At 65.4% G+C, this 54761-nt stretch carries 59 protein-coding genes (1 of these 59 cut by a window edge); 12 read left to right on the top strand and 47 right to left on the bottom strand.

Annotated features, from left to right (window positions below; all coding sequences use genetic code 11):
• Positions 1-10 precede the first annotated feature (10 nt).
• From J2W36_RS09865 to J2W36_RS09855, 3 genes are all read left to right on the top strand, one after another.
• A complete protein-coding gene (locus tag J2W36_RS09865) occupies positions 11-487 on the top strand; it encodes a hypothetical protein (RefSeq protein WP_307689542.1) in 477 nt (158 codons plus the stop codon).
• Position 488: 1 nt separating this feature from the next.
• On the top strand, positions 489-809 hold the full coding sequence (locus J2W36_RS09860; RefSeq protein WP_307689541.1) for a hypothetical protein: 321 nt from the start codon (positions 489-491) through the stop codon (positions 807-809).
• Positions 810-969: 160 nt separating this feature from the next.
• Complete coding sequence (locus J2W36_RS09855; protein WP_307689540.1) at positions 970-2151, top strand: metallophosphoesterase; 1182 nt, start codon at positions 970-972, stop codon at positions 2149-2151.
• A 4-nt stretch (positions 2152-2155) separates the two neighbouring features.
• Here the strand turns inward: J2W36_RS09855 and J2W36_RS09850 are convergent, their stop codons facing one another.
• The 3 genes from J2W36_RS09850 to J2W36_RS09840 all read right to left on the bottom strand — a co-directional run bounded on the left by J2W36_RS09850 (position 2156) and on the right by J2W36_RS09840 (position 5676).
• A complete protein-coding gene (locus J2W36_RS09850; protein WP_307689539.1) occupies positions 2156-2650 on the bottom strand; it encodes a polyhydroxyalkanoate granule-associated phasin in 495 nt (164 codons plus the stop codon).
• Positions 2651-2752: 102 nt separating this feature from the next.
• On the bottom strand, positions 2753-4318 hold the full coding sequence (locus J2W36_RS09845; protein ID WP_307689538.1) for a UdgX family uracil-DNA binding protein: 1566 nt from the start codon (positions 4316-4318) through the stop codon (positions 2753-2755).
• Between the two features lie 41 nt (positions 4319-4359).
• The gene (locus J2W36_RS09840) at positions 4360-5676 is read right to left on the bottom strand and encodes a putative DNA modification/repair radical SAM protein (RefSeq protein ID WP_307689537.1); all 1317 of its coding nucleotides are present in this window, start codon (positions 5674-5676) and stop codon (positions 4360-4362) included.
• A 121-nt stretch (positions 5677-5797) separates the two neighbouring features.
• Here J2W36_RS09840 and J2W36_RS09835 point away from each other — a divergent pair, with 121 nt between their 5' ends.
• Complete coding sequence (locus J2W36_RS09835; protein WP_307689536.1) at positions 5798-6433, top strand: Vat family streptogramin A O-acetyltransferase; 636 nt, start codon at positions 5798-5800, stop codon at positions 6431-6433.
• A gap of 230 nt (positions 6434-6663) precedes the next feature.
• Here J2W36_RS09835 and J2W36_RS09830 read toward each other — a convergent pair whose 3' ends face one another.
• A complete protein-coding gene (locus tag J2W36_RS09830; RefSeq protein ID WP_307689535.1) occupies positions 6664-7368 on the bottom strand; it encodes a TonB family protein in 705 nt (234 codons plus the stop codon).
• Positions 7369-7547: 179 nt separating this feature from the next.
• Between J2W36_RS09830 and J2W36_RS09825 the strand changes: the two genes are divergently transcribed.
• Positions 7548-7868 (top strand): hypothetical protein, encoded by a 321-nt coding sequence (locus J2W36_RS09825; protein WP_307689534.1) that lies wholly within the window; start codon positions 7548-7550, stop codon positions 7866-7868.
• 53 nt (positions 7869-7921) lie between these two features.
• On the opposite strand, the gene J2W36_RS09820 is transcribed toward J2W36_RS09825, so the two are convergent.
• The 5 genes from J2W36_RS09820 to J2W36_RS09800 form a co-directional block, all read right to left on the bottom strand.
• Positions 7922-8182 carry a hypothetical protein gene (locus J2W36_RS09820; protein ID WP_307689533.1) on the bottom strand — a complete coding sequence of 87 codons (261 nt, stop codon included), beginning with the start codon at positions 8180-8182 and terminating at the stop codon, positions 7922-7924.
• A 178-nt stretch (positions 8183-8360) separates the two neighbouring features.
• Positions 8361-8840, bottom strand: coding sequence for a GNAT family N-acetyltransferase (locus J2W36_RS09815; protein ID WP_307689532.1), 480 nt, complete (start codon positions 8838-8840; stop codon positions 8361-8363).
• A 31-nt stretch (positions 8841-8871) separates the two neighbouring features.
• Positions 8872-9132, bottom strand: a complete 261-nt coding sequence (locus J2W36_RS09810) for a hypothetical protein (RefSeq protein WP_307689531.1) — start codon at positions 9130-9132, stop codon at positions 8872-8874.
• A 184-nt stretch (positions 9133-9316) separates the two neighbouring features.
• A complete protein-coding gene (locus J2W36_RS09805; RefSeq protein ID WP_307689530.1) occupies positions 9317-9859 on the bottom strand; it encodes a hypothetical protein in 543 nt (180 codons plus the stop codon).
• Positions 9860-9888: 29 nt separating this feature from the next.
• Positions 9889-10305: an SMI1/KNR4 family protein gene (locus J2W36_RS09800; RefSeq protein ID WP_307689529.1), complete on the bottom strand. Its 417-nt coding sequence runs from the start codon at positions 10303-10305 to the stop codon at positions 9889-9891.
• A 112-nt stretch (positions 10306-10417) separates the two neighbouring features.
• Between J2W36_RS09800 and J2W36_RS09795 the strand changes: the two genes are divergently transcribed.
• A complete protein-coding gene (locus tag J2W36_RS09795) occupies positions 10418-11005 on the top strand; it encodes an FAD-dependent oxidoreductase (protein WP_307689528.1) in 588 nt (195 codons plus the stop codon).
• Between the two features lie 157 nt (positions 11006-11162).
• On the opposite strand, the gene J2W36_RS09790 is transcribed toward J2W36_RS09795, so the two are convergent.
• Positions 11163-11558 carry a GNAT family N-acetyltransferase gene (locus J2W36_RS09790; RefSeq protein WP_370869289.1) on the bottom strand — a complete coding sequence of 132 codons (396 nt, stop codon included), beginning with the start codon at positions 11556-11558 and terminating at the stop codon, positions 11163-11165.
• Positions 11559-11751: 193 nt separating this feature from the next.
• Here J2W36_RS09790 and J2W36_RS09785 point away from each other — a divergent pair, with 193 nt between their 5' ends.
• Positions 11752-12390, top strand: a complete 639-nt coding sequence (locus tag J2W36_RS09785; protein ID WP_307689526.1) for a tRNA-uridine aminocarboxypropyltransferase — start codon at positions 11752-11754, stop codon at positions 12388-12390.
• 111 nt (positions 12391-12501) lie between these two features.
• On the opposite strand, the gene J2W36_RS09780 is transcribed toward J2W36_RS09785, so the two are convergent.
• The 9 genes from J2W36_RS09780 to J2W36_RS09740 form a co-directional block, all read right to left on the bottom strand.
• Positions 12502-13932 carry a carotenoid oxygenase family protein gene (locus tag J2W36_RS09780; RefSeq protein WP_307689525.1) on the bottom strand — a complete coding sequence of 477 codons (1431 nt, stop codon included), beginning with the start codon at positions 13930-13932 and terminating at the stop codon, positions 12502-12504.
• A 20-nt stretch (positions 13933-13952) separates the two neighbouring features.
• Entirely contained in the window at positions 13953-14993 is a 1041-nt protein-coding gene (locus J2W36_RS09775) for a MerR family transcriptional regulator (RefSeq protein WP_307689524.1), read from the bottom strand.
• A 77-nt stretch (positions 14994-15070) separates the two neighbouring features.
• Positions 15071-15592, bottom strand: a complete 522-nt coding sequence (locus J2W36_RS09770) for a P-loop nucleotide/nucleoside kinase family protein (RefSeq protein WP_307689523.1) — start codon at positions 15590-15592, stop codon at positions 15071-15073.
• 363 nt (positions 15593-15955) lie between these two features.
• Positions 15956-17005, bottom strand: a complete 1050-nt coding sequence (locus J2W36_RS09765) for a DMT family transporter (RefSeq protein ID WP_307689522.1) — start codon at positions 17003-17005, stop codon at positions 15956-15958.
• A 76-nt stretch (positions 17006-17081) separates the two neighbouring features.
• A complete protein-coding gene (locus J2W36_RS09760) occupies positions 17082-17510 on the bottom strand; it encodes a GNAT family N-acetyltransferase (RefSeq protein ID WP_307689521.1) in 429 nt (142 codons plus the stop codon).
• 26 nt (positions 17511-17536) lie between these two features.
• Entirely contained in the window at positions 17537-18331 is a 795-nt protein-coding gene (locus J2W36_RS09755) for a Rossmann-fold NAD(P)-binding domain-containing protein (protein WP_307689520.1), read from the bottom strand.
• A 61-nt stretch (positions 18332-18392) separates the two neighbouring features.
• Positions 18393-18827 carry a DUF2267 domain-containing protein gene (locus J2W36_RS09750; protein ID WP_307689519.1) on the bottom strand — a complete coding sequence of 145 codons (435 nt, stop codon included), beginning with the start codon at positions 18825-18827 and terminating at the stop codon, positions 18393-18395.
• Positions 18824-18979 carry a hypothetical protein gene (locus J2W36_RS09745; RefSeq protein ID WP_307689518.1) on the bottom strand — a complete coding sequence of 52 codons (156 nt, stop codon included), beginning with the start codon at positions 18977-18979 and terminating at the stop codon, positions 18824-18826. Before J2W36_RS09745 ends, J2W36_RS09750 begins: the two co-directional genes overlap by 4 nt.
• Positions 18980-19032: 53 nt before the next feature.
• Positions 19033-19938: a LysR substrate-binding domain-containing protein gene (locus J2W36_RS09740; RefSeq protein WP_307689517.1), complete on the bottom strand. Its 906-nt coding sequence runs from the start codon at positions 19936-19938 to the stop codon at positions 19033-19035.
• A gap of 116 nt (positions 19939-20054) precedes the next feature.
• On the opposite strand from J2W36_RS09740, the gene J2W36_RS09735 reads away from it, so the two are divergent.
• Positions 20055-21176 (top strand): MFS transporter, encoded by a 1122-nt coding sequence (locus tag J2W36_RS09735; RefSeq protein ID WP_307689516.1) that lies wholly within the window; start codon positions 20055-20057, stop codon positions 21174-21176.
• Positions 21177-21190: 14 nt separating this feature from the next.
• Here J2W36_RS09735 and J2W36_RS09730 read toward each other — a convergent pair whose 3' ends face one another.
• From J2W36_RS09730 to J2W36_RS09640, 19 genes are all read right to left on the bottom strand, one after another.
• Positions 21191-21637 carry a GNAT family N-acetyltransferase gene (locus tag J2W36_RS09730; protein ID WP_307689515.1) on the bottom strand — a complete coding sequence of 149 codons (447 nt, stop codon included), beginning with the start codon at positions 21635-21637 and terminating at the stop codon, positions 21191-21193.
• A gap of 238 nt (positions 21638-21875) precedes the next feature.
• A complete protein-coding gene (locus tag J2W36_RS09725) occupies positions 21876-22250 on the bottom strand; it encodes a VOC family protein (RefSeq protein WP_307689514.1) in 375 nt (124 codons plus the stop codon).
• On the bottom strand, positions 22247-23128 hold the full coding sequence (locus J2W36_RS09720) for a hypothetical protein (protein WP_307689513.1): 882 nt from the start codon (positions 23126-23128) through the stop codon (positions 22247-22249). The genes J2W36_RS09725 and J2W36_RS09720 overlap by 4 nt, the downstream gene beginning before the upstream one ends.
• A 143-nt stretch (positions 23129-23271) precedes the next feature.
• Positions 23272-23757 carry a GNAT family N-acetyltransferase gene (locus J2W36_RS09715; protein WP_307689512.1) on the bottom strand — a complete coding sequence of 162 codons (486 nt, stop codon included), beginning with the start codon at positions 23755-23757 and terminating at the stop codon, positions 23272-23274.
• A gap of 223 nt (positions 23758-23980) precedes the next feature.
• Positions 23981-24772, bottom strand: a complete 792-nt coding sequence (locus J2W36_RS09710) for a carbon-nitrogen hydrolase family protein (RefSeq protein WP_307689511.1) — start codon at positions 24770-24772, stop codon at positions 23981-23983.
• A gap of 108 nt (positions 24773-24880) precedes the next feature.
• Positions 24881-25876: a lysylphosphatidylglycerol synthase domain-containing protein gene (locus tag J2W36_RS09705; RefSeq protein WP_307689510.1), complete on the bottom strand. Its 996-nt coding sequence runs from the start codon at positions 25874-25876 to the stop codon at positions 24881-24883.
• Positions 25877-25907: 31 nt separating this feature from the next.
• On the bottom strand, positions 25908-27161 hold the full coding sequence (gene clsB, locus J2W36_RS09700) for a cardiolipin synthase ClsB (protein ID WP_307689509.1): 1254 nt from the start codon (positions 27159-27161) through the stop codon (positions 25908-25910).
• Positions 27158-27886: an endonuclease/exonuclease/phosphatase family protein gene (locus J2W36_RS09695; protein ID WP_307689508.1), complete on the bottom strand. Its 729-nt coding sequence runs from the start codon at positions 27884-27886 to the stop codon at positions 27158-27160. The genes clsB and J2W36_RS09695 overlap by 4 nt, the downstream gene beginning before the upstream one ends.
• Before the next feature lie 221 nt (positions 27887-28107).
• Positions 28108-28653, bottom strand: coding sequence for a Spy/CpxP family protein refolding chaperone (locus tag J2W36_RS09690; protein ID WP_307689507.1), 546 nt, complete (start codon positions 28651-28653; stop codon positions 28108-28110).
• A gap of 141 nt (positions 28654-28794) precedes the next feature.
• Positions 28795-29124: a thioredoxin family protein gene (locus tag J2W36_RS09685; RefSeq protein WP_307689506.1), complete on the bottom strand. Its 330-nt coding sequence runs from the start codon at positions 29122-29124 to the stop codon at positions 28795-28797.
• A gap of 65 nt (positions 29125-29189) precedes the next feature.
• The gene (locus J2W36_RS09680) at positions 29190-29975 is read right to left on the bottom strand and encodes an aspartate/glutamate racemase family protein (protein ID WP_307689505.1); all 786 of its coding nucleotides are present in this window, start codon (positions 29973-29975) and stop codon (positions 29190-29192) included.
• Positions 29976-30029: 54 nt separating this feature from the next.
• Positions 30030-30920, bottom strand: a complete 891-nt coding sequence (locus J2W36_RS09675) for an ABC transporter permease (protein ID WP_307689504.1) — start codon at positions 30918-30920, stop codon at positions 30030-30032.
• Positions 30921-31008: 88 nt separating this feature from the next.
• Entirely contained in the window at positions 31009-31926 is a 918-nt protein-coding gene (locus J2W36_RS09670) for an ABC transporter permease (protein WP_307689503.1), read from the bottom strand.
• A gap of 4 nt (positions 31927-31930) precedes the next feature.
• Positions 31931-33208, bottom strand: coding sequence for an ABC transporter substrate-binding protein (locus tag J2W36_RS09665; RefSeq protein WP_307689501.1), 1278 nt, complete (start codon positions 33206-33208; stop codon positions 31931-31933).
• 112 nt (positions 33209-33320) lie between these two features.
• The gene (locus J2W36_RS09660; protein WP_307689500.1) at positions 33321-34391 is read right to left on the bottom strand and encodes an ABC transporter ATP-binding protein; all 1071 of its coding nucleotides are present in this window, start codon (positions 34389-34391) and stop codon (positions 33321-33323) included.
• Between the two features lie 60 nt (positions 34392-34451).
• Positions 34452-35708, bottom strand: a complete 1257-nt coding sequence (locus J2W36_RS09655; protein ID WP_307689499.1) for a biosynthetic peptidoglycan transglycosylase — start codon at positions 35706-35708, stop codon at positions 34452-34454.
• A 7-nt stretch (positions 35709-35715) separates the two neighbouring features.
• Complete coding sequence (gene xrtQb / locus J2W36_RS09650; RefSeq protein WP_307689498.1) at positions 35716-36279, bottom strand: exosortase Q subunit 2; 564 nt, start codon at positions 36277-36279, stop codon at positions 35716-35718.
• Positions 36266-37255 carry an exosortase Q gene (gene xrtQa / locus J2W36_RS09645; protein ID WP_307689497.1) on the bottom strand — a complete coding sequence of 330 codons (990 nt, stop codon included), beginning with the start codon at positions 37253-37255 and terminating at the stop codon, positions 36266-36268. The genes xrtQb and xrtQa overlap by 14 nt, the downstream gene beginning before the upstream one ends.
• A 9-nt stretch (positions 37256-37264) precedes the next feature.
• On the bottom strand, positions 37265-39382 hold the full coding sequence (locus J2W36_RS09640; RefSeq protein ID WP_307689496.1) for a VIT and vWA domain-containing protein: 2118 nt from the start codon (positions 39380-39382) through the stop codon (positions 37265-37267).
• Positions 39383-39618: 236 nt separating this feature from the next.
• Here J2W36_RS09640 and creD point away from each other — a divergent pair, with 236 nt between their 5' ends.
• Entirely contained in the window at positions 39619-41115 is a 1497-nt protein-coding gene (creD, locus tag J2W36_RS09635; RefSeq protein ID WP_307689495.1) for a cell envelope integrity protein CreD, read from the top strand.
• Positions 41116-41128: 13 nt separating this feature from the next.
• Positions 41129-43492, top strand: coding sequence for a penicillin-binding protein 1A (locus J2W36_RS09630; RefSeq protein WP_307689494.1), 2364 nt, complete (start codon positions 41129-41131; stop codon positions 43490-43492).
• Between the two features lie 38 nt (positions 43493-43530).
• On the opposite strand, the gene creC is transcribed toward J2W36_RS09630, so the two are convergent.
• From creC to J2W36_RS09610, 4 genes are all read right to left on the bottom strand, one after another.
• Positions 43531-44982, bottom strand: a complete 1452-nt coding sequence (creC, locus tag J2W36_RS09625) for a two-component system sensor histidine kinase CreC (protein ID WP_307689493.1) — start codon at positions 44980-44982, stop codon at positions 43531-43533.
• 5 nt (positions 44983-44987) lie between these two features.
• Positions 44988-45749 carry a two-component system response regulator CreB gene (gene creB, locus J2W36_RS09620; protein ID WP_307689492.1) on the bottom strand — a complete coding sequence of 254 codons (762 nt, stop codon included), beginning with the start codon at positions 45747-45749 and terminating at the stop codon, positions 44988-44990.
• Positions 45750-46931: 1182 nt separating this feature from the next.
• Positions 46932-47351, bottom strand: coding sequence for a Cu(I)-responsive transcriptional regulator (gene cueR, locus J2W36_RS09615; protein ID WP_307689491.1), 420 nt, complete (start codon positions 47349-47351; stop codon positions 46932-46934).
• Positions 47348-47542, bottom strand: a complete 195-nt coding sequence (locus J2W36_RS09610; protein ID WP_307689490.1) for a heavy-metal-associated domain-containing protein — start codon at positions 47540-47542, stop codon at positions 47348-47350. The genes cueR and J2W36_RS09610 overlap by 4 nt, the downstream gene beginning before the upstream one ends.
• Positions 47543-47679: 137 nt before the next feature.
• On the opposite strand from J2W36_RS09610, the gene J2W36_RS09605 reads away from it, so the two are divergent.
• Positions 47680-49914, top strand: a complete 2235-nt coding sequence (locus tag J2W36_RS09605) for a heavy metal translocating P-type ATPase (protein ID WP_307689489.1) — start codon at positions 47680-47682, stop codon at positions 49912-49914.
• 16 nt (positions 49915-49930) lie between these two features.
• Here the strand turns inward: J2W36_RS09605 and J2W36_RS09600 are convergent, their stop codons facing one another.
• The 5 genes from J2W36_RS09600 to J2W36_RS09580 are packed head-to-tail and all read right to left on the bottom strand — an operon-like array spanning position 49931 to position 54540.
• Positions 49931-51058 carry a sterol desaturase family protein gene (locus tag J2W36_RS09600; protein WP_307689488.1) on the bottom strand — a complete coding sequence of 376 codons (1128 nt, stop codon included), beginning with the start codon at positions 51056-51058 and terminating at the stop codon, positions 49931-49933.
• Positions 51046-52083: a DUF535 family protein gene (locus tag J2W36_RS09595; protein WP_307689487.1), complete on the bottom strand. Its 1038-nt coding sequence runs from the start codon at positions 52081-52083 to the stop codon at positions 51046-51048. Before J2W36_RS09595 ends, J2W36_RS09600 begins: the two co-directional genes overlap by 13 nt.
• Before the next feature lies 1 nt (position 52084).
• Positions 52085-53374 (bottom strand): beta-ketoacyl-[acyl-carrier-protein] synthase family protein, encoded by a 1290-nt coding sequence (locus J2W36_RS09590; RefSeq protein ID WP_307689486.1) that lies wholly within the window; start codon positions 53372-53374, stop codon positions 52085-52087.
• Positions 53371-53655 carry an acyl carrier protein gene (locus J2W36_RS09585; RefSeq protein WP_307689485.1) on the bottom strand — a complete coding sequence of 95 codons (285 nt, stop codon included), beginning with the start codon at positions 53653-53655 and terminating at the stop codon, positions 53371-53373. The genes J2W36_RS09590 and J2W36_RS09585 overlap by 4 nt, the downstream gene beginning before the upstream one ends.
• A gap of 42 nt (positions 53656-53697) precedes the next feature.
• The gene (locus J2W36_RS09580; protein WP_307689484.1) at positions 53698-54540 is read right to left on the bottom strand and encodes an alpha/beta hydrolase; all 843 of its coding nucleotides are present in this window, start codon (positions 54538-54540) and stop codon (positions 53698-53700) included.
• A gap of 121 nt (positions 54541-54661) precedes the next feature.
• Here J2W36_RS09580 and J2W36_RS09575 point away from each other — a divergent pair, with 121 nt between their 5' ends.
• Positions 54662-54761, top strand: partial view of a response regulator gene (locus tag J2W36_RS09575; protein ID WP_307689483.1) — the 5' end (the start) only. It continues 590 nt past the right edge of the window; only the first 100 of its 690 coding nucleotides appear in the window; it begins with the start codon at positions 54662-54664; its stop codon lies off the right edge, out of view.

The raw sequence follows: 54761 nt of genomic DNA, 5'->3' as shown, positions 1-54761 counted from the left end.
GATGCACATCATGGCGATTTGGCACACAGTGCGGCCCCTGGTGGCCGCGATGGTTTTCGGCGCAGGACTGGTGGGCGCGCTGTCGGCACAGGCGGTCACCAACCCGCCCATCCACATGGCCCACGGCATTGAGTACATGAGCGGCGGCATCGGCAGCGACGAGGCCAGGTTCATGGAAACGATTTCGCCTCGCTGGCCCGCCACCCTCGAATTTGCCACGCAGGACCACAAAAGCGCCGATTTCGCCGCCGACGTACGCGTGACGGTGCGCAACGCGAATGGCCAGGCGGTGCTCGACCACGTCCTTGCCGGCGGACCGTTCCTCGTGGCGCGCCTGGAACCGGGCACCTACGAGGTGGAGGCCGTGCTCGCCGGCCAGACGCTCAAGCAGCCGCTGACCGTGCACGCGGGCACCGGCACACGCTCGGTCTTCCTCTGGCCCGCCCACACCGACATGGCGGCCTCCAACGCCAGAGCGCCGTTGTAGCGTGCCACCGGCGCTGCGCGATGCGGCGGTGGGCCGGGGCCTGTCCGCGCACATCCTGCCGACCTCGGCCACGATGATCGGCGTGTGCATGACGGTGCTGTCGATCGGGCATCTGCGCCAGGGCGGCCCTTCGCGCATGGTCCTGGACAAGCTGCTGGCGGTCGATGCGCTCGTGTTCCTGGCCAGCGCGGTGCTGTCGTTCGTGTCGATGCGCTCGCGCTACCACGGGCCCCGGCACGAAACCTGGGCCGAAGTGGTGTTCCTCATGGGCCTCGCGATCCTGGCGATCGGCGCCATGACGCTGGCTTTCACGATTGCATGAGTGGACGGCCGCAAGGCCAGACAGAGGCCGCAGGCCGAAATCACCGGCCTGGCATGGGGCTTGAATGCAGAAGAAATGCCTCGCATTTGCAGTGGCACCCTGTGCTGACGCACGGGCACTGCGGCATCGTTTCTTCCCTGTCACCCGTTCCAAGGCCCTGATGCCTCTGCTTCCGCTCACTGTCGTCACCACCCTCCTGCACTTCTACATCGCGATCCGGCTGGTGCCGGCGATGGGTGGGCTCGCCGCCGTACCCGCACTGGCGCTGCTACTGGCGCTCGCCATCTCTGCCGTGAGCATGCCGCTGCCCTTCATCGGCCTTCGCTCCAAGGCCACGCCGCTGGCCGATGGCTGGAAGTGGCTGGGCCTGGTCAGCATGGGCTGGTTCTCATCGATGTTTGTGCTCACCCTCGTGCGCGATGGCGGAATGCTTGCCACCTGGCTCGCCAGCCTGGCGTTCCCCTTTCAGATCGACACGGTGCAGGCACAGCGCTGGAGTGCGCTGGCCGTGCCGGTGCTGGCCACCGCAACCTCGCTCATCGGCTTCTTCAATGCGCGGCGCACCGCGGCAGTGGTGCGCGTGGACGTGCCGATGCCGGACTTGCCCTGGGCGCTGCACGGCTTCACGATTGCCCAGCTGAGCGACATTCACGTCGGCCCGACCATCAAGCGCGGCTACATCCAGCGCATCGTGGATGCCGTCAACGCACTGGAAGCAGACGTGATCGCGATCACGGGCGACCTGGTGGACGGCTCGGTGGCCGAGTTGCGCGACCACATCGCGCCGCTGTCGGGGCTGCGCGCGCGCCACGGCACTTTCGTCGTCACCGGCAACCATGAGTACTACGCAGGTGCGCCGGCCTGGATCGACGAGTTGCGCCGGCTCGGCCTGCGCGTGCTGCTCAACGAACACGTTCTGCTCAAGACCCGCGAAAGCCGCGGCGCCCAGACCGACGAGGAGCACGACGGCAACCTGCTGGTGCTCGCGGGTGTGACGGACTACACCGCCGGGCATTTCGACGCCGCGCAGGCCAGCGATCCGCAGGCGGCCCTTGCGGGTGCGCCGGTCGCGGCGACCACGCGGGTGCTGCTCGCGCACCAGCCGCGCAGTGCGCCGGCAGCGGCCCAGGCGGGGTTTCAGCTCCAGCTGTCAGGCCACACCCACGGGGGTCAGTTCTTCCCGTGGAATCTGTTCGTGCCGCTGCAGCAGCCTTTCGTAGCAGGGCTCAACAAGCTGGGCGACATGTGGATCTACACGAGCCGCGGCACCGGCTACTGGGGGCCGCCCAAGCGCTTTGGTGCGCCCTCGGAAATCACGCTGCTGCGTCTGGTGCGCAGCTGAGGACTCAGGCTTCGTATTGCGCCAGCCGCCGTGCGTTGGCCGTTGCCTTGGCATGAATCGGCTTGAGGCCACGCTGCACGACACGGGCGCTGGCACTCGTCAGGTGCGTGGCATTGGCCGCGGCCTGCCGTGACACGTTCATCAGCTGGTGGCTGTGCGCGGCAGCCTGCGCCGGCGTGAGGCTGGTCGCCAGCCCGACCCACGCCGCCGCCCCTCCGAACCACTGCCGGACCGACCGATGGAACAGCGACGCCGTGGTGTTCTGCAGTTGTGCCGCGATGGCAGCACTCGATTCGCTGGCCGCCTCCATCTTTTCCTGGCTCATCAGCTGGAACTCCGCCAGATCCGCGGCGTTCGGCGCCAGGCCGGCCAGCGCCATGCGCTCGGTGCGCATCTGAATCACCGAGCCCGAGGACAGCAGCATTTCCTGCGTCTTGAGCGCAACGTCGACCCACAGAAGCAGGGGATTGAAGTAGCGCGAAGAAAAGGTGGTGGTCATGGCAGCCATGGAGTAAGGGCAGAGAGTGAACTATAGGCTTCATGGCCTTTTTATGCTGCACTGCAGCATGATGAGCGCTGCTGTCCTACTGCATTGGTGCCATCAAATGCCAATTACTGCCGTTGATTGCCGAATATCGTTGCCGGAAACCGTCACGAATTCGCTGGCCAACGCCAGATCCTTGAGCCACGCGGCGTAGGCGGCCTCATGGTCGGCCGGGTCGGCGCGCAGCAGTGCCGACGGGTGCAGCGTCACCAGCACCTGTTCGCCTCCCACGCCGGTGTGCCACCGGCCGCGTTCCCGCATCACCGCCACCGGACGCCCGAGCAATGCGCGCGCCGCCGTGGCGCCCAGCGCGACCACGGCGCGTGGCTGCACCTGCGCCAGTTCATGCTCCAGCCACTGCAGGCATGCGGCAGCCTCCTGCTGCGAGGGCGTCTTGTGGATGCGGCGCTGCCCGCGCAACTCGTACTTGAAATGCTTGACCGCATTGGTGACGTAGATCTCGGCGCGCGGCCAGCCCAGTTCCGCAATGCCCCGCTCGAACAGCTGGCCGGCCGGCCCGACGAAAGGCCGCCCGCGCAGGTCTTCCTGGTCACCGGGCTGCTCGCCCACCACCATGAGCGCGGCGCGCACAGGCCCCTCGCCGAACACCGACTGGGTCGCGTGCGCACCGATGGGGCAGGCTCGGCAGCGGTTGCTCGCCAACCGCAATTGCGCGAGCGCCTGGGTCGGGTCGGAGGACAGCGCAGGCACGGGCACGACCTCGGCCGTCCGCGCCAGATGGGGCACGGCGGCAATGCGGCGCGCAGGCCGGGTGGCGGGTGCATCGATCATCTGGCCGCTGCGTGCGAGGGCCTGCGCTGCCAGGGGATCGATGAGTTCGGCTTCGGGCAGATTGCGCCAGTAGCGCCGAGGCATCTCCTTTTGCATCATCGCCAGCTTGAGGCGTGCCGGGTTGAAGATGTGCCGGTAATACGTGAGCCACAGCTGCTCGCCCGCATCGGCAGGCGGCAGGTCCTGGCGGCGCGCGCCCGGCCCCAACTGCAGCGCGCCCTGCGCGTCGTCCGGACGCCACTGCATCGAGCGTTCCGGGGTGAGGATGGCCCAGCGCATCTGCGTGAAGCGGCGTACGAAGAAGGGCGCCACCGCCTCGACGATGTGGTGATCGGGTTCGAACCAGGCCACGTGCAGTGGCGCTTCGCCCTCGGCCTGCTCGACGGTGCGAAAGCGCACGAAGGCTTTCATCTTGTGCATGTCGCGCCGTACGGCCTGCGCCATGTGCTGGGCACGCACGCGATCGGCGTCGAGCGGGTCGTGGCGCAGGCCGGGCTCTTGCACCATGCGCCAGAGTAGGCGGTAGAGCAGACCGAAGCGGTCGGGGTCGTGGTGCAGGATCACCGTTTCGCACAGGCGCAGGAAAGAGGCAGGCACCACGGCCGAGTTCGACGAAGCGGCCACGCGCGCAGTGGCCCGTGGCAGATCGGGTGCGAGCGCGGCCGCCTCGTCCTCGCTGGACGCGCTGGCAAAGAGGTCTTCGGCGGCGCTGGCGCGCGTGTGCCAGCTCACCTCGTCGGGGGGCACCTGGCGGGCGAGCAACGCACGCGCTTCGCGCCGGAAGCCCAGCCAGTCGGTGTCGCCGTCGATGGTAATGGAGTGCGCGGACATGCAGACATCTTCAGCGGTGGCGCGCTCCGGCGTGTAGGCGCTCAGGTTGAAAAAAGAGAGGCCTGCACTGGCGCGGGTTTGAACTGCGCGGCCAGGTTGACGGCATCGAGACCGCGGCCGGGCCGGTGGTCGGCCAGCTGCACGAAGGCCAACACCTTGCGCAGCGGCACATGCAGGCGCGTGAGGTCGTCGCTGCGCAGGCGGCGAACGCGGCGCGCGACCAGCAGGCGCTCCACCGCCTTGACGCCCAGCCCAGGCACCCGCAACAGCATTTCACGCGGCGCAACGTTCAGGTCGACCGGAAAGCGGTCACGGTGCGCAAGCGCCCAGGCCAGCTTGGGATCGACGTCGAGCGCGAGCATGCCGCCCGACGGTGTGGCACCCTGCGCGCCGCCGGCCGCGCCGGGCACCGTGGGTGGCACGATCTCGTCATGCGTGAAGCCGTAGAAGCGCATCAGCCAGTCGGCCTGGTAGAGCCGGTGCTCGCGCACCAGTGGTGCGGCCTGCAGCGGCAGCGCCGACGAGGCATCGGGGATCGGGCTGAAGGCCGAGTAGTACACGCGCCGCAACCGGTAGGCACTGTAGAGATTGGCGCTGGTCGACAGGATGGTGCGGTCGTCGGTGGCGTCGGCGCCCACGATCATCTGCGTGCTCTGGCCCGCTGGCGAAAAGCGCGGCGCCACGGCCCGGCGCGGGCCGCCCTGCGGCATCGAGACGACCTTGTTCGCCGCGGCATCGCGCGCCTCGCCCTTGGCGTCGTCGATGTGCACGCGCAGCCGCGCCATCGAACGGCGGATGGCAGCGCCGTCTTTCTCGGGCGCCAGGGCGGCCAGGCCCTGCACGGTCGGCAGCTCGATGTTGATGCTCAGCCGGTCGGCGTAGCGGCCCGCCTTTTCCAGCAGCTCCGCCGACGCGTCGGGGATGGTCTTGAGGTGGATGTAGCCGCGAAAGTCGTGGTCTTCCCGCAGCACGCGCGCCACCTCGACCACCTGCTCCATGGTGTAGTCGGGGTTCTGGATGATGCCGCTGGAAAGAAACAGGCCCTCGATGCAGTTGCGGCGATAGAAATCGAGCGTGAGTTGCACCACCTCATCGACAGTGAAGCGCGCACGCGGCACGTTGCTGGTGACGCGGTTGACGCAGTAGAGGCAGTCGTACTGGCAGAAATTGGTCAGCAGGATCTTCAGCAGCGAGATGCAGCGGCCGTCCGGCGCATAGCTGTGGCAGATGCCCGAGCCTTCGGTCGAGCCGATGCCGCGCCCGCCGACCGAGTTGCGCTTGCTGGTGCCGCTGGACGCGCAGGAGGCGTCGTACTTGGCGGCGTCGGCCAGAATGGCGAGCTTGCTTTGAATGTTCACTGGATGAATATACAGTTATTCCGCCAGTGGGGTTGTTTGAACTTGCACGCTCGTTCGCTTGCCCGCCCGCTTGCACCGCAGAGGGCATCGGCAAAATCGAGGCTTCTCCAGGAGCGAACACATGAACGGACCCGACCCCACGAATCCGCATCCCATGGACGGATTCCCGCAGGTGTGTTTCATCAAGAACACGGTGCGAAACCCGAACATCGTTGTTGGCGACTACAGCTATTACGATGACCCGGAAGACTCCGAGAACTTCGAGCGGAATGTTCTCTACCATTTCCCGTTCATCGGTGACAAGCTCATCATCGGGAAGTTCTGCGCCTTTGCCCGCGGCACCAAGTTCATCATGAACGGCGCCAACCACAGGCTGTCCGGTATATCGACCTATCCCTTTCAGATTTTCGGAAACGGATGGGAGAAGGTGGCGCCCTCGCCAGGCGACTTACCTTACAAGGGCGACACGGTCGTCGGCAACGATGTCTGGATGGGCTATGACGTCCTCGTCATGCCCGGTGTCCATATCGGAAACGGCGCCATCGTCTCGTCGCGCTCCGTGGTTGTTCAGGATGTGCCCGCGTACACGGTTGTCGGCGGCAACCCTGCCAAGCCCATCAAGGAGCGTTTTCCGGCTGAGATCGTGGAGACCTTGCAGGCCATCGCGTGGTGGGATTGGCCTATAGAAAAAATTACCGAGAATTTAAGCGCCATTGTTTCAGGCGACGTCGCGGCCTTGCAATCTGCGTCATTTTAGGTGTGGCGATTTGAATGATCCAAGGCTGGTAGTATCGCTGATGCAACGGCCTATTTTGGAAAGTGGTAACTTCTGCTTTGGGGCCAAAGCGGCTGTACGGCCCGCCCCGAAGCCGACATTCAAACGCTGACACTGCCTCGGCCGAATTCTGCCGCACGGGCGACCGTCCCGGTTTGGGCCGAATGCATAGCGTCGCGTTGCTCCGTCCTACAGCCTGCAATAGCCTCGCGTCACCTCTTTGACCTCATGACCAGTACGAGGGTTGCCGGCAATTTTCCGTTAGCGTCGAGCGGTAGTGACTCTGTTTTGTCTACTGCGGCCAGCGCCGCCCGGTCCCAACTGGACGTGCCGCTGGTCTTCGTGAGCGTTCGTTCAACGATTCTGCCGTCAGGGCTAAGTCTCAAGGTGACTTCTGCACCCGGATTGCCCGTGACTTCCTCGAAATAGTGGACGTTCTTGCGAACCGCCTGCGCAACTTTAGTGCCGTAGTCCATTTGAAATGCACCGGTTGGTGCAACTGGTCCGCCCGCACCGCGGAGCACAAAGTTTATGGGCGTGGTGACCCACATTGCCTGTGGGACGCCGTCGACCTTTCCGGGCTGATAGCTCAAGCAGGTTGCCGACTCGAGTGCCGCCTTGTCCAGCAGTGGAAATCCGCTCGACTTGCCCACCTCGGCCTCCGACACCCTTCCACTCACATCGACAAACACCTTCAGGACAACTCGGCCCTCCTGGCTGTACCGCTTTGCTTCGGCCGGATATCGCGGCATGCACGAGGACGCATCCTGTACTGCTTGAGGCAGTTCAGCAAGCGTAGCAGGCGCGGCGACGCAACCACCTAGGACGAATGCCACGATTGGCCCTATCACCGACGCCCTCGAAAATTCTTCGCCATGCGGCCTTTTAGCGCCAGGCTTTAAGTCATTTATTTTCATCTCAGAATCCGCTCCATTCCTCAATATTCTGTGCTGGCTGATTGTTCAATGGTGCAATCGAAATGCTTCGCCGGTCGTAGCTCTCCTTCAGTGGAAGCGACGTGGGAAGGCGCGGTTTTGGCCGGATGGTGCCGGTGGCATGCCGCTTTCCGGGACGACACGGCTCGTTGGAATCATAGATGGACGAATGGCTTGAAAGACAAGCACCGCTCGACGCAGCGGTAGCGAATGCCCTCATTGCGGCGACCCCGGAATGGTGGAAGGTAGCCAGCCCTGTCGCCGACCGGGGACAGGAAGACTCGCAGGAGCGGATGACCATCGTCATCACGTCGCCTGACGGGCAGCCGGAGCCTGTTAGCCCTACCGAGGAAATCTATGTGAGCCTCTACGCGCTCAACGACTTTTTCCGTGAGCGTGGGACCATCTGGCGCTCCGCGTCGTACTCCGTCAGCCAGGAAGAACACGGGGACTGGAAGTACTCGGTGCAGTTCACCTACTAGAAGCTGGAGGTCGACGTAGAACGTCTGGTCCTGGCCGAGTGCGGGCACTGCTTCTACGGATTCGACATCGGCTCGGCACCAGCTTCGTGGACGAACAGGCATCCGATGAATTCGCCGTCCTCAACCGTTTGGCAGCACAGAAACGTTTCGCCTTGTGGTCCGATGATGCGCTGCCACCGCGCCGGCTTTCGCAACGACTTGGCGAGGTTGCTCGCAAGCTCCCCCGTAGAGGCCGCTAGGCGCATCCAAGAATCGCCTCGTCCAGCAATCACTCCGGCTCGCGCAGCGTAGATGCGAACCAGTGCGTCGGTCACCTCGACGTCCTCCCCAATCGGCTCTACGGGCCACCCCGCGAGTAGCGCAGCGCCGGCTGCCTCGGCCTCAACGAGGCCGGAGTTCGAAAGAGTTTGATTTTCGACAGGCATAGAAACTGGGCGTGCGTCGTGAATGTCTGGTGTTGGCCGCATTCTGCCTTCGGAGCTGCCCGCGCAGCTAGCCTCCAGGCCTGAGCTCTTTTCGCATGGGTTGGCCCTCTATACCAAAGACCAGTACCGGGGGACCTTCAGCCACGAATCCATGGCGGAGGTAAAACGCTCTCGCTGTGCGGGTGCTCTCGAGACGCAGTGCCACGACACCCACCCAAGCCGCGTGGTCTTCGAGGGCTGCAAGAAGCGCCTTGCCCGCCCCCTTGAAACGCACGGAAGGCGCGACGTAGCAGAGCGTCACCTCGCCGGTTTTCAAGGCAGACCCGAAGCCGATCGTTTCCTCGTCAACCCTGGCGACAACCGAAAACGCATTGGGCTCGAGTATGAACCTGCGCACGAACTCAGGCGTTTTGTTGCGCAACCATCCTTCGAGCACCTTGGCATCGCCGCGGTGGTCGTCTGCACAGCATTCGAGGATTGAGCTCCGAATGACGCTGCAAGCATCAGGCGCATCTTCTTCCGTCGCGGGTCGGACTTGGATTTTCATCGGCGTATTAGATGTCGACTCTTGGCCGCCATCAGCCCTTTCGCAGCGGCTCCCACGGAATCTTGAGCTGGTCATTCGCAAGCCTGAGTATGCGCAATGCCTCGTCTCCAATACGCCGTGGGTAGCCGTTTGGCTCGTCTGTGGCCAGCATGGCCGCGCGGTCGCTCAATATTCCGTCAATCATCCCGTCCATCAAGCCAGGCTGCTGTTGCTCAAGGCGCTGAAGGAGCATGTGAAGAATGAAAAGACCCGCATCTCTGCGAGCATCTTCGGTTTGCGCAGGTGCATCCATGGTCGGAAATCCGCTTGAAATTGAATAGCGCCTGAATTCTGCCGCAGGCCAGCGCTCTCAGCCGGGAATTGTTGCCGTAAGTCCGGTTGTGGCCGAGTCCCGCCATCTTAGCTAGCACCGCGTTGGGCCCATAGCAAACGCCGGTGCAAGCTAGCTATCGGCGTCGCCGGCACACACTTTTTCATTACTGCCGGACCTCGTAGTAAGAGCCACCTTCAACCGCACCAGTTTCAAGTACAACCGTGAACGAATGCCACGAGTCGTCGAACATCCACGCTTCACCTGTCAATTTATTTACATGAATAGACAGGTTACGGAAGCCATCCCAAGAAACGCGGCGGGAGCGCCAAATGACGCCTCCAGCCCTCCGATGAAGTTCAAAGCCTATGGAACTGCAAAGCAGTAGAGCTTCACCGTTCAGAATCTCTACAACAGACTCAATGTCGCCGCCAAACTCAGCAATCAGTTCACCGGACTCCACGTTGACTCTATAGCCTCGGCCACCGGCGAACACGTTTGCCTCAAGCGACTCGGTGTCGGCATAGATGGCCGAGAATTTCGTCATCCCAGGCTGAAAATTGCCTATCCAACACCAGCTTTCAGCTGAGCCGAATTCCACGACCAAACCCTCGCTATGCATGCCCAATCCTGTTGCGCTGAATTGGCGCGGAGGGGGACCTACTCCAGGCAGTCCGGGAAGAATTCTGGGAGTAATCGAATAATCCATGAGATGCCTATGTCCGCTTTTGGCCGTCTTCAGGCTTCGGTCACATCGGCCGGAAGGACCCACGTGCTGAGCCAATGTTCGAAGTCCTGGGCGACTAAGCTCGCACTTTTAGTGTTGAGCTGGAAGCACACGACTGCCATCTCGCCCGACGAATCGGCCGATGACAAATCGAGGCAGTGCGGGGCGTCGCCGTCCGGCTGGATGACCAGGAGCGTGGGAGGTAGCGCGAAGTCATCCCGCGCCCGGATGGTCTCGCCGTACGTCGAGCCACCCGAAAGGTCCATGGCGTTTCCGCCGATGATGCCGGTGACCTCGATGCCGCCGAGGTTCAGTGCGCCAGTCAGGGCCAGGAACCGTCGATAGCTCGGCGGCAGCCGGACTCCAAGCGAGCATTCGAGCGCTTGAATTTGCGCTTCATCCGCGCCGTCGGCTGTCTGTCCAAGCATCCGTCCCGGCCACCGTCGCAGTTTGGAGCCTCTCAAGCACAGTTTTCATGGTTCCCTCGAATGTCTGGTTCTGGCCGCATCCTGCCACACAGCGGCTTGCCAGCAAGAGAGTGTGGAGGCAGCGCGACTCGTGTTGGCCATCGGCGCGCGGGATGAGTTGCCGGCCGTTGAGGATTTGGCCAAGCGCTGGGGCCGCAGCATCTTCCATTGGCCCTGTTGCCATGGGTACGAACTGAAGCCCGGACCCATCGGCATCATTGCGGCGTCGGAGATCGCCCACCACCACGCAATGATGCTGCCAGACTGGGGAGCACCCACGTTGTTCCTCAACGGTGCCTACCGCCCGACCGACGACGACATCGTCGCTTTTGCGCGTCGCGGCACGACAGTGGAGGCGACGAGCATTGTTCGCGTCGAGGGCGTCGCCGATGTGGTGCTCACAGACGACCGCACGCTGTCGATGAACGGGCTCTTTACTCAGCCGCGCACGCACATCGCGAGCCCCATCGCAGCCCAACTGGGGTGCACGCTGGTGCAGGGCCCCATGGGTGTGTTCATCCAGTTGGGTGCCATGCAGCAGACTTACGTGCCGAACGTCTTTGCCTGCGGCGATGCCGCGCGTGCGGCTGGCAGCGTTGCCATGACGGTCGCGGATGCCGCTATGGCCTGGGTCGCCGCGCACCGGTCGACCATGTTTTAGGTCCAGGAGGCCCTCGCGCGCGAGTCGGGAAATCCGCCAAGCGACCGTGAGGGAATCCGTTCTTGCAGAGAGTCGCCCGTCGTCTATAAGCTGAACTTGAGGGGCTGCTTCTGGCCGCACGCACCCCTCTAGGGTCCGATTTCCCTCGACACCCCGGTCATCGTCGCGGGCGCTCCATGGCAGTCGACGAGGCGCGGAAGCCCAGCTTTGCGAAGAATTCAGCAGCACCCGTTCTTCCAGCCCGGAGCACCCAGGTGATGTCCGGTTCAGACCCAATGAGCCCCTCGACAAGTGCCTGCCCAATGCCCCGTCGTCGATGCTGCTCGGCGACGACGACCATGGACACGTACCCGTTGGAGATTCCGTCGGTTATCGCTCGCGCGAAGCCAACGATTTCGTCGTCTGCTAACGCAACCACCGCACGCTGCGACGCTGAAATCAGTCGACCGAGGTCTTCTACATCACCGATCCGATGGGCCCACCCGTTTGTCACTAGCAGGTGATGGACCGCGTCGAAATCAGAATTGGAAATGCTGCGAACCTGCACGCTCATTCCTCCCGAAGTTCATGCGTTTGTGCTGGGGAATGGAAAGGTCCGCTTTTGGCGGCCTAGCCTGTCGCTTCATGGCCGCAGAGGGCCCACGGCGGTCTTCCGACATTGTCCCAAGCCGCCGGTTGTCGCGCCAAAGCGAAGAGACATCCCCTTTCACGCATTGTCTAGCCAGGCGCGCTGAATAAAATCCAGCATGTCCGCCGCTGTAGTCCCACGCCCCCAGTGCACCACGTGCCTGCGCCCGCTCAGCGCCTGCATTTGCCGCTGGGTCGCGCCCACCGCCCACGCGGTGGAGGTACTCGTGCTGCAGCACCCGCTGGAGGTACACCAGGCCAAAGGCAGTGCCCGCCTGCTGCACCTCAGCTTGGCGCACTGCCGCTTGGTGGTGGGTGAGTCATTCGCCGTGCCAGTGTGGCCGGCGGACGGCAAGCACACGCTGCTGCTGTACCCGGACAGTCTGCAAGATACCGCCCCGGACCTGCGGGTCCAACCCCCGCGACCGCCCGAGTGGCCGCAAGCCAAGTCGTGCCTGCGTCTGGTCGTGCTGGACGGCACCTGGCGCAAAAGCCGAAAGATGCTCTACCAAAGCCCGCCACTGCAACAGTTGCCTCGCTTGGCCCTGCACAACCTGCCACCTTCGCACTACCGTATCCGCAAAGCCCATGGGCCCGACCAACTGTCCACGCTGGAGGCGACCTGCTACGCCTTGTGCCAACTGGAAGGCGATGCGGCGCGGTTCCAGCCCTTGTTGAATGCCTTCGACGGGTTTGTAGCGTACTTGGCGCAGGCGGGCGGGCAGCGAAACGCGCAGACTGACACGTCCTGCCTTTGACCAAGGGTTGCGGGGTTCATGTAAGTGACCCGCTGAATGGCTGGTTTGGGCCGCGTTGTGCCCGCTGCCTTACGCTTCTGTTGCGGTCATGGTCGCTGTTTCTTCAAAGGGTCACATGCGCGCAGGTCGCCAAGTTCCGTGGAAGCCGAACGGTACGCGATGCGGCAAACGCGCGACCGCGACGGGTCCCGCCGCCAGGTCCATTGCATCGAATACCAGCAGGTCGCTGCGCCGGTCCTGTTGACGCCAGGCCACGGCAAGCAGCCAGCCGTCGCCCTCGGCTGCGTCGGTGGCGCGCGGCACGAACACCGGTTCCGACACCACGTCCCCATGCGGCAGCGTGTGCATGCTGCGCTCGCCGGTATCGAAATCGAAACGGGCCAGGCTGTCGTAGAGCACGCTTTCCGAGTCATCCCTTGCGCGCGCCGTCGCATGGCAGGTGTAGAAGCCATAGCGGTTTCGTCGCCCCGTGTAGCGCTCGTCGATGCGTGGAAACTCCGCCGCCAAGTCGTCGAGGTACTCGCGCCTGAATCCCGTGTCCGTGCCGCTCAAGTCGAAAGTCCAGCGGCACAGGCGTGCGGCCATGGCGTTGGGGTCACCCGGATGGCCTTCGGCATCGGGCAGGCCGGGCGCCGTTTCGGACTGCATCACATAGGCCACCACCGTGCCGCCGTCGTCCCAGGCATTCATCACATGGAACACGTGGCAGGCGTCGGTTTCGAACCAGCGCAATGTGTCCGTCGCGCCATCGCGCCGCATCACGCTAACGTGGGTTCGCAAGCCGGCATCCCAGGCCAAAAGGGGCTTGCCGCGCATCGCGCGTTCTATACTGAGCGTCAGCGGCGTGACGGGAAAGAGCACATGCCCGCGCGTCACCATGAAGTCGTGCGCCATGCTGGCATACGGCGCTTTGAACGACTCGAGCCTCGTGACCTCGCAGTGTTTGTCCATCACGCCATAGAGCATGGTCGACGAGCAGGGACCGTCGGGCGAGTACGCAAAGAAGTGCAGTTCGCCGCTCTCGGGGTCGACCTTTGGGTGCGCGGTGCAACGCGAGGTCATGCGGTCGCCGAAGCTCTGGTGCCCCTTGGAAGCCAGCGTGTAGGCATCGAGCTCAAAGGGTTGATGCGACTCCTCGAGCGCGAACAGCCGTTCGCCGTGCCACAGCATGCTGGTGTTGGCGGTGCCACCGTTTCGGCCATGCGCCAGCGGGTCGCTGGTGGCGGGGTTGCCGAAGGTGCCGAAGAGCGCGCGCCCGGCTTCATGTTCGAGCTGCCATTTCGGCGTGCGTGCCCAACGGTTGCTGTACGACACACTGCCCTTGTCGATGTGGAAGGCATGCACCATGCCGTCGCCGGAAAACCAATGGTAGTTGTTGTCGCACGGTGCGTATTGCGGGCTCGGGCCGACACGGTACAGGCTGCCCGACAGCCCGGGGGGTAGCGTGCCTTCGATGTGGAGCGCCGCGATGTCGTGCTCCTCGGTGAGGGGCGCGTAGTTGCCGGTGAAGAAGTGAGGGTGGTTCTGTGGTTCTGCGTTCACGTGGAGCCTTTCGGATTCATTCAGGAGGTCGACGTGCCGCTCAGGTGCGCGATGGCTTGCCCAACGTAGGCGACCAATGTCTCGTCGATGCCCGAGCCGACCCGCAGAGCCGCGTCGTGGTGGAATGCGCGTTGAAGCTTCGCGTCCAATGCGGCGTCACCACCGGCCTTGGCGAGCGAGAGTTCCTGCCAGCGCCGCGCCAGAGCACGCATGGCTGCGCCATCGGTGGGAGCACGCGCCAACATCTGTTGCCGAACCTCGGCAATGAGCGGCGGCCATGCATCGGTCTGGGCAACGTAGTGCTGGCGCAACGTGGCCATGTCGCTGGCGCTGCAGTAAGGCGCATAGAGCTGCAGGCGCGCGAAGGCCATCGCGTGGGAGATATAGCGGATGCCTGCGCGGTCCACACCGGTCAGGGCGTGGAGCGACGGCTCGTTCCAGTGCATGGCGTAGAGCTTCATCAGCAGACCTTCGTCGCCGCCGGCTTCTTCGAGCAACAGTTCAATCCAACGTTGCGCCAGGGCCTGCGCTTGCGGGCTCTCGGGCGATACGCCGGCGGCGACCAGGCGGTGCAACCACGCCGACAACTCGGCACGCTCGGGCGCCATGGCGTCAGCGAAACCGTCGCGTTGCGCCTTGAGCGTGCGCTGCTCGTCGTCGCTGAAGTACTTCGAACCCGCGACCATGCTTTCGAGGGCCAGGAGCCAGTCGTCGATTCCAGGTTCTTCGCTGGCCTGCAGCTGGCCCTGCACCGCAAGCAGATGGTTGCGCAGCGCCGACGCCTGCAGGATTTCGCGGTCGAGCTGTGCGACCTGCTGCGCCACGACTTCCGAAATACCGCCAGCCGCGTTGTCGAGCAGGCCTTGTATGTCAGCGAGCGACAGGTCAAGTCGCCGCAACGCCTGAATGCGGTAGAGCCGCGCCACGTCCTTCCGCCCATAGAGGCGGTAGCCGCCGCTGGACCTTTCGGATGGCACCAGCAGGGCGATGTCGTCATAGTGCCGCAACGCGCGCACTGTCAGCCCGGTGCGCCGGGCCAGTTCACCAATCCTCAAAAACATGCCTTCCCTCTCTCAAGTTGAAAGGCATCCTAGACCGTGCCGTTACGAGAGGGTCAAGCACTTTTCGTGGCTCGCGTTCAACCATGGCGCACGACGTTGTAGCCTTCCTCCGCGCTTGGCGCGACGAAGTGGGCGGTGATTTGGTCGAACTCCTCATCTGTCGTTTCAAAGGGGTGTTCTCCCGAGAGGTTCCGAGCACGCAGGCGCGCCTTGCACACCTCGTCGGGCACATCCAGGTAGTGCAGGCAATGGGCTGCCCCAGCTTTCTCAAAAACGCTGCGAGCCCAAGCTCTCGTCTTGACGGTGTTCGAGGGGAAATCGAGCACGACCGACGTGCCGGCTGCAAGCAGTGCCTCGATGTGGCCGGCCATGGCGTCACGCAACCTGCCGGCACAACGTACATAGTCCGCGATTGCATGAATCTCGTTCGGATACAGACGTGCGAGCCAATCATCCTCACTGATGAGAACAGTCTTCGGCTCCGTCGTGAGGCGCTTGGTCAGCGTTGACTTGCCAGCCCCGATCTTCCCGCAGACCATATGAAGCACAACGGGCACGCAAAGGGCGGTACTGGTCCGCGTCGTATCGGATTCGCTCATTCCAATCTCCTTTGGCAATGAAAGCCCCAGGAGACAGAAAAAACCCGCCTCACGGGGCGGGTTGCTTTGGGCTACTCAGGCCGCGCGCTAACCCACCATCCTTGGGATGGTGGGAATAATCAACGCGGTGTGCGAGCAAGCCATGGCGAGGAAGGATAGCGGCTGCCATTGGTCTTGGCAAACCAAGTACGGCTTTGCATACATCCCTGCAGTGCCGCGGAAGATTCGGCGCGTGGGTCCTGTTCTGGCCGCATTCTGGCCGAGCAGGCGCTGCACAGCGCGCAGAGCGGTGAACGTTCGCAAAGCGACAGACAGCGGCATAGCCCGTAGACCAAATACGACCAAGGCGCCCGCAAGGCGTTCTCAATCCGGGTGGGGATGTTGATGGTGGATGTCCGGATAGTGGTCGTGGGTGTGAACCATGGGCTCGTGGCGATGCCAGTGCGTGTGCTTGGCTGTGGCAGGCGCGCCATCGGAATGAACGTGCTGATGGTGAACGTCATGGTCATGTTCATGGCTGTGCGCCAGCGGCTCGTGCGCATGCCTGTGCCCGTGCTTCTCCGTCAGATGCAGCCATACGCCAAGGGCCATCAAGACCCCGGCCAGCACAAGCTCAAGCGTGAGCGGTTCACCCAAGAGACCGATGGCCAGCACCGCGCCAAAGAACGGCGCGACCGAAAAGTAGGCGCCGGTGCGCGCGGTCCCGAGATGCCGCAATGCGAGGACGAAAAGCACCAGGCTCGTTCCATAGCTCAGGAGGCCGAGGAGACTTGCTCCAGCAACGACTGCCGCCGACGGCCAGGTCGCGCCCGTGGCAAATGCCAGCGCGAGGTTCGTCGCGCCGGCGACCAGCCCCTTGGTCATCGCGATGAAAGACGCGTCAGCCACCGATACCTTGCGCGTCAGGTTGTTGTCGACCGCCCAGGCCAGGCACGCGCCCAGGACGGCCAACGACGGCCACAGCGCTCCAACGCCCGACTTGTCAGGCCAGCTGAGGAGTGCGGCCCCGGCCACGATGGCAACCATCCCCAGGGCGATGCGCCGGTCGAAGTTCTCCTTGAAGACGAACCAGGCAAGGAGCGCGGTGAAGACGCCTTCCGCATTCAGCAGCAGCGAAGCGTCCGCCGCGGCCATGCCGGCCAATCCGGTCATCAGCAGCAACGGGCCGAGCATGCCCCCTGCCACGACAGCCCCTGCCAGCCAGCCGAGTTCAGCGCGTTGCAGGCGGACGGTCGGCGCCCTGGAAAGCAGGCGCCACACCCAGAGTCCGAGGCCGGAGCCAAGGTAGAGCACCCCCGCGAGTAACCAGGGGCTCGTGTGCGCGAGCAGCAGCTTAGCGGCGGGCGTTCCGGCGCCGAAAAGCGCCGCAGCGCCGATGGCGGCAAGAACTCCACGTTGGGAGAGAGCATTCATGGACGTCTTTTTACTCCTGCCCGGCTACCCGCAGAAGGCACCCGAGCAGCCACGGGTAGCAGACCTTCAGAAGCCTCTATGACCTCAACGATTTCTTCATGTAAGCCACATAGGACCCCTGGATGTAGTTGTCGATGCGGCCGAACTCCTCGTAACCCTGTTTGAGATAGAACTCGCGCGCTTGCCATTCGAACGTGTTCAGCGTCACATTGCGAGCGCCCAATTCGCGGGCCTTTTGCTCTGCTGCGGCAAGCAGCCGGTGCCCAACGCCTTGGCGGCGCACCGACTCGTCAACAAAGAGCAGTTCCACGTTTAGCCAATGAAGGAACACGAACCCGCGCAATCCTCCGACCAGCCCGCCGCTACCATCCCTTGCGCTGACCCAGACCGGCTGGCTTTGACCGTATTCGCCGACAAATCCGTAGTTGAACTGTCGCATGCGGCGGCCCAATTCGCCCGAGTGCACTTCTTCTGCCGTGGGGGTGTAAATCTCAACGTCGCTCATTATGGGAAGGTCTGGTTGTGGTGGACTCAGATCGTGAGCAGATGCTGAAGCACCGCTTTTTGCACCGGTAAGAGGAGCTTCTTCTGCTCGTAGCCGGCGAATCGCGGATAGCGACGAGGATCTACCGAAAGTTCACCACCCACGGCAAACGGTGGGGTTGGCAAGAGCACAGGCTGACCCATTCGATTCAGATCCTCGACCGACAGCGGATTGTTCAACTGCTCCGTGCCCCGAGGCCAGCCATCAGTAATGACCACGTCTGCTGTTCCGAGGGGAGACGATGAAAAGATTACGTTCGATGTGCCCGTGTGGAAGCTCTCATGGCATATATGCACTAGCGAAAAGTCCATCACATCCGCCAGCTCGTGCCACGAACGAAATACGTTTGTCGGGGGCCCCCAAAGGCAGATGCGAACTTTCCGGATCGGACCTATGACTGTTTCGATGAAATAGGCGTCGGTAAGAACTTCGCATGGATGACCGGCGCTCGACATCGCATTGACCACCGGCCTCCGGGACGAAGCAGCAAACTCCGCGATGCGTTCATGATTCGATTCTCGGACCACGTAGATGTCATAGAAGGGGTCGAGATAGCCTGCGAGATCGCAAACGCGTTCGCCTGTTTTCAGAAGATTCGGTAACTCGATGACGGACAGGTTCAGTTCTTGGAACGCCTTCAGAAACGTCGTGCGCGTGCGAATGCCATTTCCTTCGAACGACCAAGCTACGGTGCCTTGAACGTCCACGCCAGGTGCTTCAACCAGGTGCCAGATCGCGCGAACATCCTCGGACGAAAGTGCCGACAGGCTGACTAAACTCATGGCTTGGTATGTCTCAGAGACTCGAAATTTGAGGCTGCAACTGAAAGTTTGCTCCTGGCCGTCATGCACCGTCTCGTAAAGTCGTCCAGAATTCGGCGGCACCTATCGGCAAGCTGGCAAGCGCCTGATCGAAGGCCGCAGTGTCAACATGACGTCGCAGCGCCTGTGCCACCGCTTGAACCGCCAAGTCAGGCGAAAAGTTGTGCTCTCTACGGACAGACCGGACCTCGTCGATAAGAGAGTTGTTTTGGTCAAAGGGGAGTGGCGAATCCTGGAAATCCCAATCGGAAACGAAGATCGCTCTAACGACCGGGGGCAACACGTTTGCGAAGCGGATTGCTTGCTGCAGCGAGAGCCTTCGCCTGAAAGCCCGCAAGACGCCCACCACCATGTTCCAAGCCATGTTCGTGGTCGCCAGGCCCGCCGCATCGCGGGCATCGACCATGAAACGCTCGAACTCCAAAGTTGCGCGCTGATATTCAGATGGAATGGTCATATCACGTGGAAAAGGTTACTTTGTTCTACCAGCAAAATGTCCCGCAGGGCAAATCCATGATGTCGATTCAAGCTCCAGACATGTACGTCCACCTTGATCAAAGTTTTGCCCTGCAGTTTTTTCGGCTCGCTCCACCAGCGCAGGAAAGTCATTCGGAAATCGTGCGTACATGACGCTTCAGGTTCTTCGTGCGCCGGTCAATCGTTCAGCGGCCGGCACGCCTCGTGTCTTCCAGCCATTGGGCGAAGAACTGCGCCTCGGGCCTGGCGTCTGGTGCGAGGCCGTAGTAATAGCGTTCCAGCGGCATGCGCAGGTGCGGTAGCGGCGACAGCAAGCGACCATTGGCGAGGTCGTGTGCAACCAGGGAGGTCGGGCCCATCGCGACCCCCAGGCCGTCGAGCGCCGCCTGCAGCACCAGGTGCAGATGATCGAACTGCAGCCGCCCGGCCGGTTTGAAGCGCACGAGGCCGACCGCGCGCTGCCAGTCGTCCCAGTCGCTCTTGCGGGTGCGGGCCGACAGCAGCACGTGCGCCGCCAGCGCCGGTGGCGCACCCACACCCCGCATCTCGAACAGAGAAGGCGCACCGACCACCTGCACCTCGTCCTCCAAAAAGGGCTTGACCTGGATCGACGGCGGCCAGCCCTGGAGCCCGCGCCGGATGGCCACGTCGAACCCGTCGACCACTTTGGACGGCACCGCGGTGCTGGTCACGACCTGCGGTTCGATGCCCGGGTACTGGGCGACGAAGGCCGGAAGACGCGGAATCAGCCAGCGCACCGCGAACGAGGGCCGCACATTGATGCGCACCGCCCGTGTCGGCGCGCGCGCCATGAGCGCGGTCGCCGCGGCCCCGATCTGCGACAGCGCCGCCGCTGCGTCTGCGAAGAAAGCCTGGCCTTCCGCCGTGAGAACGACCTGCCGCGTGAGGCGCTCGAACAGCGCCACGCCCAGGTGGGTTTCCAGCGCCTTGACCTGCCGGCTCACCGCGCCGTGCGTCACGTGCAGTTCGACGGCCGCCCGCGTGAAGCTCTGATGGCGGGCCGCCGCCACGAAGGCGCGCACGGCATGGAGGGGCGGCAGACGCGGGAGATTCGGGACGGGCGGTGGCATGCGTGAGATTTTTGCACGCGTACCCGCCCATCGATGTCGTTTGTCGAGGGGCGCCGGTGCGGCGCACCATGCGTGCCATGTCATCGTCGCCGCCCACAGCCTCTCCTGCATCCATCATGGCCGCCGATCGCGATTCACGGCACGCCGCCATCGCACTGGGCGCCACGCTCCCCGGCGACACGGTGCTCTACCTCCTGCTGCCGATGTATGGCGCGGCCTTCGGCGTCACACTGGCGGAAGCCGGAATGCTGCTCGCAGCCAATCGTCTGGTGCGCATCGCCGGCTATGGCTATGTGGCCCGGTTCTATGCCCGTCACGGCGACCGGCCGACCTGCACCCTGGCGGTGGTCGCTGCCGCCTTCTGCGCGCTCGGCTACGCCACGCTCTCGGGCTTCTGGGCACTGTTGCCGCTGCGGCTCGTGTGGGGCCTGTGCTTCGCAGCGCTCAATCTGTCCACGCAGGCGCTCGCGACGGCCGAGCCGAGGGGGGCGGCGCTGCGTTCGGGGCGCTCGCGCGCCTTCATCGCCCTCGGACCCGTGCTCGCCTTGCCCGCCGGGGCGGTGCTCGCCCAAGCCGCGGGGCCACGGCCGATCTTTGCCCTGCTGGCCATCGTCGCGCTGGGCGGCCTGTTCGCCACGCGCCGGCTGCCAAGCTTGCCGCATCCGGCGCTGGGTCAGTCGCGCCCACATCCGCGTCGCCCCAACGCGCTGGACACATGGTCCTTTCTCGAGGGCTTCACGCTCGATGGCCTGTTCATCATCGGTCTGTCGTTCCTCGGCAAGGACCTGCTGCCCGGCAGCGCGGTCGTCGCAGCCGGCGTGCTGCTCGCGATGCGCTATGGCGCGGAGATCGTGCTGAGCCCGGTGGGGGGCCGCATGGCGCAGCGTTGGGGCGCGGAGCGGCTGCTCGTCGTGCTGTCGTTGATCACCGCGGTCGCATTGCTCGGGTTTGGTGCCGGGTGGCTCTGGAGCTGCGCTGCAGCGATCGTCGTACTGCGAGCCCTGCAACTGCCGCTGCTCGCCCCCATCGTTGCGCATCGCCATCCGGGCCCCGGCCGTGTGCAGGCGCTGGCCGCACGCTCAGTGTGGCGCGACATCGGCGCCGGCACCGGCCCGCTGGTGGCAGGGTTGGTGCTGCCGGTGGTGTCGTCGCTGTGGGTGTACGGCGTGGCCGCGCTGCTGCTGGCACTGGCGGCGCTGGCCTGTGGGCGCGGGGCGCCACGCGCGGCGTCGACGTGACGAATTCAAGCGGCTCATGGTCGCGGTCTTTTGATGACGAATCCTCTTTCCACGTCACCACAGAAACCGACTTTTTCGTATACCCCGTGGGCTTCTGGTCTTTGCACTCCCGAAAGCAGCACCACTTTGCAACAGCCGAGCTTCCAACCTGTTTCGACCGCATAGCGTAAACATGCTTCGCCCAATCCTTTGCGTCGAAATGATTGGGCGGTCACCACATGCTCGATGAAACCGATGGGTCGTCCTTCGCTTGCAATGTTCGCAATCAATGCCAGCATGCACGTTGCACCGACAAGCCCTTCATACTCGGCCACGATGATCTGCGATGCGGGTGCATCATTCACCTTCGACCAGAATTCAGAGGCCTTTTCCGACGGGAGCACTGGATCGTTGGGCCGCAGCTCACGATACAAACTCAACACAACGTCCCGGTCCGACTCACGCGCTAGACGAACATGCATTCCGTTGCCTCCAACTGGAGCCTGATTCTGCAATGAACGGCAGCTTACGAGCAAGTTTTCCTAACCTCGCGAAGGTCCGATTCTGACCAACCGTCGCCGCTCGCGTTTTCTCACCTTCTCAGCCCCAAGCAGTCATCGTCGCTGTTCCTTCATTCGGGAATCGCCGCCACCAATGTCGACCTCGCTGCCCCATCCGAAGTGACGAAAGAGCCGCGCAGCGCGGCTTCCGTTGGCGACCTCAAGCCATGCGGCAGGGTGCCGCTCGAACAACGCGACTTCCTTCTTGTTGGAATGCGAGCAGATAGCCGTTGCAATCAGTGATGGCAAATTCTCTGCCTCCGTAGGGCATCGTTTGCAAAGGCCATGCGACGGACGCTTTGCTTGCGATGGTGGAGAAATACTGGTCTACGTCTGCAACCGTGATGTAGATCGTTCCAGAAAAACCGGGCGTTGCGCTCCACAGATCTTGGCTTGTGAAGATGAGATGGGCGCCTCCCTTGGTGACGGTGATCGTGTTCTCAGCTGTAGATGCGACAACGCAACAAAGTACCGATTCGTAAAATTCTCTGGTCTGTTCGATGTCAAAGCATCGCAGCAAAATGGACAAGCTCATTCTTCGCTCCGAGTTTGGGTAGCGTCCGCTGCTGGCCAACTGTAGCCCGTAAATCCCTGCGCAGAAACATCGGCATGCCCGTGCTCAGTCACGGCTTCAACCAAGCGAAAACGCAGTCCGCCAGTGACGTGCAGTGAAAGCACCACCTCATCGGCCACATCTCCATCCAAAAGGCCGCGACTGTCGAGGAAGCGCCGCGCTTCGGCGAGGTCTCGGACTGCGAACGTCAGCGACTGAAAGAAGTTTTGCGTGCCGGCCGACAACCGTAGCTCCACATCGTCTGCGATCGCGAGGACAGACCCTCCCGCCCTTGACTCAGCAAGCTTCTGCCATCCGTCGAGTGCCCCGACAAGGTCGGTGCACGACATCGCTATTTCTTTCAAGCCGACAAGACCAAGAGCGCCTCCACCGCAGGCGGCCAAAGCGTCTCTTTCTTGTTTTCTACGCTCCAGGGTACCCAACCCCTTCCTCCACGGCACGATGAATGCATCGCTGTCCCACTCGCAGACGAACACGCAACACGATTCCTTGGAGAGGTCCTGGACGACTGAATTCGTGAAGTTGGTTCGCATCTCTCCGCGGTCGTCCTTTGACGCATAAGCCCGCGGAGCTTTGCAACTGAGTCCCATGGCGCTGAAGCGAGCCAGGGTTTCCTGGAGTTCAGCAGGCGCGAGGGCGATCTGGTGGATGAGAGGGAAAGGACAATCTGCTGGCAAATCGGAGTTGTCGGTCGCGGCCCAGATTTCAAGGTTGGTGTTGCCAAGCCCTATCCAGCCAAAAGTCGCGAACGTTGCGCGCGCCAGCGGCCAAGTCACTGGAAGGCCAAGATGATTGCTGAACAGTTCATGAAGCGACGCCGCATCGGCAGTGCGGATCACCACATGGTCAATCCCCGGAACTGCACGTTCCGAATGCTCATCGCCAATCTCCTGCAGGTTGGGTGGCGTCTTCGTGGCGCCCTCGCGAGTCCATCGAGGAGCCCGAGGGCAAAGTCTGCTTCTGGCCGGAGGCAGCTCTGAACTCAGAGTCGTTGATACATAACAAATGCGTCCGTGTACCGCTGCTCGGGAAGAAGAAAGGCATCTGGAATTCTCCCAACGATCTGAAAGCCCATCCGCTTCCAGAGTTCGACCGCCCTTTTATTGCTTGCAAGGACAAAGTTGAACTGCATTGCGCGGTATCCCGCCGCGCGCGCTTGGATGAGGGAGTGGGCGCACATTGCGTTTCCGATCCCCTGGCCGTAGCGATCATGAGCAGTCATGTATCCGCAGTTCGAGACATGCGCACCGCCGCCTTTTCGGTTCGGATGCAACACATACGTCCCAACGAGTTGTTCGCCATCTTGCGCCACGAAGCATGTGTTAGCCGGTGCAAGCCAAGCGCGGAGCGCGTCGTCACGACTCGTCTGCCGAGGAAAATCATACGTGTCCCCCGCGCGAATGATTGGCTCCATGATGGCCCACAGACCATCCCCATCCTCGGCGACTGCTTTGCGTATTTGGACCACTTCGTCGTTCCTCGCGTCTGAATATTTCCGTCCGCTTCTGGCCGGCGGTAGCCAACCGGTGGTCGAAGCTTTGGCTCAAAACAATCGACTGAAGTTCGCGCCAACCACTCGCGGTCAGCGGCTCGCCCGCCACGTTGATGAGTCGAAAGAACACAAACTGGATGGTTGTGTCATGGCGCAAGGCTTCGGATTTCACTCGCCTGTTGCGCGAGATCTTCGGGCTCTAGGACTTCGTCCTGAGCCTGCGGGCGAGCACACCTGTGGCTTCCGCGGCGTGGATGTCGCACACGAGCAAGCCGGCTTGCCCATAGGGCTGATAGCAGAGCAGCGAGCCGTCCGGTCCTATCACGGCCGATGTCGTGGGCGACCCAGGACTCGCGCAATTCGCAGCGGCGAAAAAAACGTTGTTTTCAGCAGCCCGGCAAAGGAACGTCTTCTCGTGGAAGGTGTTGCGCGGATCTGCGAATTCGGTGGGCTGAAACGCGCCGGGAACGGCTTCATCGTAGAACGGATGGAATACCAGTTGCGCGCCGCGCAGAGCCGCCCAACGAACGGTCTCTGGGTAACGGAAGCCCTCATGGCAGATCACTACCCCGAAGCGCACCCCATCCAATTCGAATACATGACGCTCGCTGCCCGCCTCGTAGCGCACCTCCTCGCTGGGATCAAGCTGCACCTTGTCCTGAAAACCGGCGACCTCTCCGTCAGGCTGGATGACAAGTGCGGTGAGCCGCGGCTTGTCCGCAACGTAGCGCTCGGTCCCAAGGATCACGCCCACATTGTTCCTGGATGCCGCCTGCGCGATGGTGGCATGGGCGTCTTGCAGAAACCCCGGACTGACCAGATCCGGCCGCCTCTCGGCCCACGGATAACCGGGAACATATGCTTCCGGAAAGCAGATCAACCGCGCGCCTGCACGGGCTGCTTCGGGCAGCGCACGCAGGACGCGCTCAACCGAATCCTCAGGACTCGATGGAATCTCGATATTGGCAAGGGCGATACGAAGGGTCGTCATGCGATGTGCTCGCTGTGCTTTGGGCGGATGAAGAACTCTGCCCAAGTCTGTTTCTGGCCGAATGTAGCCGTAAAACTGGCCTACGGCGCATGACCGGCTTCGTGGCGTTCAGACCCGCGAGGACTGCGAAGAGGGCGCTGCGTCGGTCACTGCCAGCTTGCGGGCGCCCGCTTCCATCGCCAGGTAAAGCAGCGCGGCGACCACCAAGGGCAGCCAGTAGTAGACGGCGCGGTACAGCAGCACGGCCGCGATCAGCGCGGTGTCGGGCAGCCGGGCGCCCAGCAGCGCCACGAACACGGCTTCCAGCACCCCGAGCCCGGCAGGCACGCGCGACAGCAGCCCGGCCACGGCGCCGATCAGCAGCACGCCCAGCACCATCGGATAAGCGACCTTGCCTTGCAGCAGCACGAACATGGTCGCTCCCATCATGGCCCAGTTGGCACACGACAGCGCGAGCTGGACGAGTGCCACACGCAGACTCGGCAGGGCGATCTGGTGGCCGCGCACCGACCATTCGCGGCGCACGGACATGGCGCACAGCCCGAGGTAAGCCAGTGCCACGCCAACGAGCGCGATGCCCACTGCGCGCAGCACGCCGATGCCCACGTGCCAGTCGGGCGGCAGCGCCAGCGGCCACCACGCGAAGGCCAGGCCGGCGAGCAGGAAATAGCCCAGCCAGTTGGTGAGCATGCTGATGCCGACGATGCGCGTGATCATCGCGGCGTCGAGGCCGAGCCGCGAATACAGCCGCACCCGCATGGCCACTGCGCCGACGACCGTGCCCAGGTTGAGGTTGAAGGCGTAGCTCACGAAGGTGATGCCCATCACCGTGGGCGCCTTGAGCCGGTGACCCGTGTAGTGGCGGCCAATGAGGTCGAAGCCGCTGTAGATCACATGACTGGCTGCGGCCAATGCAGCGGCCAGCGCGAGCACCGGCATGGGATAGCCGCGCATGGCACTGAACACCTCGCCCCATTCGATCGTCCGCGCCTGGATCACCAGCAGGCTCGCGACGAAGACGAAGAAGCCCCCGATGACCAGACGCTGCGCCCACGGCCACCATGGCTGCTGCCGCCATCGCCTGACGGTGGCGGCGATGGTCATCGCAAGGCCCTGGCGCTCTGCACCATTGTGCTCATGCCGCGTCGGTCTGCGTCGCGCCGCCGCTGCGCGGCTCGGGCGCCTCCAGCGGCGTGAGCTTGGGCGCATGGCGCGGCAACCAGCCCACCCACGACGGGTACCAGCGCAGCAGGTGGAAGATGAAGAAGCTGCGCACCAGCCGCCAGCCGCTCCACTCGGTGAGCTGGTCGACTTCGATCTGCTTGCAGCTGTGCCGCATGAGATGGTTCAGGCGCTCCGACAGGGTGTGGTTGAAGGTGCGGTCTCTCACGACCACATTCGCCTCCAGGTTCAGCGACAGGCTCAGCGGATCGAGGTTGCTCGACCCCACCGTGCTCCACTGGTCGTCCATCAGTGCGACCTTGCCATGCAGTGGACGCTCGCAGTACTCGTAGATCTTCACGCCCGCATGGATCAGGTGGTGGTACAGCATGCTCGCCGCGGTCTTGACGATCGGCATGTCGGGCTCGCCCTGCAGGATGAGGCGCACATCGACACCACGGCGCGCGGCGCGGCGCATCTCCTTGATCAGCCGGTAGCCCGGAAAGAAATAGGCGTTGGCAATCACCACGCGATGGCGTGCCACGCGGATGGCCGCGCGGTACTGGCGTTCGATGTCGTTGGTATGGCGGCGGTTGTCGCGCGTCACCAGCTGGATGTCCGCCTCGCCCGAAGAGGGCAGCCTGCGGGGGTTCGCCGGCACTTCATCGGCCGCCACCTCCGCCGCCTTCAGGCGACGCCGGAACCAGCCCGGGCCCTTGCCACCGACGGCGATCGCGCGCAGCACGAAACGGTGGATCTCTCCGACGATCGGCCCTTCGAGCTCCACCGCATAGTCCTGCTTGCCCATCGGGCCGAAATCCGCCAGGTGGTCGGCCGAATAGTTGATGCCGCCGACGAAGGCGCGCTGCGCATCGACCACCACGATCTTGCGGTGCATGCGCCGGAAGATGTTCAGCCGCTGGCCGAAATAGCGCTGGCCGGGATCGAACACGCGCACCTTGACGCCGGCCGAAGTGAGCCCGCCGATGAACTCGGGCGAGAGGTCGGGCGAACCGAAGCCGTCGATCATCAGGTCGACCTTCACGCCCCGCAGTGCGGCCGAACGCATGGCCTCGTGCAGTTCCTTGCCGACCTTGTCCTCGAACAGGATGAAGGTCTCGATGATCACTTCGCGCTGCGCATCGCGAATGGCCTGGAACACGCGCGGAAAGTAGTCCTCGCCGTTCTCCAGCAGTTCGATGCCGTTGCCACTGAGCCATCGGTTCATATCTGTATCTCCGCCACCAGGGGCGCGTGGTCGGACAGGTGCGACCAGGGTTTGCGTGGCAGCACCACCGGCGCATGGACACCCGCGTTGCGCACGTAGATGCGGTCCAGCGCGAGCACCGGAAAACGCGAGGGGAAAGTCTTGGCTGCAGCGCCATTCGCATGCACGAACACTTCGCGCAGCGCCGCGCCTTTGGCAAGCACCTCATGGGCACGGCCGCGCCAGTCATTGAAGTCCCCGGCCACCACGAGCGGTGCGTCGGGCGGGACTTCGTCGCGCACGATGTGGCAGAGCAGTTCGAGCTGCTGCTGGCGGTGGTTCTCGGCCAGGCCGAGGTGGGCGCAGATCACGTGCACCTCGCCGACCCGGCCCGGCACGCGCAACGCGCAATGCAGCAGGCCGCGCTTCTCGGGGCCGGCAATGGACACGTCGTGGTTGGTGAAGCTCGCAATCGGAAACTTGGAAAGCACTGCGTTGCCATGATGGCCCTTGGGATACACCGCGTTGCGGCCGTAGGCGAACTGCGGCCACATGGTGTCGGCGAGGAATTCGTAATGCGGCGCCTCGGGCCAGTTGCTGTGCTTGCGCGCATGACGGTCGTGCGTGCCTTGCACCTCCTGCAGGAACACCACGTCGGCGCCGACCGTGCGAACCGCCTCGCGCAATTCGGGAAGGATGAACTTGCGGTTGAATACCGTGAACCCCTTGTGGGTGTTCACGGTCATGACTTTGAGAGAGGTGGGCGTTGCGGTCACAGAAGCGGCATTCAAACGGTTTTCTCGTTTGTAGATCGACCACCTCCGAGGCGCTGTAGGACGCACCACCTTCTTCGGCACGGGCAGGACCCCCAAAGACGCCGCAGATGCGCGAAAAAGCCCGCACCGTTCGCACGGTGCGGGCTCAGAGGACTGCGGCTGCCGAAAGGGCGCAGGGCGCCCCTTCGGTGTCAGCTCTTGGCAGGGGCCGGCGCGCGTTCGCCGCGGGGGCCATGGTGGCCCTCGGGGCCGCCCTGCGGGCCGTGGCGCATCGATTCGGCATCGAAGGTCTTCTGCTGCGCGGGCGTGAGCACGGCGTAGAAAGCCTTCGTCGCTTCAGCGCGTTGCGCGAAATGCGCGCTGCGCTCGGCCTGGCGGGCCTGCATGCGATCGATGCGCTGCGGCGTGGTCATCTTCTCGAACTCGGCCCGTGCAGCTGCACGGTCGGCGCCCGGTGCGGGGCGCGCCGGCGGCTGCGTGGCCGAGGTGAAGGTGGTCCAGGCCGGCTCTTGCGCGGCGGTCAGATTCAGCTTCGCCTTGAGGTCGGCCAGGTGCTTGGCCCGGCGCTCCTGCATGCGCTCGGCCCACTTGCCGTCATGCTTCTTGTGCTGCATACGCTGCTCGGTCTTCGGCGCGCCGTCGGCGGGTGCAGCGGGTGGCGGCGTCTGGGCCGAGGCAGCGAAGGTGGCGGAGGCCAGGAGACCGGCCCAGAGGAGGCGTTGGCGTGAGGTGATCATGAGAGTGCTTCCTTTCTAAGAAGCCTGTTGCCACAGGGCAGCAGGTGAGACGTAGTTTGGAAGCGCCGTGTATCGGGGCCTTGCACGCAACGTAAGGACCGCGTGTCGCTGCGTAAAGATCCGTGAACCGGCCCGAACGGCTCAGCCAGCCGGTGCGAGCTGCGCGAGCGCGCTGTCGAGCGTCTCGCCGTCGGTCGGCCGCACCACGCGTGCGACTTCGGTACCGTCGCGCAGGAACACCAGCGTGGGCCAGAGCTTGACGCCGAAGGACCGGCCGAGCGGGCGACCGCTGCCGTCCTCGACCTTGATGTGCCGAAGGCCCGATTGCGGCGCGAGCGCCGCGTCCACCAGCGGCTGGGCACGCTGGCAGTGGCCACACCAGTTGGTGCCGAAGTCGAGCACGGTCAGGCCGGCAAGTTGATCGATCGCGTCGCGCGCGAGGGTCTCAGGGGCGTAGGGGACAACGGTCATGGTCCTGCCAGTTTGCCACCCTGGACCGCGTCACGGCACGACGCACTGCAAATCCCTGATGCCGTTCAGGCCAGCGATGCGAGTTCCCACGAGACGCTCTGCCACGCGACACCGAAGCCCGAATGGCCAGCGGCTGATGTGATTGGCTGCGAAGCCGCAGAGAAGGAGGCAGGGGCGGCGGCGGCGGTGCGCCCCGGCATGCGCAACGTGCGCAGCGCCCACTGCGCGCCGGCGGTCACGCTGTCGATCAGCGGCACCGGCACGGCACTCTCGATGTCGGCCGCCATGCCGGCCAGCCCCGCACCGCCGAGGATCACCGCCTGCGCCTGGAAGCGGTCGGCCGCCTCGCAGCAGGCCTGGGCCAGCAGCTTGCGCGCGCCCACCGGATCTTCGGCAAGCTGCGCGCCGGTCGGTGCGACAGTGTGGATGCCGGCCAGCGTCTGCCCATGGCCGAGCGAATGCGCCAGGCGCGACAGCATCGGCCGCCAGCGGTCGCCGCCGGTGACGATGGCAAAGCGCCCATGCCAGGCCGCGGCCGAGAAGGCCGCTTCGGCCAATCCGCTCACCGGCACCCCCGCGCCGTCGCGCAGCGCGAACAGGCCCGGGTCGCCGAAGCATCCGATGAGCACCGCGTCGGGCCGCCAATCGTGCGCGCGTGCCACGGCCCAGGCGTCGAGCACGGCATGGTTGGCCACCGCGTAACTGGCCTCACAGGCGATGTAGGGCGCACCGAAACGTGCCGTCAGGCTCTGCACGTCGAGCAGGTCACCCGCCTGCGCCTGCACGTGGCGATGGAGCAGGGCCGTCACCGCCGTCGAGGTGTTGGGGTTGATGACCAGCAGGCGGGGCATGGCGCGGTTCCTACGTTGCGTGGCGTGGGTGGGGTGGGGTGGGCGGGCGCCGTCTCAGCGTGGCCGCGCCGAACGCCGTCGCAGCAGCGCTGCCGTGCTCAGCGCCACCGCCATCACGGCAAAGGAGACGATGGTGGTGACCGTGCCCAGCGCATAGATCGAGGGCGTGGTCACGGTCGAGGTTAGGCCCTGCAGCTCGAGCGGCAGCGTGTTGACGTCGCCGATGGCCTGCGAGGTGCGGGCAATCTCGTCCCAGCTCAGCGTGAAGCCGAACATGCCGATGCCCACGATCGACGGGCCGATCAGCGGCAGCACCACGTGGCGGAAGGTCTGCCAGGGCGTGGCGCCGAGGTCGCGTGCGGCTTCTTCATAGGCCGGGTTGAAACGGTTGAACACCGCGAACATGATGAGCAGGCCGAAGGGCAGCGTCCATGTGAGATGCGCACCGAGCGCCGAGGTGAACAGGCCGAGCGCCGTGCCGTAGTTCTCGAGCATGTCGGTCGCGCCCAGGGCGGTCAGCGCTTCCTTGATTCCGGTGTCGAGCAGGCGGAACTGCAGGCCGATGCCCAGCGAGATGATGATCGACGGCATGATCAGGCTGGCCACCGTGATGAAGAAGAGCAGGTTGCTGCCCGCGAGCTTCTTGCGGAAGGCCAGGCCCGCCAGCACCGACAGCACGACGGTGAAGGCCATCACCACCGCGCCGAGCGCCAGCGAGCGCCGGAAGGCCGCGCCGATGTCGACCGTGCCCAGGCCCTCGGCCAGCTTGTAGAACCAGTGCAGCGACACGCCGCGCAACGGGAAGGTCAGGCCGCCCTCCGGGCCCTGGAAGCTCAGCACGAAGATCGTGATCATCGGGCCGTAGAGGAACAGCACGAACAGCGCGAAGACGATGGCCAGCGGCCAGAAGCCCGCTGCGCGTTTTTCGCCGATGCGGTTGCTCATGTCAGTGCCGCCCGGCCGCCCGAAGGCACTGACGCGCCCCCTCGGGGGGGCAGCGATACGCGAAGCGATGAGCGTGGGGGCATTTTCATCAGAGCTCCTTGCGGATGTCGACGAGGCGCGTGAGGCCCCAGATGATCATCAGCACCACCGCCAGCAGGATCATGGCGTTGGCTGCGGCCAGTGGGAACTGCAGGTACGACGTCTGTACCTGGATGATCTTGCCGATGGACGCGATCTGCTGGCCACCCATCACGCCGATGGTGACGAAGTCGCCCATGACGATGGTGATGACGAAGATCGAACCGATCAGGATGCCGGTGCGCGAGAGCGGCACGATCACGTTCCACAGCGTCTGCCAGCCGGTGGCGCCCGAGTCGTTGGCGGCTTCGAGCAGCGAACGGTCGATGCGCATCATCGAGTTGAAGATCGGCACGATCATGAACATCGTGTAGAGGTGCACGAAGGCAAGTACCACCGAGAAATCGGAGAACAGCAGCCACTCGACCGGCTCGTTCACCAGGCCGATGCCCATCAGCCCCTGGTTGACCAGCCCGTTGCGGCCCAGCAGCGGCACCCACGAAATCATGCGGATGACGTTCGACGTCCAGAAGGGCACGGTGCACAGCACGAACAGCACCGTCTGCATGGTCGCCGAACGCACATGGAAGGCCAGGAAGTAGGCCACCGAGAAACCGATGAGCAGCGTGATGCCCCAGACCAGCAGGCAGAACTTGAGCGTGCTGAGGTAGGTGCTCAGCGTGACGCACAGGTCGCCGTTGTCAGTGAGGTGCGAGCAGCCTTCGAACAGGCTCAGGTAGTTGCGCAGCGTGACCGCGGGAATGAGCTCGTACTCGTTGAAGTTCCACAGGCTGACCATCGCGATCAGCGCCAAGGGAATCAGGAAGAACAGCAGGAACACCAGCGCGAACGGCAACGCCTGCCACCACGCCTTCACGGCATGGACGGAGGGGGTGGGCGCGTGCGCGCTGGCGGTGGGGGCGCTCACGGGATCAGGCAGCGACGAACTCGTTCCACTTCCTCACCATGTACTCGTTCTCGTCCATCACGGCGTTCCAGCAGGCGATGCCGCCCATGCGCTGTTCGTAGCTGCCGCCGTCGCGAATCGCGCCGGCCTTGGCCAGCACGTCGCCGTTCGGGCTCTTGATGTCTTGCGAGGCGGCCTTCCCTTCCATCCAGTAGGCCCACTCGTAGGCTTCCATCTTGGCCTTGGCGGTGTCGAGCACGGCGCTGTAGTAGCCCTGGCGGTTGAGGTACGCGCCGGCCCAGCCATCGAGGAACCAGTTGATGAATTCGTAGGCGCCGTCGAGCTTCTTGCCCGACAGCGTGGCCGGCAGACCGAAGCCGGCGGCCCAGGCGCGATAGCCTTCTTTCAGTGGCTGGAAGTTGCAGGCGATGCCCTTGGTGCGCACAGCCGTCACGGCGGGCGACCACATCGACTGGATCACGACCTCGCCGGAAGCCATCAGGTTGACCGACTCGTTGAAGTCCTTCCACAGCGCGCGGAACTGGCCGGCCTTCTTGGCCTCGATCAGGGTCTTGATCGTCAGGTCGATCTCGGCCTTGGTCATGTTGCCCTTGTCCTTGTACTTGTGCAGGCCCTTGGCCTCCACCACCATCGCGGCGTCCATGATGCCGATCGACGGGATGTTCAGGATCGCAGCCTTGCCTTTGAACTCGGGGTTGAGCAGCTCGGCCCACGAGTCGATCGGGCGCTTGATCAGGTCGGGGCGGATGCCCAGCGTGTCGGCGTTGTAGACCGTCGGGATGAGCGACATGTACTGCGTCGGCGCGGTCGCAAACTTCTTGCTCTTCTCGCCTTCCAGGTAGATCACCTTCTTGGGCGCGGTGCCCTGGTCGCCCACGGCCTTGCCGGCGACTTCGCCCTTCGTGAAGAGCGTGGTGATCTTGTCGGCGTTCTTGATCTTCTTGGTGTCGATGCCCTTCAGGTTGCCGGTCGGCACGATCTTCTTGAGCGAGAAGAACTCGGTGTCGATCAGGTCGAAACTGTTGGGCGCGGTGACGGCGCGCTTGGTCACGTCATCGGTGGTCACGGCCACGTACTGGATCTCGATGCCGGTGTCGGCCTTGAACTTCTCGGCAATCGCCTTGTCCTGGTTCACCGCGGTGCCCAGGTAGCGCAGCACGATCTTTTCCTGCGCGTGGACGAAGGGTGCCATGCCGCTGGCGAGGATGCCGGCCAGGCCAGCGCCGCCCTGCAGCATGACGCGGCGCTTGACGCCGGCGGAAGAGTCGATGGGGTCGGTCATGGTGAGTCTCCTGCAGATGGACAAGTAGGTATCGAAAAATTGGAAAGGAGGCGAGGATCAGCGGCAACGACAGCAGGCAGTGCGACGACGGGCCGGGTTTTCGTTCACATCGTCATGCCGGCATGGCCATCGCACGCTGGCCCGGAGGCAGCACGCCAGGGCCGAGCACCCGCGCATCGGCATCGCGCCAGGAGAGCAGCACCTGCTCGCCCTGCACATAAGGCCGCGCAAGGAACGCGTTCTCGCCCAACAGCACCGACACCGTGCCACGGCCCGGCGCGGCGTCGGTCAACGTCAGGCCGAGGAGCACATAGGTGCCCTGGTACTCGACGTCGGTGATACGGGCGAGCCGCCCGCTGCCGCTTCCGTTATCGGCGGGGGTGATGTGCATGTGGTCGTTGCGTACGGCGATGGCATCGCCACCAGGCAGGTCGATCACGTTGTGGCCACCCATGAAGCGCGCGACGAATTCGCTGGCCGGATGGTTGTAGACCGTATGGGGCGAGCCGACCTGTTCGATCAGCCCATGATTCATCACCACCATCGTGTCGGCCAGCGCCATCGCCTCTTCCTGCGAGTGCGTGACATGGATGAAGGTCAGGCCCAGCTCCTTCTGCCAGCGGCGCAGTTCGGCGCGCATCTGGATGCGCAGGAAGGGGTCGAGCGCCGACAGCGGCTCGTCGAGCAGCAGCACGCGGGGCTCGGTGATCAGCGCCCGCGCCAGCGCCACGCGCTGCTGCTGGCCGCCGGAGAGTTCGCCTGGCTTGCGCTCGGCCAGATGACCCATCGCGACACGCTCGAGCAAGTCTGCGGCACGCTGGTGGCGCTCGGCCTTGCCGACGCCCTTCATCTTCAGGCTGAACGCGACGTTGTCGAGTGACGAGAGATGCGGGAACAGCGCGAAGCTCTGGAACATCATGGCCGTGCCGCGCGCGGCGGCCGGCAGGTTGGTGATGTTGCGGTTGTCCAGCAGGATGTCGCCGCTGGTGACCGACTCGTGGCCCGCAATCATGCGCAGCGTGGTGCTTTTGCCGCAGCCCGACGGGCCGAGCAGACAGCAGTAACTGCCGCTGGCGATGCGCAGGTCGATCTGGTCGACGGCGGCCGGCGTACCTTCGGCGTAACGCTTGCTCAGCGCCACGATCTCGACAGCGGCGGGCGGAGGGGCGATGACAGCATCCATTGCGCTGATTTCAGCAAGACATGTGCCAAGGCCGGACGCACCGAAAATGTGCGCCCTTTCTCAGGGCGCCGCGAAACGCGCGGCTGCCACGCTCTTGAGCAGCGCTTCGCGCTGGCTGCGGCTGATGCCGCGGATGCCGCTGGCCACCCACTGGATGCGGGCGGCGTCCAGCGTGCCGGTGCGCTTCCATTCGTCGGCCGCGGCGCTGGGCTTGTTGAGCATGGCGGCGAGCCACACCGCCTGCGCCGGCTCCAGCGTGCGTGCGCTGCGCTTGAAATACAGGCGTGCCGCCGCCTCGGCGCCGCACACGCCCGAGCCCCAAGGTGCGCTGTCAAGGTAGAGCTCAAGGATGCGCGCCTTGCCCAGCGTCTGCTCCATCTCCACCGCGTAGAGCAGCTCGCGCAGCTTGCGTTCGGCGGTGCGATCGCTGCCGGTCATCACCATCTTGGCGAGCTGCTGGGTGAGCGTGCTGCCGCCGCGCTCGACCTTGCCGCGCTTCTGGTTGGCATCGGCCGCGGCCAGCAGTTCGGTGAGGTCGTAGCCAGGGTGCGTGGTGTAGCGCTGGTCTTCGGCTGCGATCACGGCGCGTGCGAGCCAGCTGTCCTGCGTCAGCCGTGCCGACGGACCACAGCTCGTGTGCGCATTGAGCAGCGCCTGCGTTCCCAGTCCGTCGACGGTGAAGCCCGCAATCTGCGGCTGCAGCGCGGAGAAGCTCGCCTCGGGCAACGTGAGCCGGCCGCGCAGTGCCAGCGTGCCGCCGATGCGCGCGCGCTGCAGCTCGGACAACTGCGGCACCAGCGCGCGGTACCACTGGGCAATGGCAGCCTCCTTCGCGTCGAAGTCGATCTGCAGATGGGTCTGGGACAGGCGGCCGCTCCACTGCGCCTGCAGCGGCTCGGCCCCGTCGGCCTGCGGCTGTACCTGGAACTGGCCAGCGAACACGTTGCCGTCGCGCCGTGCCGTGGCGGTGAGCGCTTCGACCCGCACCGCCTGCGCGCCGAAAGCCGGTACCGAGACATTGCACGGTGCGCACCGCAATTCGAGCGCCTGCGCGCTCTCGCGCCAGCCGAAGACCACACGGCCATGGCCCATGTCGACGGCATGGCCCGCCAGGTGCGCAGCGAACCAGGGTGAGGTGGCCAGGCGCAGGACGGTCGGTACGCTGACCTCCGTGGCCATCGGTCCCAGCTCGACGCGCGTCGACCATTCGCCCGCAGCCGGCGCCAACACCAGCTTGACGATGAGCACCACGGCAATGACCGCGGTCAGCACCAGGGCCAGCAGCCCCAAAAGAATGAAACGCAGCGTTTTCCTCAAGACTCCCTCACATCGGTCGTGCCACGGTGACAGCATGCCACGGCCCCGGGGAACGGCCGCTCGCCGCCGCCCAGTACCAGGCTGAAGTGTCGGTGAAAGCCGTGCCATCGGCGTCGACGATGCGCTCGCAAACGCGCAGGGTTTGCCCCTGCTTGCGCGCAGCTGTGAAGCAGCGCCACAGGCGTGCCTGCGCGTCGCGCTCGAGCCGCGTGCCTTCGATGCGGTAGCCGAGCGCGCGGTAGCAGTCCGGAGCCGGATGCAGCATGCGCGTGGGCGCCAATACCTCGCGCATCACGAACAGGCGCTCGCCGTCGGTCAGGCGCGCGATGCGGCCCGGGAAATTCACGGCAAAGCGATGCTCGACCTCGCTGAGCGCCAGGGGCCGCAGCAGCGCACCGTCCCATGTCGAAGGCCATTCCTGGAACGCCGCCGCCTGCGCGGACGCCACCGGCCGCGATACCGATGACAGCACCGAGAGGGCGGTGCACAGCAGCATCACCGCACCGAAGGCCACCTTGTGCAGCACCCGGCAGAAGAAGCGGTTGCCCAGCCAGCGATCAAACAGCGCCATGACCGACTCCTTTGACAGCGTGGGTTGCGGCGTGGGTTAGGGCGCGGGTTGCCGACGCGCGCCCCATGACACCCGTCATCCCACCCGCCATGACGCGCGCGATGCCGCCGCACACCAACGCCAACAGCGCCAGGCCCAGCACCTGGTGCAGCACCGCGGGCGGCTGCAGCCCCGCGCCTTCGAGCGCCACCAGCACACTGTTGCGCACGATGTTGCCGGCCAGCACCAGCAGTCCGACGGCCGGCAACCGCGCGAGGAAGCCGCGGTTGTCGCGCCCGGCCCAGAGTGCCACCGCACACGCAGTGAAGTAGCCCAGCCAGACCATCTGGACGCCCGAGCAGGGCGCATCGACGATGACCAGCCGGCCATCGACCAGCAGCGTGCTGCCTTCGCGCGAAACCGTGAAACCGGGCATCAGCAGCCAGCGGCTCGCCTCGGCCGTGACCACGCGCAGCGGGTAGCCCGCGTAGAACTGCAGCGACGACAGCAGCGGCAAGGCCAGCACCGCCAGGCCAAGCACCGGGGCCGGGGCCACGCGCCGCGGCAGGAAGGCCAGCAGGCCACAGGCCATGGCCAGCACCGCCAGCAGGCCGGTCGCCAGCGGCGGCCACGCCGACAACGCGCCCGGCCCGATGCGCAGCACAGTAGCGACCAGCGTGCCGAACGTGGCGGTCACCAGCCAGCCCAGGCGCGGCGACGCACGCAGCTCGCCACGCAGGCGCCCAACCAGCAACGCGAGCGTGGCCAGGGCCAGCAGGCCGAGCGGATCGTCGGAGCCATCGCGCAGGCGGGCAGCCATCCAGAGCCAGGTCGGCATGAGCGCGACGCACTGCAGGCCGAGCCAGCCGAGCGCCGGCGCGCGGTCGATGCGGATCCCGGCATCGACCAGCCGTGGCCGGGATTGCGCCAGGGCCGCGAGGGAGAAGCCGGAGCGAGGCGCGGCAGGCACCGCAGGGGTCGAGAGAGACGATGGCATGGTGCGTCCTCAGGCGGTGAAACGACGTGCGTCATGACGGCGCAAACGGCGGCGCAGCATGGCCAGCATCGACAGCACCACGGCCACCGCACCGAGCATCTCGGGCTCCGGCGTGCTCGGCACCTCGGCACCGAAAGTGGCGGCGGCTTCGCCCAAGGCGCTCTCGGCCACGCCCTGGGGCAGCGGTGAGGGCTGGTCGACCGGCAGGGCCTGGCCCGGCACCGGATTACGCACGACCTGGTCCACGGCGATGAAGCTCGTGTACGCGGTCAGCAGCCCGTACTGCAGGCCCAGGTCGGTGATGCGCCGGGACAGCGCACCCGTCCCCTCCAGCGCTTCCTGATCGCTCAGCGTGGCGATGCGGTGGCGTGCCCACAGCGTGCGCAGTGCCGCCGTGTCCTGGCGTGCCAGGCCGTCGATCGCCACCGCCGCGCGGTACGGGCCGTTCGCGCCGTCGCCTTCGATCAGCACGCGGCCCTGCGCCGCACCGCGCCATTTGCCGAACACGATCACCGGGCGCTCGCCGAGCACGTCGGGCAGCACCGCAGGCTCCACGTCGTAGACGTCGAGGCCTTCGAAGCGCGCACGCACGTTGGTCAGCACCGGCGACTCGACCATGCGGCGAAAGCGCGCGGCCTGCTCGGGCGCCTGGATCGGATCGGTGATGACAAAGGGCTCGCCCATGCCCGCACGCGCCAGGCCTTCGATGAGCTGCCGGTTGACCGCGCTGCCGATGCCGAAGGCAAACAGGTTGGCCTTCGACAGGTTCTTGCGCACGAGTTCGAAGGCCTCGCGCTCGACCGTCACGTAGCCGTCGGTCACGACCACGACGGTGCGCGAGACGCCGGCCGCCTTCGGCGCTGCATACACCTGCTTCAACGCCGGAATCAGCTCGGTGCTGCCGCCGCCCTGGCGGCTCTGGAGGGTCGACAGCGCCTGCGCGATGTTGGCGCGCGAGGCCGGCACCGAGTGCGGCGACAGCATCTGCGCGCTGCCCGAGAACAGCATCACATTGAAGGTGTCGCTCGGACGCAGGCCACCGATGAGCCGCTCCAGCACGGTCTTGGCCGTGTCCAGCGGAAAGCCGTGCATGGAGCCCGAGATATCGACCACGAAGATGTAGTCGCGCGGCACGATGGCGCTGGCGGCGACGGCCTTGGGCGGCTCGATCATCGCGAGGAAGAAGTTCTCTGCGCCGGCGCCATTGAGCCCCTGGCCTTGTCCCTTGTAGAGCATCAGGCCGGACTGGATGCGCTCGCCCGCCAGGCGATAGTCGAGCACGAAGTCGCGGTCGTTGGCTGGCACGCGGGCCGCGCCGAGTGCAACCTCCGCATACCGGCCGTCATCGCGCCGGGCGACCTCGATGTCGTGCGTTGCCGAGCGCACTTCCTGCAGCCCGATCGGCATGTCGAGCGCCACCTTGAGGCTGAACGCGCTGGGTGACGCCACGCCGGCACGAAGCACCGGTTGCGCCACCCACGGCGCACCGGCGTTGCCCGACTGCGGGCTGTTGTAGCGCGGACCGACCACCGTCGGAAAGACGAACTGGTAGTTGCCCGACTGCGGCACCAGGAGTTCGGTGTAGCGCAGCTCGACGCGGACCTCGTCATTCGGCAGGATGTTGGCCACGTTCATCTGGAACACGTTGGGCAGGTGCTGTTCGAGCAGTGCCGCGGTCTTGCCTTCGGTCTTGGCGGCTTCGTACTCGATGCGGGCCTGCTGCTTCTCGCGGATCTGCGCGGTGATCAGGCGACCGCCCAGCCGCACGTTCAACCCGTTGACCGCTGCGCGCGTGGCACCGGGAAAGACGTACCTCGCCTCGATCGCGCGCTGGCCCTCGTTGCGGTAGGTCTGGGTGACACGCACGTCGGCGATCACACCGGAGATCTTCACGTCCACCTCGGTGGCCTTGAGCGGCAGGCGGTCGACATCGGGTGTGTCGCTCTTCACGAAGAAGTACGGGCTCTCGGTCTTCTGGCGTTCGGCTGGGGCCTCCTGCGCATGGAGCGGGCGCGCCATGAGCGCCAGGAAGGCGAGGGTGGCCAGGGCCAGGGTGCTGGCCCAGAGCCAGGGGCCCCATTGGCTCCATGAGCTCCAGCGGTCCGGCTGCGCGGTGGTGTGTGGCATGGCGTTCGTCCTTTTCTCTGTTCCCGTCGCCCTGCGGACTGCAGGGTTGCATGGGAAGGACTGTCCGGGCGCCGCGAGAAGCCGGTGCGAAGCCCATGCGAAGGCTTGTGCGCTGTGTGAAGTCTGTGTGAAGTCGGCGTGCGCAAAACCTTTTTCCGACTTCATCGAGCCTTCGAACGGGCGCGGGAGCATCGGGGCTCCGCCACACGGCTCACACGCTCCAGGGACAACAACAAATGCTTCAGACGCTTCGCAACTCCATCGTCATCAAGGTGCTCGGCCTCGTCTTGCTCACCCTGCTGCTGTGCATTCCGCTCGATCGCATCGACGCGCTCAACCGCGAACGCGGCGAGAGCCAGCGCGAGGCCGCGGCCGAACTGGCCAGCACCTACACCAGCGCACAGAGCTTGATCGGCCCGGTGCTCGCGGTGCCCTATGTCGAGCGCTGGATGGAGACGCAGCGCAACAGCAAGGGCCAGGTCACCGGCGTCGAGCCGCGCAGCCAGGAAGGCGTGCACCTGGTGTTCCCCGACACACTGCACATCGAAGGATCGCTCGCACCGCAGCAGCGCTACCGCGGCATCTTCCGCATTCCGTTCTACACACTCGACGCGACGCTCAACGGTGACTTCGCGGCCTTCGACCCGGACACGGTGGTGCGCAGCGTGAGCGGCTCGAAGCTGGAGTTCCGAACGCCCTCTGTCGTGTTCAACCTGAGCGACCTGCGGGGGCTGGACGGTTCGCCTGCGCTGACCCTCGGCGGTGCAACACTGCGCTTCGCCCAGCGCATGCCGGGACTGTCGGAGCAGGCCTTCGGCGGCGGCATCCACGCGCCGCTCGACGGCACGGCGCTGGCCCAATGGCTGGCCGGCAAGCCATTGCCGTTCGACATGAAACTGGCCCTGGTCGGGCAGGAGACGCTGTCGATCGCACCGATTGCCGACGAGACCACCGCGCACCTGCAGTCACCCTGGGCGCACCCGAGCTTCGGTGGCCGTTTTCTGGCTGCCGAGCGCCGCATCGATGCGAATGGCTTCGACGCTCGCTGGCGCGTTTCGTCGCTGGTGACCTCGGCGCGCGACCAGGTGCGTGCAGGGTTGCTCAACCCCACTGACACGGCATCGGCATCTGACAGTGCAACGGTGCAGACCGATGCTGCAAGGCCCGCTTCTGCGCGCCGCCAGGCCCAGGTCAACGGCCCCCTGCAGACCTTCGATGTGTCGCTGACCCAGCCGCTCAACGTCTATTCGATGTCCACGCGCGCTGGCAAGTACGGCGCACTCTTCATCGGCCTGGTGCTGATGGCGGCTTTCATGTTCGAGCTGTTTCGCAAGCTGCGGTTGCATCCGGTGCAGTACGGCCTGGTCGGGCTGTCGATCGCGCTGTTCTTCCTGCTGCTGCTTGCGCTGTCGGAAAAGCTGGCCTTCGGCCTCGCCTATGCCGCCGCTGCAGGGGCCAGCGTGCTGCTGTTGGGCGCGTATTTCAGCGCGGTGCTGGGCGGCTGGAAGCGCGGCGTTTCGTTCGCTGCCTATGTGGCGCTGCTGTACGGCGCGCTCTATGGCCTGCTGGCGTCCGAGAGCAACGCACTGCTGCTGGGTGCCCTGCTGATCTTCGGCATGCTGGCCCTGCTGATGCTCGCCACGCGCAAGGTCGACTGGTATGCACTGTCGGCCGGCACGCTGCAGGAGCCCGTCGCACCACCGGCCGTGGCGCCTGTGTCGGCGGTTCGCTGAAGAGGGAGCATCGATGTCCAAGCCCTATCCTGACTTCCCGCTTCGACGCATCGTGGCCTGGAGCACCGGCGTGCTCGCCGTCACGGCGGCACTGGCGCTGTGCGCCGCCGGCATCACCGTGGCCGTCATCTCTGCGCGCCTGCCCGACGTGTCGACACTGGCATCGGACTACCGCCCCAAGCTGCCCTTGCAGATCTACACCAGCGACGGCGTGCTGATCGGCGAATTCGGCGAGGAGCGGCGCCAGCTCGTTCCCCTCGATGCGGTGCCGAAGGTGCTCAAGGAGGCGGTGCTCGCGGTGGAAGACGCGCGCTTCTACGACCATGGCGGCATCGACGCCAAGGGCATCGCCCGCGCATTGCTGTCGAACCTGTGGCACGGCACGCGCCAGGGTGCCTCCACCCTCACGCAGCAGGTCGCGCGCAACGTCTACCTGAGCACCGAGCAGACCTTCACGCGCAAGTTCTACGAAGCATTGCTTGCGCTGCAGCTCGAGCGCCACCTGAGCAAGGATCGCATCCTGGAGATCTACCTCAACCAGATCTACCTGGGCGAGCGCGCCTATGGCTTCGCCGCCGCATCCGAAACCTATTTCGGCAAGCCGCTCCAGGACATCAACGCGGCCGAGGCCGCGATGCTCGCCGGGCTGCCCAAGGCGCCCTCCAGCGTGAACCCGGTGCGCAACCCGCGCCGTGCCCGCGCGCGCCAGCTGCATGTGATCCAGCGCATGCAGGAGACCGGTGTGTGGACCCGGGCCGAGGCGGACCACGCCCGCGCGCAGCCCCTGCATCTGCGCGACGCGGCCGACCCCACCCGCGTGCATGCCGAGTACGTCGCCGAGGCGGTGCGCCGTACCGTGTACGCGGAATATGGCGACAGCACCTACGTGCGCGGACTCAAGGTCTACACCACGCTGGTGGCCACCGAACAGATCGCTGCCTACCGCGCGCTGCGCAAGGGCATCGTGGATTACGAACGGCGCCAGCGCTACCGAGGCCCCGAGAAGTTCGTCGACCTGCCCGCCGATGCCGCAGCGCTCGACGATGCCGTCGACGAGGCACTGGCCGACCAGCCCGACGACGGCGACCTGCTGGCCGCCGTGGTGTTGAGCGCAACGCCCCAGCAGGTGATGGCGGTACGCGCCAACGGCGACACGCTCAGCATCGGCGGCGACGGCCTGAAAGCGGCGCAGGCGGCCTTGTCGGCCACCGCCGCACCGGCCTTGCGGCTGCGCCGCGGCGCAGTGATCCGTGTCATGAAGACGAGCCGGAACGACTGGGAGATCGTGCAGCGTCCGGAGGTCGAGGGCGCCTTTGTCGCGCTCGATCCACGCAACGGCGCAGTGCGCGCACTGGTCGGCGGTTTCAGCCACGAACGCAGCCAGTTCAACCATGTCACGCAAGCCTGGCGCCAGCCCGGCTCCAGCTTCAAGCCCTTCCTCTATTCCGCGGCGCTCGAGCAGGGCTTCATGCCGGCCACGCAGGTCAACGATGCGCCGCTGTTCTTCGACGCCACTGCCACCGGCGGCAAGGCCTGGGAGCCGAAGAACTACGACGGCGACTTCGACGGCCCGATGACGCTGCGCCAAGCCCTCATGCGCTCGAAGAACCTGGTCTCGGTGCGACTGCTGCAAGCCGTGGGCGTACCAGTCGCACAGGACTGGATCGCCCGCTTCGGCTTCACCCGCGAACGCCAGCCGGACAGCCTGCCGCTCGCGCTCGGCGCAGGCACGGTCACGCCCATGCAGATGGCCACCGCCTATGCGGTGTTCGCCAATGGCGGCTACCGCGTGAATCCGCAATTCGTCACGCGCATCACCGACCATCGCGGCCAGGTGCTGGTCGACCATGCGCTGCCCGAACGCCCGGACGAATCGACGCGCGCGATCCCGGCGCGCAACGCCTTCGTCATGAACACGCTGCTCCAGAGCGTGATGAAAGGCGGCACCGGCAGCAAGGCCTGGCAGGCACTGCGGCGCGACGACCTCTACGGCAAGACCGGCACCACCAACGACTCGATGGACACCTGGTTCGCCGGCTTCCAGCCGACGCGCGTGGGCGTGGCCTGGATCGGCTACGACCTGCCGCGCCGCCTGGGCGTGCGCGGCGAAACCGGCGGCAGCCTGAGCCTGCCGGTATGGACCGACTTCATGCAATCCACGCTCCAGCGCGTGCCGGTGGCACCACTGGCCGTGCCCGACGGCGTCGTGCAGATCGATGGCGAGTGGTACTTCGACGACCGCACGCCCGGCCATGGCGTCGCGACACTGGGCTTCGACGATGCCCACGACGCGCAGGCCGTCGCGACATTGCCGCCAGCCGTCGCGCCGATGCCGCCTGCCGAGGAGCGCAGCCGCATCCTCGACTGGTTTCGCTAGCGTGCCCACCGCCAGATCCTTGCCTGGGCCCCTCCCGCTCAGCGCGGTTCGCGCGGCAGGTGGCCCAGCGGCAAGGTCAGTTGCGCCAGCGCGCCGCCGCTGCGCGCGTTGCCGAGTTCGGCCCGCCCGCGGTGCAGCGCGGCGATCTCCTTGACGAAGGCCAGGCCAAGGCCGGTGCTCTTTTTCCTGCTGTGCGGTCGTGCCAGCGAATAGAACTTCTCGAACACCTTGTCGCGCGCGTAGTCCGGAATGCCAGGGCCATGGTCCCGCACGGTGATGCGCGCATGCCGCGTGTCGGCGTCGAGCGCAATCGTCACTTCGCTGCCCGGGGGTGCAAAGTCGATCGCGTTGTCGAGCAGGTTGCTGACCGCGCGGCGCAGCAGGAACGGATCGCCTTCGATCAGGGGCGCGGCGCGCAGGTCGAGCGTGGTGCGCACCGCGCGCGCGGCCGCCGCTGGCTGGGCGCTGCGCACCACCTCGTCCATGAGCTCGGCCAGCGCAACGGGTTCGCTGCGGTCGAGCACGCGACGCGTCTCCAGCGCCGTGAGCTCCATCATGCGATCGACGATTTCCTGGATGCGCTGCGTCTCCCGCGTGATGTTGTCCAGAAAACGCTCGCGCTCGGCCTGCGGCATGGCGGGCTCCTGCAGCAGTTCGGCCGCGCCGCGGATGGCCGACAGCGGGCTCTTCACCTCGTGCGTGAAGGTTTGCACATAGTCGGCCACGTAGTTGCGACCGGTCAGCGCGTCGCGCATCTCGCTGAAGCCGCCACGCAACGCATCGAGCGCACGACGCGCCATGCGCGCCAAGCTCAGGCTGCGCTGTGCGCGCACCCAGGCCACGTAGTCGGAAATCAGGCCGAAGGGTCGCACCAGCCAGACCGACACGATGACGGCCAGGAGCAACAGCGCAAAGGCGGAGCCCACGCCCACCCACAGCGTGCGTGCCCGCGCGTCTTCGACGAACTGACCGAAGCTCTGCACCGGCTTGCCGACGGTCACCACGCCGACGATCTCGTCGCCCCAGCGCACGGGTGCGCCGACGTACATCACCGACGTGCGCGGATCGCTCTCGACGTCACGCGTGGTGCGGGCGCCGTAGGTGCCGGCCAGCGATCGACGCACGTCGGACCACTGAGAGAAATCGGCGCCCTGGCTGCGCCCCAGGGAGTCGAACAGCACACGGCCGCTGCGGTCGGTCACATACACGCGCAGTTCGACCCGGTTCTTGTGCAGGTTGTAGATCTGCGCGGAAAACTGCCGCGCATAGACCGAGCGGAACAGCGGCTCGAGCCGCGCGGTGTTGATGGCACCGGCCACGACGTCCTGCTCGACCAGGCTGGCCATGAACTGCGAGCTCTCGACCAGCGATTCCTCGGCCGACTCGCGGTAGCGCGGGTCGATGTCGATAACCACCCGGTAGAGCAGGAATGCGATGCCTGCCGCGTAGATCAGCAGGATGCCCAGGAAGATGCGCGAACGCCGGCTCATCCGGCTCAGGGCCTGGCGGGCAGGTCTTCGTTGAGCGCGTAGCCGGTGCCGCGCAGTGTGCGGATCGGCTCGACCTGCGGCGCCACCGCCTTGAGCTTGGCGCGCAGCGTCTTGATGTGCGCGTCGACCGTGCGATCGAAGCTGTCGCCCGGATCGTCCCAGACCATTTCCAGCAATTCGTCGCGCGTGTAGACGCGGCCAGGCCGCTGCACGAACAGGCAGAGCAGGCCGTACTCGTAGCGTGACAGTTCGAGTGCGCGGCCGTAATAACGGATCTGCCGACGCTCGCCGTCGAGTTGGAACACCCCAGGCTGTGCCTGGACGGTCGCGGACACAGTCTGGCCCGCCGGGGCTGAGGAGGCCGGCAGGGCCCGCACGCTGCGCCGCAGGATGGTCCGCACACGCGCCACCAGTTCGCGGGGCGAGAAGGGCTTGGCCACGTAGTCGTCGGCCCCCAGTTCCAGGCCGACCACGCGGTCGATTTCATCGCTGCGCGCTGTGAGGAACAGCATGGGCACGTCGGAACCTCCAGGCATGGCGTGGAGGCGCTTGAACAGTTCGAAGCCATTCATGTCGGGCAGGCCAACGTCGAGGATCACGAGCGCCGGCAGCGTCTGGGTGAATTCGGCCAGCGTTTCTTCTGCGGTGGCGCACCACACGGGCGTGAAACCGTCGCTCTGGAGCACGTACTGCAGCGTGTCGGCGATGCCGGACTCGTCCTCGGCAATCAGGATGCGCGGCTTGAAGCTCGAGGACGGAAAACTCATGCCGCAATGGTAACGAACGCCGCGCTGTTCACGCTGGATTGCAGCGCACTGAATTTTTCTTTATTTGCGCGGCCTTTCCTATGTATTCATCTCTTATTTATTTCATTTAATTTAATAGTCGTAGTAGGTGTTTTAACTTTTCTGTGGACAGTTCATTTTTTTCATTGCGCAGCAAGGACTTGGCGCCGTGACAGGACTGTGTGTACCTGCGTTTTCTGCTGTCGCGCTCGCAGGGACAACCTGTGGCAGGCACTCCGACCTGTGGATAACTCAGGATTTATGCCAGAACTGTCCCCAACGTTGTCCTTTGACAGGCCGCCAAAAATCTGGGAAAGCGCTGGAAATTGAAAGTCTTCCACTGCCCAATGATTAAGCAGAATGTAGATTAGCCAATGAAAACAAGGACTTGCGGCATCCTTACAAGGAAGTTCATGACTTACTCACAGAGTTATCCAAGATTTATGTGAGGTAGTCGCTCTTTGCAAGCGGCGGGAGGGCCAGCGCCAGCCGAAGGGGTGGTCGCACCTCGGCGAACCATTGGGGCAGGTCGGCCCGCCGGAATGAATCGATGGAGGCCGCGAAAGCACGCCGCGGTTTCCGGATGCGTTTTCTCCAATCCGACTTCCTCGCCAGTCCATCAGATTTCCCAGCGTGTGCGGTTTGCGAACCGGCACAGGTATTTTTTTGAAATCGCGCGACCTTTGTTCCTATCTCTTATTTCTTCTATTTAAATTAGTAGTAGTAATAGGTGTTTCGTGTTTTCTGTGGACAAGCCTGTTTTTTCGTTGTGTGTCAACGACTTGGCAATGTCATACGGGTGTGCGTAGCCGTGCATTCTGCTGTCGCCCCTGCGGGGACAACTTGGCTGGACACATCGGCCCTGTGGATAACAGGCATCTTGTGCTGGAAATATCCCCAGAGTTGTCCTTTGACAGGGCACGAATAATCTGGGAAAGCAGAAAAACCGCGAAAGTCTTCCACTGCTCAAAAATTGAGCATATTGTAGAAAGTTAAGTAAAAACAAGGACTTGCAGCATCCTTACAAGGAAGTGCATGAGTTACTCACAGAGTTATCCAAGTTTTGTGTGGGAAGCGGCCAGGCCAGGGCATGTCGAGCGCTGCGCCGCGCTCGAAGAAAGGAAAACACCCTCCGATGGCTCGCCGGAGCGCTGCCTCGGCCGTTCAGAACTTCGGTTTGGCGCCTGACAGGTCGTCCAGGATGGGGCAGTCCGGGCGCGCATCGCCTTGGCAGCAGTGGACGAGTTGCGCCAATGTGCGTTCCATGGCCTGCAGGTCGGCGATGCGCTGGGCGAGTTCTTCGAGGTGGTGCTGGGCGATGCGTTTGACGCTGGCGCTGGCCCGGCTGCGGTCGTGCCAGAGGCCGACCAGATCGGCGATCTCGTCCATGGAGAAGCCGAGATCGCGTGCGCGCTTGATGAAGCGCAGCGTGTGGATGTCAGCGTCGGTGTATTGGCGATAGCCGCTGTCGGTGCGCTCGACGCGTGGCAGCAGCCCCAGGCCTTCATAGTGGCGCACCATGCGCGCCGACACGCCCGAGGCCCTCGCCGCGGCGCCGATGTTGCGAAGCAAGGCGCCGCTCATGCGGCCTGGTAGCCCGCTTGCACGATGGCGGCGATCAGTTCGTGGCGAGGCTGTGTGCTCTGTACGTCGACCGTGCCGGTCGGCAGGTCGACGCTGACTTGCGCCTGGGGATCGACCGCCTGTACGGCGTCGGTGACCGCGTTCGCGCAATGGCCGCAGCTCATGCCGGTGACTTCGAATTTCTGGTGCATGGGGTAACTCCTTGGGATGATGGTTGATGAAGGGGGATCGATGGATGACCAGGGAATCAGTTTGAACCTTGACGCGATGGCAAGGTCAAGCAGTTGGCGCTTGACCTTGCCATGATGTGAGGCTTTAGCCTTCGGGCATGGACATCACCCACACCCTCGACATTTCCATTGGCGGCATGACCTGCGCCTCTTGCGTGGCACGCGTGGAGCGAGCGCTCCAGCAGGTGCCAGGCGTGCAGGACGCCACGGTGAACCTGGCCACCGAATCGGCCCGCATCGTGGTGACACAGGATGTGGAAAGCATGGACGCGCAGCTGCGTCGGGCGGTGCGCACTGCGGGCTACGCGCCACGCACCGCTGCACGGGCCGACGCCGAAGCCGCGAGCGCCACCGGCTGGCACGACTTTCTGCCGGTGGGCCTTGCGCTGTTGCTGGCGGCGCCGCTGTTCGCGCCGATGCTGCTGGCACCCTTCGGCGTGCACTGGATGCTGCCGCCTGTCGCGCAACTGCTGCTGGCTGCGCCGGTGCAGTTCTGGCTGGGCGCGCGCTTCTACCGTGCGGGCTGGCATGCTGCGCGTGCACGCACCGGCAACATGGACCTGCTGGTAGCCCTGGGCACCAGCGCAGCCTTCGGCCTGTCGCTGTGGCTCTGGTGGCGGGCCGCGCCTGGCGCCATGCCGCACCTGTACTTCGAGGCGTCTGCGGTGGTGATTGCACTGGTGCTGCTCGGCAAGTGGCTGGAGCTGCGCGCCAAGCGGCAGGCGACCTCGGCCATTCGGGCGCTGCAGCAGTTGCGCCCCGAACTTGCGCATCTGATCGGCCCACGCGGCGAAGCCGACGTGCCGCTCGGCGAGGTGATGGCGGCCGACCGACTGGCCGTGCGCCCCGGCGAACGTGTGCCGGCCGATGCGCGTGTGCTCGAAGGCCGGTCGGAGGTCGACGAATCGATGCTGACCGGCGAGCCCTTGCCGGTCGCCAAGGCGCCGGGTGACCTGCTCACCGGCGGTTCGGTCAACGGCAGCGGCCGGCTGGTGGTCGAAGTCCGGGCCGTCGGTGCCGAAAGCGTGTTGGCACGCATCATCCGGCTGGTGGAGGACGCGCAGGCGGCCAAGGCGCCGATCCAGAAGCAGGTCGACCGGGTGGCCGAGGTGTTCGTGCCGGTGGTGCTGCTGATCGCGCTGGTCACGCTCGCGGGCTGGGGCCTGGCGGGTGCGGGCGCCGAAGCGGCCCTGATCCATGCCGTCGCGGTGCTGGTCATCGCCTGTCCGTGCGCGCTTGGGCTGGCCACGCCGGTGGCCGTGATGGCGGGCACCGGTGTGGCGGCGCGGCACGGCATTCTCGTCAAGGATGCGAGTGCGCTGGAGCGGGCCCACCGCGTCGACACCGTGGCTTTCGACAAGACCGGTACGCTGACACTGGGCACACCGGTGCTCGCCTCGCTGCACGCCGTCGTGGCGCAGGACGAGGCCGCATTGCTCGCCGTGGCCGCCAGCCTGCAGAGTGGCAGCACACACCCGTTGGCACAGGCCGTCACGCGGGCAGCCACAGCGCGTGGCCTGCCGATGGCGCCGGTGCGCGACCTGCAGTCGTTGTCTGGCCGTGGCGTGCGTGGCCGGGTCGGCCGTTCCGATCTTTCGGGTGCCAATACCGACTGGGCCCTCGCCAGCCTGCGCTGGTGCGCCGAACTCGGCGCGGTGCCCGATGCGGCGCAGGTCGCGCAATTGCAAAGCCAGGGCGCCACCGTGTCGGCGTTGCTGGCCTTTGCGGGCAGCGATGCCGCACCCGAGGTGCGCGCGTTGCTGGCCTTCACCGACGAGCCCAAGCCGCAGGCCTCAGCGGCGGTCGCCACGCTGCGCGCGCGCGGTTTGCGCGTGGTGATGATTTCGGGTGACAACCTGCATGCCGCGCAGGCGATGGCTGCCCGCGTCGGGATTGCGGCCGACGACGTGCGCGCCGAGGTGCTGCCCGCGGACAAGGCGGCGCAAGTGGCGGCGCTGCGAACGGGTGGCCACGTCGTTGCGATGGTCGGCGACGGCACCAACGATGCGCCGGCCCTGGCTGCGGCCGATGTCGGCATCGCCATGGCCAGTGGCACCGACGTGGCGATGGAAGCCGCAGGCATCACCTTGATGCGCGGCGACCTGGCGCTGGTGGCCGATGCGCTCGACCTGTCGGCGCGAACGGTGGCCAAGATCCGCCAGAACCTGTTCTGGGCCTTCGCCTACAACGTCGTCGGCATCCCGTTCGCGGCCTTCGGCTTGTTGAGTCCGGTGGTCGCGGGCGCGGCCATGGCGCTGTCGAGCCTGAGCGTGATGAGCAATGCGCTGCTGCTGCGCCGGTGGAAGCCGGCGGGGCACCGCGCGCGGTCCTGAACGCGCGGTCGCCGCGCTACATTACCAACAGCGCAGTCGCCGCGCCGAGCAGCACGGCTTGTACGGCGGTGCTGCGCGCGACCGACCCGCCCTGCTCGAACAAGGCGCCCGTCACCTGCAGGCCCGCCGCGCTGAGTGCCAGCAGCGCGACGTCGCGGCCCCATCCGAAGGTGTCCGCCTGCCAGAGAAAGGCCAGCACCACGCCGACCCAGGCGATGAACTGCAGCGTGCCCGCCAGGCGCTGACCGCGCGTGGTCGGCGGGTCGTAGGTGCACACGGCGTCGAGCACGAAGGGCGGCTGCGGCGAGCGTGCGGCCACGTCGGCCGGGCGCCAGCCTGGCGCCTTGAAGAACACGCGCAGCTTGTCGCGCCACCGTCGCGTGTGCCATGCGTCGTGCAGCAGCGGTGCATAAGGCCCGAACACCGCGCGCAAAGGCCGCCAGCTGTCCAGCGGCGACCGTGTGCCGTAGACGCAGGGCGCCTGTTCTTCGGCAAAGGTGCCGAAGAGGCGGTCCCAGATCACCAGCATGCCGCCGTAGTTGCGGTCGACGTACGCATCGTTCACCGCGTGGTGCACGCGGTGGTTGGAAGGCGAGGAAAACACCCGATCGAACCAGCCGAGCTTGCCGATGTGTTCGGTGTGGATCCAGAACTGGTAGACCAGCACGATCAGTCCTGCCAGCGCGTACTGGTCGGCGGGTATGCCCACCAGTGCCATGGGCAGGTAGAAGGGCCAGCCCAGGAAGGCGACCATGCTCTCCTGGCGCAGCGCGGTCGAAAAATTGAATTGCTGGCTCTGGTGGTGCACCGAATGCGCCGCCCAGAAAACGGCCGACTCGTGGCCGGCGCGGTGCAGCCAGTAGTCGCAGAAATCGAAGAGCAGCACGGCCAGCACCCAGCCGGTGGTGCTGTTCCAGAAGGCATCGTTGTGCCACAGGGCGATATGCGGCGCGATGGCCACATAGAGCCCGATCTGGAACAGCTGCGTGCACACCGCCAGCGCCTGGCTCAACAGCCCCTGGCCCAGGCTGCTGATGCTGTCGTTGAGCCGGTAGGTGTTGCGCTGCCGGCGCCAGCCGATGACGAATTCGGCCGCCATCAGCAGCACGAACGCGGGCACCGCGCAGACGATCAGGCGGTACACGGCCTGGCGTCGCGCGCGATGCGCTTCAATGCAAGCATGAGTTGCGTGTCCAAGTCCGACAGCAACGCACCGCGCCTTTCGTAGAGCGCACGCTTGGCCGCTTCCACGTCTTCGCGCGACTTGACGATGGGCGCGGCAGGTAGCTGTACCCAGCCCTGCCGATCCGGTGCCGCACCGCCGCTCTCGCGCCACAACGTGCCGTAGCCCGCATGGATGTGCGCCGCTACCGCACGTTTGCCGGCATTGAGCTTGTGGTAACGCCAGTCGGTCAGCGGATGCGCGTCCGGTGCGATGCCACGCACGCCCAGTTGCCATTGCAGCGCACAGCGCTGTGCGGCCCACACCAGAAGCGCCTTCGGCCGCAGCCCATGCATGGCCTTGGTGAGTGCCTTGAAGTGCGGCAATCCGGCATTTCGCGGGCCTTGCACGCAACCAATGCTCAGGCAGGATTGGCCGCCTTCATCGATGACGCTGAAAGACAGCGTTGCCAGCACGGGCGGCATCTCGCCTGGCGACGTCGCGTCGGTCGCGCCGGCGCAGAGCAGCAGCGCGAGTTCGCCTTCGCGCATCTGCAGCCGTGCATGGTCGAGCCAGATGCTGGCTGCGTAGGCGTTGTCTCGAAGGGCAAGGTCGCACAGCCGCAATGCCTGGCCCGCATAGAGCGACTCCACCACCTGTGTGTCCAGATGCGCGGTCATCCACTCGTAGTGCGTGACGAGCGCGTGCACGCGCTCCACCGGTGTCCAGAGACTGTTGAGATACAGACGGCGTGGTTTGTCGAGCAGCAATGGCTGCGCCTGCACCAGGGGGCGCAGCACGGGATGCTCGAGGTAGCTCAGCCAGTACAGGCAGGCGCGAGGGTGGCAGGCCGCGAACAGCATCATCTTGCCGGCGGTGCGCAAGCGGCCGCGCGAGTCGTGCGCGGCGAGCTGGCGCGCTGCGGTGCGTGCGAGCGCAATGCCCTGCATCACAAGGAGGGTGCCTTCCAGCAGCACGAGGCTGTGGTGCGACGTCAAGGCAATCATTTCAGTGCGTGCATGCAGCCACGAGGACGGCATTGGTGCCGCCGAATGCGAAGGAGTTGGACAGTGCGTAACGCATGCCTGCGGCATCGCGCGCCTGGCCACGCACCAGGTCCAGCGCGAACGCCGGGTCGGGCGTGTGCAGGTGGGCCGTGGGTGGGATCAGTCCGCGTTCGAGCGCACGCAGCGTGGCAACGAGTTCCACCGCACCGCCCCCTCCCAGCAGATGGCCGTGGACCGCTTTTGTCGAGCTCACCGGCGTGCGGCTGCCGAACACCGTTTGCAGCGACGCAGCTTCGGCGGCGTCGCCGGCACCGGTCGCGGTACCGTGCGCGTTGATGTAGCCGATGTCTTCGGGGCGCAGCCCGGCGTCCTTGAGTGCAGCAAGCATGACCCGCACCTGTCCGGCCGGATCGGGGTTGGTCATGTGCGAGCCATCGCAATTGGTCGCATAGCCAGCGAGCGACAGCGACGAGGAGGCTCCGCGCGCCCGTGCATGCGCTTGCGATTCGATCACCAGCGCCGCTGCGCCTTCGCCCAGTGCGAAGCCCGCACGGTCGGCCGAGAACGGCCGGCAGGCGCGTTCCGGCGCGTCGGCCGGCGGCGGCGCCATCACGCGCATGGCGTGCCAGCTCGCCAGCGTGCCCGGGCTGTGCTGGGCCTCATGGCCACCGACGATCGCCACGTCGATCCAGCCACCGCGGATGGCGCGCATCGCCTCGCCGATGGCCACCGAAGACGACGCGCAGGCGCAGGCGTAGCTCAGCGCTGCACCCTGCGCGCTGAACAGGAGGCCGAGCTCGGCGGCCGCCGCGTTGGGCATGGTGGTGAGGACCGTGGTCGGCCGCACGCGGCGATGCTCCGCATAGAGCGCACGCGCCGTGGCGTCGAAGCTCGCCGAGCCAGCCATGCCGCTGCCCCAGTACACGCCGACACGGTCGTGCGCGAGCGTGCGGGTGTCCAGGCCGGCCTGTGCGACCGCAGCACGCGCGGCGGCCAGCGCCATCGCGGTGCCGCGGTCCAGCGGCAGGCGCGAGCTGCTGCGCTCGGAGTCGTCGAAGTTGCAGGACGCCAACGACACCTGCATGGCATCGAGTTCGCCGATGGTGAGGGTCTGCGCGCGCACGGCCGAACGCCCTGCGAACAGTGCGTCGTCGAAGTCGGCCAGGGTGTTGCCCAGCGGCGTCACCAGGCCCATGCCGCTGACCGCGATGCGCTCGGCATGCGCAGGTGCGCTGCGTTGCGCCGTGTGCACGTGCGCTGCCGCGGGCGGGCTGGCGTACGGGTCTTTCATGCCGCAGCGGCCAGCGACACGCCGCGCTGGGCGGGTGCGTACTGCATGTCGTCGATGACTTCGCACAGGCGCTGCAGGGTGATGCCGGCTTCGCGCGGATCGAGGCGATCTTCCGGAATGCGCAGGCGGAACGCATCTTCGACGGCGAAGACGAACTCCATGAGGGCCAGCGAGTCGAGACCGAGGTCGATCAGCGCAGCGTCGGCGTGGATCTGCGAGGCCTCGAGGTGGAACTCGCTCTGCAGGATGGCTGCAATGCTGTTGAAGGTGGGGGAATTCATGAGGGTCGATCTCCGTTGAGGATGCGAAGGCGGTCCGCGCCTTCAGGCGGTGCCGCATGCAATCGCTGCGGCGAATTCGAGGGTCTCGGCCAGCACCTGCTGGCGGTCGTTGTCGATGGTGATCATGTGGAAACTGTTGCTCAGCACCACAGTGCGCAGCGAGCCGCAACGCAGGTCCCGCGCGAGGATCGCCAGGTTCTGCAGGCTCGCGACTTCGTCGTCGCGTGCATGCAGCGCGAGCACGTTGGCGCACTGCACGCGCTGCAGGTTGGCGCGCACGTGGCGCAGCAGCCGGTGGTGCTCGCGCAGGTGATCGATGCCGATGACCGAGCTGCCCGCGCTGGAGATCCGGCGCGTGCGTAACTCGCGTTCGATCCAGGCGCGCACCCGCTCGTTCTTCACGCCGTAGGGTGCGCGTTCGCGGTACTTCCAGAAACGACCCAGCGGTGTGTAGAGCGCCAGCGGCAGCAGCCATTGCGTGCGTGGCACGGCCCAGCCGTCCAGGCGCAGCGCGGTGGACATCAGCAGCAGCGCATCGATGCGTGTGCCGCAGCGGATGGCCGCGGCCAGCGCCAGCGAAGCACCTGCCGAAATGCCCACGAGCAACACGCGGTCGTGGTTGGCGCGCAGCGCATCGACGCGATGTTCGAGCGTGTCGACCCAGTGTTCGAAAGGGCAGGCGGCCTGGTGCTCGGCGGTCGCATCGAACGAGTACCCTTCGATGGGAAGCGCCTGCACGGTGTACCCCAGGCCGCGCAGCGCGTTGCCGACGGTGCGCAGCTCATCAGGCGTGCTGCACAGACCATGCAGCAGCACGACGGCGGTGCGGCGTGCGGCCGAATGGTCCACGCGCAGGGCTTCGGCGGAACCGTGGAATGCGCTCATTCGGAGGCGGGCCGGGCAGGCCAGTAGGGGTGACTCATGCCTCGTTTATCGCGTTGAGGTACTGACCTGCCGCTGACCCTGGGATGGTGTAGAAACACGTATCTTTTTTCAGGGTCTTGCCATGCGAATCCTTCTGGTCGAAGACGACGCGGTGCTGCGCGAAGTCATGCTGCGCAGCCTCGGCGATGCGGGTCATCGTGTCGACGTGGCATCGAACGTCG

Origin of the sequence: Variovorax ginsengisoli (assembly GCF_030811835.1) — a bacterium.
In the GTDB taxonomy this organism is placed as follows: Bacteria; Pseudomonadota; Gammaproteobacteria; order Burkholderiales; family Burkholderiaceae_C; genus Variovorax; species Variovorax ginsengisoli_C.
This window is presented reverse-complemented; position numbering and strand designations above follow the sequence as displayed.

What these genes read in the sequence shown, in the direction of transcription:
- J2W36_RS09695 (WP_307689508.1), bottom strand. Translation starts at nt 27,886, where the DNA reads ATGACCGTGAACACCCACAAGGGGTTCACGGTATTCAACCGCAAGTTC.
- J2W36_RS09690 (WP_307689507.1), bottom strand. Translation starts at nt 28,653, where the DNA reads ATGATCACCTCACGCCAACGCCTCCTCTGGGCCGGTCTCCTGGCCTCC.
- J2W36_RS09665 (WP_307689501.1), bottom strand. Translation starts at nt 33,208, where the DNA reads ATGACCGACCCCATCGACTCTTCCGCCGGCGTCAAGCGCCGCGTCATG.
- J2W36_RS09765 (WP_307689522.1), bottom strand. Translation starts at nt 17,005, where the DNA reads ATGAATGCTCTCTCCCAACGTGGAGTTCTTGCCGCCATCGGCGCTGCG.
- xrtQa (WP_307689497.1), bottom strand. Translation starts at nt 37,255, where the DNA reads ATGCCATCGTCTCTCTCGACCCCTGCGGTGCCTGCCGCGCCTCGCTCC.
- J2W36_RS09730 (WP_307689515.1), bottom strand. Translation starts at nt 21,637, where the DNA reads ATGCATGTTCGTCTAGCGCGTGAGTCGGACCGGGACGTTGTGTTGAGT.
- J2W36_RS09605 (WP_307689489.1), top strand. Translation starts at nt 47,680, where the DNA reads ATGGACATCACCCACACCCTCGACATTTCCATTGGCGGCATGACCTGC.
- J2W36_RS09705 (WP_307689510.1), bottom strand. Translation starts at nt 25,876, where the DNA reads ATGACCATCGCCGCCACCGTCAGGCGATGGCGGCAGCAGCCATGGTGG.
- J2W36_RS09680 (WP_307689505.1), bottom strand. Translation starts at nt 29,975, where the DNA reads ATGCCCCGCCTGCTGGTCATCAACCCCAACACCTCGACGGCGGTGACG.
- J2W36_RS09685 (WP_307689506.1), bottom strand. Translation starts at nt 29,124, where the DNA reads ATGACCGTTGTCCCCTACGCCCCTGAGACCCTCGCGCGCGACGCGATC.
- J2W36_RS09755 (WP_307689520.1), bottom strand. Translation starts at nt 18,331, where the DNA reads ATGAGTTTAGTCAGCCTGTCGGCACTTTCGTCCGAGGATGTTCGCGCG.
- clsB (WP_307689509.1), bottom strand. Translation starts at nt 27,161, where the DNA reads ATGAACCGATGGCTCAGTGGCAACGGCATCGAACTGCTGGAGAACGGC.
- creD (WP_307689495.1), top strand. Translation starts at nt 39,619, where the DNA reads ATGCTTCAGACGCTTCGCAACTCCATCGTCATCAAGGTGCTCGGCCTC.
- creC (WP_307689493.1), bottom strand. Translation starts at nt 44,982, where the DNA reads ATGAGCCGGCGTTCGCGCATCTTCCTGGGCATCCTGCTGATCTACGCG.
- cueR (WP_307689491.1), bottom strand. Translation starts at nt 47,351, where the DNA reads ATGAGCGGCGCCTTGCTTCGCAACATCGGCGCCGCGGCGAGGGCCTCG.
- J2W36_RS09845 (WP_307689538.1), bottom strand. Translation starts at nt 4,318, where the DNA reads ATGTCCGCGCACTCCATTACCATCGACGGCGACACCGACTGGCTGGGC.
- J2W36_RS09810 (WP_307689531.1), bottom strand. Translation starts at nt 9,132, where the DNA reads ATGGATGCACCTGCGCAAACCGAAGATGCTCGCAGAGATGCGGGTCTT.
- creB (WP_307689492.1), bottom strand. Translation starts at nt 45,749, where the DNA reads ATGAGTTTTCCGTCCTCGAGCTTCAAGCCGCGCATCCTGATTGCCGAG.
- J2W36_RS09855 (WP_307689540.1), top strand. Translation starts at nt 970, where the DNA reads ATGCCTCTGCTTCCGCTCACTGTCGTCACCACCCTCCTGCACTTCTAC.
- J2W36_RS09725 (WP_307689514.1), bottom strand. Translation starts at nt 22,250, where the DNA reads ATGAGCTTGTCCATTTTGCTGCGATGCTTTGACATCGAACAGACCAGA.
- xrtQb (WP_307689498.1), bottom strand. Translation starts at nt 36,279, where the DNA reads ATGGCGCTGTTTGATCGCTGGCTGGGCAACCGCTTCTTCTGCCGGGTG.
- J2W36_RS09760 (WP_307689521.1), bottom strand. Translation starts at nt 17,510, where the DNA reads ATGAGCGACGTTGAGATTTACACCCCCACGGCAGAAGAAGTGCACTCG.
- J2W36_RS09610 (WP_307689490.1), bottom strand. Translation starts at nt 47,542, where the DNA reads ATGCACCAGAAATTCGAAGTCACCGGCATGAGCTGCGGCCATTGCGCG.
- J2W36_RS09790 (WP_370869289.1), bottom strand. Translation starts at nt 11,558, where the DNA reads ATGAGCGTGCAGGTTCGCAGCATTTCCAATTCTGATTTCGACGCGGTC.
- J2W36_RS09735 (WP_307689516.1), top strand. Translation starts at nt 20,055, where the DNA reads ATGGCCGCCGATCGCGATTCACGGCACGCCGCCATCGCACTGGGCGCC.
- J2W36_RS09590 (WP_307689486.1), bottom strand. Translation starts at nt 53,374, where the DNA reads ATGAAAGACCCGTACGCCAGCCCGCCCGCGGCAGCGCACGTGCACACG.
- J2W36_RS09660 (WP_307689500.1), bottom strand. Translation starts at nt 34,391, where the DNA reads ATGGATGCTGTCATCGCCCCTCCGCCCGCCGCTGTCGAGATCGTGGCG.
- J2W36_RS09800 (WP_307689529.1), bottom strand. Translation starts at nt 10,305, where the DNA reads ATGCTTGGACAGACAGCCGACGGCGCGGATGAAGCGCAAATTCAAGCG.
- J2W36_RS09580 (WP_307689484.1), bottom strand. Translation starts at nt 54,540, where the DNA reads ATGAGCGCATTCCACGGTTCCGCCGAAGCCCTGCGCGTGGACCATTCG.
- J2W36_RS09595 (WP_307689487.1), bottom strand. Translation starts at nt 52,083, where the DNA reads ATGATTGCCTTGACGTCGCACCACAGCCTCGTGCTGCTGGAAGGCACC.
- J2W36_RS09850 (WP_307689539.1), bottom strand. Translation starts at nt 2,650, where the DNA reads ATGACCACCACCTTTTCTTCGCGCTACTTCAATCCCCTGCTTCTGTGG.
- J2W36_RS09740 (WP_307689517.1), bottom strand. Translation starts at nt 19,938, where the DNA reads ATGCCACCGCCCGTCCCGAATCTCCCGCGTCTGCCGCCCCTCCATGCC.
- J2W36_RS09745 (WP_307689518.1), bottom strand. Translation starts at nt 18,979, where the DNA reads ATGACTTTCCTGCGCTGGTGGAGCGAGCCGAAAAAACTGCAGGGCAAA.
- J2W36_RS09640 (WP_307689496.1), bottom strand. Translation starts at nt 39,382, where the DNA reads ATGCCACACACCACCGCGCAGCCGGACCGCTGGAGCTCATGGAGCCAA.
- J2W36_RS09770 (WP_307689523.1), bottom strand. Translation starts at nt 15,592, where the DNA reads ATGAGCGAATCCGATACGACGCGGACCAGTACCGCCCTTTGCGTGCCC.
- J2W36_RS09775 (WP_307689524.1), bottom strand. Translation starts at nt 14,993, where the DNA reads ATGTTTTTGAGGATTGGTGAACTGGCCCGGCGCACCGGGCTGACAGTG.
- J2W36_RS09830 (WP_307689535.1), bottom strand. Translation starts at nt 7,368, where the DNA reads ATGAAAATAAATGACTTAAAGCCTGGCGCTAAAAGGCCGCATGGCGAA.
- J2W36_RS09675 (WP_307689504.1), bottom strand. Translation starts at nt 30,920, where the DNA reads ATGAGCAACCGCATCGGCGAAAAACGCGCAGCGGGCTTCTGGCCGCTG.
- J2W36_RS09835 (WP_307689536.1), top strand. Translation starts at nt 5,798, where the DNA reads ATGAACGGACCCGACCCCACGAATCCGCATCCCATGGACGGATTCCCG.
- J2W36_RS09815 (WP_307689532.1), bottom strand. Translation starts at nt 8,840, where the DNA reads ATGAAAATCCAAGTCCGACCCGCGACGGAAGAAGATGCGCCTGATGCT.
- J2W36_RS09585 (WP_307689485.1), bottom strand. Translation starts at nt 53,655, where the DNA reads ATGAATTCCCCCACCTTCAACAGCATTGCAGCCATCCTGCAGAGCGAG.
- J2W36_RS09825 (WP_307689534.1), top strand. Translation starts at nt 7,548, where the DNA reads ATGGACGAATGGCTTGAAAGACAAGCACCGCTCGACGCAGCGGTAGCG.
- J2W36_RS09750 (WP_307689519.1), bottom strand. Translation starts at nt 18,827, where the DNA reads ATGACCATTCCATCTGAATATCAGCGCGCAACTTTGGAGTTCGAGCGT.
- J2W36_RS09865 (WP_307689542.1), top strand. Translation starts at nt 11, where the DNA reads ATGGCGATTTGGCACACAGTGCGGCCCCTGGTGGCCGCGATGGTTTTC.
- J2W36_RS09805 (WP_307689530.1), bottom strand. Translation starts at nt 9,859, where the DNA reads ATGGATTATTCGATTACTCCCAGAATTCTTCCCGGACTGCCTGGAGTA.
- J2W36_RS09785 (WP_307689526.1), top strand. Translation starts at nt 11,752, where the DNA reads ATGTCCGCCGCTGTAGTCCCACGCCCCCAGTGCACCACGTGCCTGCGC.
- J2W36_RS09710 (WP_307689511.1), bottom strand. Translation starts at nt 24,772, where the DNA reads ATGACGACCCTTCGTATCGCCCTTGCCAATATCGAGATTCCATCGAGT.
- J2W36_RS09630 (WP_307689494.1), top strand. Translation starts at nt 41,129, where the DNA reads ATGTCCAAGCCCTATCCTGACTTCCCGCTTCGACGCATCGTGGCCTGG.